At 52.0% G+C, this 56,777-nt stretch carries 51 protein-coding genes, 1 pseudogene and 1 riboswitch (1 of these 53 cut by a window edge); of the genes and pseudogenes, 22 read left to right on the top strand and 30 right to left on the bottom strand.

From position 1 onward, the window contains the following. On the top strand, positions 1-321 hold a 321-nt coding region (locus HMPREF1028_RS10700), incomplete at its 5' end, for an IS5/IS1182 family transposase (RefSeq protein WP_009312768.1). A 595-nt stretch (positions 322-916) separates the two neighbouring features. Here the strand turns inward: HMPREF1028_RS10700 and HMPREF1028_RS10705 are convergent. Beyond that, positions 917-2,197, bottom strand: coding sequence for an AmpG family muropeptide MFS transporter (locus tag HMPREF1028_RS10705; protein ID WP_036529638.1), 1,281 nt, complete (start codon positions 2,195-2,197; stop codon positions 917-919). 367 nt (positions 2,198-2,564) lie between these two features. Between HMPREF1028_RS10705 and HMPREF1028_RS10710 the strand changes: the two genes are divergently transcribed. Further along, positions 2,565-3,515, top strand: a complete 951-nt coding sequence (locus HMPREF1028_RS10710) for a bile acid:sodium symporter family protein (RefSeq protein WP_009312770.1) — start codon at positions 2,565-2,567, stop codon at positions 3,513-3,515. A gap of 97 nt (positions 3,516-3,612) precedes the next feature. Here the strand turns inward: HMPREF1028_RS10710 and dapB are convergent, their stop codons facing one another. Together dapB and HMPREF1028_RS10720 are read right to left on the bottom strand one after the other, a co-directional pair. Beyond that, positions 3,613-4,422, bottom strand: a complete 810-nt coding sequence (gene dapB, locus HMPREF1028_RS10715) for a 4-hydroxy-tetrahydrodipicolinate reductase (RefSeq protein ID WP_009312771.1) — start codon at positions 4,420-4,422, stop codon at positions 3,613-3,615. 16 nt (positions 4,423-4,438) lie between these two features. Continuing rightward, positions 4,439-4,822, bottom strand: a complete 384-nt coding sequence (locus tag HMPREF1028_RS10720; protein ID WP_003757199.1) for an outer membrane protein assembly factor BamE — start codon at positions 4,820-4,822, stop codon at positions 4,439-4,441. Positions 4,823-4,980: 158 nt separating this feature from the next. Here HMPREF1028_RS10720 and fur point away from each other — a divergent pair, with 158 nt between their 5' ends. Both fur and aat read left to right on the top strand, forming a co-directional pair. Further along, a complete protein-coding gene (gene fur, locus HMPREF1028_RS10725; RefSeq protein WP_083294153.1) occupies positions 4,981-5,478 on the top strand; it encodes a ferric iron uptake transcriptional regulator in 498 nt (165 codons plus the stop codon). Between the two features lie 277 nt (positions 5,479-5,755). Then, positions 5,756-6,481, top strand: coding sequence for a leucyl/phenylalanyl-tRNA--protein transferase (gene aat, locus HMPREF1028_RS10730; protein WP_009312772.1), 726 nt, complete (start codon positions 5,756-5,758; stop codon positions 6,479-6,481). A gap of 207 nt (positions 6,482-6,688) precedes the next feature. Here aat and xth read toward each other — a convergent pair whose 3' ends face one another. Then, positions 6,689-7,459 carry an exodeoxyribonuclease III gene (xth, locus tag HMPREF1028_RS10735; RefSeq protein WP_009312773.1) on the bottom strand — a complete coding sequence of 257 codons (771 nt, stop codon included), beginning with the start codon at positions 7,457-7,459 and terminating at the stop codon, positions 6,689-6,691. Between the two features lie 188 nt (positions 7,460-7,647). Further along, positions 7,648-7,929: a metalloregulator ArsR/SmtB family transcription factor gene (locus HMPREF1028_RS10740; RefSeq protein ID WP_003766347.1), complete on the bottom strand. Its 282-nt coding sequence runs from the start codon at positions 7,927-7,929 to the stop codon at positions 7,648-7,650. A 796-nt stretch (positions 7,930-8,725) separates the two neighbouring features. Here HMPREF1028_RS10740 and HMPREF1028_RS10750 point away from each other — a divergent pair. Further along, the gene (locus tag HMPREF1028_RS10750) at positions 8,726-9,346 is read left to right on the top strand and encodes a nuclease-related domain-containing protein (RefSeq protein ID WP_003780289.1); all 621 of its coding nucleotides are present in this window, start codon (positions 8,726-8,728) and stop codon (positions 9,344-9,346) included. Positions 9,347-9,467: 121 nt separating this feature from the next. On the opposite strand, the gene queA is transcribed toward HMPREF1028_RS10750, so the two are convergent. Further along, positions 9,468-10,499, bottom strand: a complete 1,032-nt coding sequence (gene queA, locus HMPREF1028_RS10755; protein WP_009312775.1) for a tRNA preQ1(34) S-adenosylmethionine ribosyltransferase-isomerase QueA — start codon at positions 10,497-10,499, stop codon at positions 9,468-9,470. A 375-nt stretch (positions 10,500-10,874) separates the two neighbouring features. Here queA and accB point away from each other — a divergent pair, with 375 nt between their 5' ends. From accB to prmA, 4 genes are all read left to right on the top strand, one after another. After that, the gene (accB, locus tag HMPREF1028_RS10760; RefSeq protein WP_003757188.1) at positions 10,875-11,336 is read left to right on the top strand and encodes an acetyl-CoA carboxylase biotin carboxyl carrier protein; all 462 of its coding nucleotides are present in this window, start codon (positions 10,875-10,877) and stop codon (positions 11,334-11,336) included. A 70-nt stretch (positions 11,337-11,406) separates the two neighbouring features. Further along, positions 11,407-11,598, top strand: a complete 192-nt coding sequence (locus tag HMPREF1028_RS10765) for a YqaE/Pmp3 family membrane protein (RefSeq protein WP_003741645.1) — start codon at positions 11,407-11,409, stop codon at positions 11,596-11,598. Between the two features lie 35 nt (positions 11,599-11,633). Further along, positions 11,634-12,995: an acetyl-CoA carboxylase biotin carboxylase subunit gene (accC, locus tag HMPREF1028_RS10770; protein WP_009312776.1), complete on the top strand. Its 1,362-nt coding sequence runs from the start codon at positions 11,634-11,636 to the stop codon at positions 12,993-12,995. Between the two features lie 526 nt (positions 12,996-13,521). After that, positions 13,522-14,409, top strand: coding sequence for a 50S ribosomal protein L11 methyltransferase (prmA, locus tag HMPREF1028_RS10775; protein WP_009312777.1), 888 nt, complete (start codon positions 13,522-13,524; stop codon positions 14,407-14,409). Positions 14,410-14,485: 76 nt separating this feature from the next. Here the strand turns inward: prmA and HMPREF1028_RS10780 are convergent, their stop codons facing one another. The 4 genes from HMPREF1028_RS10780 to HMPREF1028_RS10795 form a co-directional block, all read right to left on the bottom strand. Beyond that, positions 14,486-14,827, bottom strand: a complete 342-nt coding sequence (locus HMPREF1028_RS10780) for a hypothetical protein (protein ID WP_009312778.1) — start codon at positions 14,825-14,827, stop codon at positions 14,486-14,488. A 130-nt stretch (positions 14,828-14,957) separates the two neighbouring features. Then, positions 14,958-16,025, bottom strand: a complete 1,068-nt coding sequence (locus HMPREF1028_RS10785; RefSeq protein ID WP_009312779.1) for a Fic family protein — start codon at positions 16,023-16,025, stop codon at positions 14,958-14,960. Positions 16,026-16,170: 145 nt separating this feature from the next. Continuing rightward, a complete protein-coding gene (locus HMPREF1028_RS10790) occupies positions 16,171-18,444 on the bottom strand; it encodes a Tex family protein (RefSeq protein ID WP_009312780.1) in 2,274 nt (757 codons plus the stop codon). A 120-nt stretch (positions 18,445-18,564) separates the two neighbouring features. Further along, positions 18,565-19,593, bottom strand: a complete 1,029-nt coding sequence (locus HMPREF1028_RS10795) for an FRG domain-containing protein (protein WP_009312781.1) — start codon at positions 19,591-19,593, stop codon at positions 18,565-18,567. A gap of 288 nt (positions 19,594-19,881) precedes the next feature. Here HMPREF1028_RS10795 and recG point away from each other — a divergent pair, with 288 nt between their 5' ends. After that, the gene (gene recG, locus HMPREF1028_RS10800) at positions 19,882-21,924 is read left to right on the top strand and encodes an ATP-dependent DNA helicase RecG (RefSeq protein ID WP_009312782.1); all 2,043 of its coding nucleotides are present in this window, start codon (positions 19,882-19,884) and stop codon (positions 21,922-21,924) included. A gap of 239 nt (positions 21,925-22,163) precedes the next feature. Here the strand turns inward: recG and HMPREF1028_RS10805 are convergent, their stop codons facing one another. Then, positions 22,164-23,570, bottom strand: a complete 1,407-nt coding sequence (locus HMPREF1028_RS10805; RefSeq protein ID WP_009312783.1) for a DEAD/DEAH box helicase — start codon at positions 23,568-23,570, stop codon at positions 22,164-22,166. 459 nt (positions 23,571-24,029) lie between these two features. Here HMPREF1028_RS10805 and HMPREF1028_RS10810 point away from each other — a divergent pair, with 459 nt between their 5' ends. After that, positions 24,030-24,278 (top strand): hypothetical protein, encoded by a 249-nt coding sequence (locus tag HMPREF1028_RS10810; protein ID WP_003757173.1) that lies wholly within the window; start codon positions 24,030-24,032, stop codon positions 24,276-24,278. 185 nt (positions 24,279-24,463) lie between these two features. On the opposite strand, the gene HMPREF1028_RS10815 is transcribed toward HMPREF1028_RS10810, so the two are convergent. Next, entirely contained in the window at positions 24,464-25,105 is a 642-nt protein-coding gene (locus HMPREF1028_RS10815) for a GrxB family glutaredoxin (protein ID WP_009312784.1), read from the bottom strand. Positions 25,106-25,419: 314 nt separating this feature from the next. On the opposite strand from HMPREF1028_RS10815, the gene HMPREF1028_RS10820 reads away from it, so the two are divergent. Further along, a complete protein-coding gene (locus tag HMPREF1028_RS10820; protein WP_009312785.1) occupies positions 25,420-27,633 on the top strand; it encodes a bifunctional (p)ppGpp synthetase/guanosine-3',5'-bis(diphosphate) 3'-pyrophosphohydrolase in 2,214 nt (737 codons plus the stop codon). Between the two features lie 429 nt (positions 27,634-28,062). Here HMPREF1028_RS10820 and nqrM read toward each other — a convergent pair whose 3' ends face one another. Together nqrM and HMPREF1028_RS10830 are read right to left on the bottom strand one after the other, a co-directional pair. Continuing rightward, entirely contained in the window at positions 28,063-28,284 is a 222-nt protein-coding gene (gene nqrM, locus HMPREF1028_RS10825) for a (Na+)-NQR maturation NqrM (protein ID WP_003757168.1), read from the bottom strand. A gap of 38 nt (positions 28,285-28,322) precedes the next feature. Beyond that, positions 28,323-29,372, bottom strand: a complete 1,050-nt coding sequence (locus HMPREF1028_RS10830; RefSeq protein WP_036529673.1) for an FAD:protein FMN transferase — start codon at positions 29,370-29,372, stop codon at positions 28,323-28,325. 92 nt (positions 29,373-29,464) lie between these two features. Further along, positions 29,465-29,574: riboswitch (SAM-I-IV-variant riboswitch) on the top strand. 196 nt (positions 29,575-29,770) lie between these two features. On the opposite strand from HMPREF1028_RS10830, the gene metK reads away from it, so the two are divergent. Then, positions 29,771-30,940, top strand: a complete 1,170-nt coding sequence (gene metK / locus HMPREF1028_RS10835; RefSeq protein ID WP_009312787.1) for a methionine adenosyltransferase — start codon at positions 29,771-29,773, stop codon at positions 30,938-30,940. Positions 30,941-31,092: 152 nt separating this feature from the next. Here the strand turns inward: metK and HMPREF1028_RS14870 are convergent. Continuing rightward, positions 31,093-31,200 (bottom strand): annotated as a pseudogene (locus HMPREF1028_RS14870) (IS5/IS1182 family transposase); the annotation flags it as partial. Between the two features lie 23 nt (positions 31,201-31,223). Here HMPREF1028_RS14870 and HMPREF1028_RS10840 point away from each other — a divergent pair. The 6 genes from HMPREF1028_RS10840 to HMPREF1028_RS10865 all read left to right on the top strand — a co-directional run bounded on the left by HMPREF1028_RS10840 (position 31,224) and on the right by HMPREF1028_RS10865 (position 37,566). Next, entirely contained in the window at positions 31,224-32,288 is a 1,065-nt protein-coding gene (locus HMPREF1028_RS10840) for a DUF1176 domain-containing protein (RefSeq protein WP_009312788.1), read from the top strand. A 199-nt stretch (positions 32,289-32,487) separates the two neighbouring features. Beyond that, complete coding sequence (locus HMPREF1028_RS10845; RefSeq protein WP_009312789.1) at positions 32,488-32,808, top strand: accessory factor UbiK family protein; 321 nt, start codon at positions 32,488-32,490, stop codon at positions 32,806-32,808. Positions 32,809-32,821: 13 nt separating this feature from the next. After that, a complete protein-coding gene (locus HMPREF1028_RS10850; RefSeq protein WP_003780235.1) occupies positions 32,822-34,318 on the top strand; it encodes a YifB family Mg chelatase-like AAA ATPase in 1,497 nt (498 codons plus the stop codon). Positions 34,319-34,778: 460 nt separating this feature from the next. Then, positions 34,779-35,873, top strand: coding sequence for an SPOR domain-containing protein (locus HMPREF1028_RS10855; protein ID WP_009312790.1), 1,095 nt, complete (start codon positions 34,779-34,781; stop codon positions 35,871-35,873). A 10-nt stretch (positions 35,874-35,883) separates the two neighbouring features. After that, a complete protein-coding gene (locus HMPREF1028_RS10860; protein ID WP_009312791.1) occupies positions 35,884-36,528 on the top strand; it encodes a thiol:disulfide interchange protein DsbA/DsbL in 645 nt (214 codons plus the stop codon). Positions 36,529-36,741: 213 nt separating this feature from the next. Continuing rightward, a complete protein-coding gene (locus HMPREF1028_RS10865; protein ID WP_036529645.1) occupies positions 36,742-37,566 on the top strand; it encodes an undecaprenyl-diphosphate phosphatase in 825 nt (274 codons plus the stop codon). 250 nt (positions 37,567-37,816) lie between these two features. Here HMPREF1028_RS10865 and HMPREF1028_RS10870 read toward each other — a convergent pair whose 3' ends face one another. Next, positions 37,817-38,164 carry a hypothetical protein gene (locus HMPREF1028_RS10870; RefSeq protein WP_003763387.1) on the bottom strand — a complete coding sequence of 116 codons (348 nt, stop codon included), beginning with the start codon at positions 38,162-38,164 and terminating at the stop codon, positions 37,817-37,819. Between the two features lie 6 nt (positions 38,165-38,170). Further along, positions 38,171-38,362: a zinc-finger domain-containing protein gene (locus tag HMPREF1028_RS10875; RefSeq protein WP_003763364.1), complete on the bottom strand. Its 192-nt coding sequence runs from the start codon at positions 38,360-38,362 to the stop codon at positions 38,171-38,173. 163 nt (positions 38,363-38,525) lie between these two features. Here HMPREF1028_RS10875 and HMPREF1028_RS10880 point away from each other — a divergent pair, with 163 nt between their 5' ends. After that, the gene (locus HMPREF1028_RS10880) at positions 38,526-39,020 is read left to right on the top strand and encodes a DMP19 family protein (protein ID WP_009312793.1); all 495 of its coding nucleotides are present in this window, start codon (positions 38,526-38,528) and stop codon (positions 39,018-39,020) included. Between the two features lie 106 nt (positions 39,021-39,126). Here the strand turns inward: HMPREF1028_RS10880 and ileS are convergent, their stop codons facing one another. The 3 genes from ileS to HMPREF1028_RS10895 all read right to left on the bottom strand — a co-directional run bounded on the left by ileS (position 39,127) and on the right by HMPREF1028_RS10895 (position 44,131). Beyond that, a complete protein-coding gene (gene ileS / locus HMPREF1028_RS10885; protein ID WP_009312794.1) occupies positions 39,127-41,919 on the bottom strand; it encodes an isoleucine--tRNA ligase in 2,793 nt (930 codons plus the stop codon). A 227-nt stretch (positions 41,920-42,146) separates the two neighbouring features. Beyond that, positions 42,147-42,665, bottom strand: coding sequence for a gluconokinase, GntK/IdnK-type (locus HMPREF1028_RS10890; RefSeq protein ID WP_009312795.1), 519 nt, complete (start codon positions 42,663-42,665; stop codon positions 42,147-42,149). A gap of 80 nt (positions 42,666-42,745) precedes the next feature. Further along, entirely contained in the window at positions 42,746-44,131 is a 1,386-nt protein-coding gene (locus tag HMPREF1028_RS10895) for a GntP family permease (protein WP_009312796.1), read from the bottom strand. A gap of 560 nt (positions 44,132-44,691) precedes the next feature. Between HMPREF1028_RS10895 and HMPREF1028_RS14875 the strand changes: the two genes are divergently transcribed. Next, positions 44,692-44,877 carry a hypothetical protein gene (locus tag HMPREF1028_RS14875; protein WP_156798157.1) on the top strand — a complete coding sequence of 62 codons (186 nt, stop codon included), beginning with the start codon at positions 44,692-44,694 and terminating at the stop codon, positions 44,875-44,877. Positions 44,878-45,057: 180 nt separating this feature from the next. Here the strand turns inward: HMPREF1028_RS14875 and HMPREF1028_RS10910 are convergent, their stop codons facing one another. The 3 genes from HMPREF1028_RS10910 to HMPREF1028_RS10920 all read right to left on the bottom strand — a co-directional run bounded on the left by HMPREF1028_RS10910 (position 45,058) and on the right by HMPREF1028_RS10920 (position 49,090). Further along, positions 45,058-47,094 carry a M3 family metallopeptidase gene (locus HMPREF1028_RS10910; RefSeq protein ID WP_009312798.1) on the bottom strand — a complete coding sequence of 679 codons (2,037 nt, stop codon included), beginning with the start codon at positions 47,092-47,094 and terminating at the stop codon, positions 45,058-45,060. Between the two features lie 245 nt (positions 47,095-47,339). Next, a complete protein-coding gene (locus HMPREF1028_RS10915) occupies positions 47,340-48,206 on the bottom strand; it encodes a hypothetical protein (RefSeq protein WP_003757139.1) in 867 nt (288 codons plus the stop codon). 32 nt (positions 48,207-48,238) lie between these two features. Beyond that, positions 48,239-49,090, bottom strand: coding sequence for a mechanosensitive ion channel family protein (locus tag HMPREF1028_RS10920; RefSeq protein WP_003757138.1), 852 nt, complete (start codon positions 49,088-49,090; stop codon positions 48,239-48,241). 303 nt (positions 49,091-49,393) lie between these two features. Between HMPREF1028_RS10920 and HMPREF1028_RS10925 the strand changes: the two genes are divergently transcribed. Next, entirely contained in the window at positions 49,394-49,729 is a 336-nt protein-coding gene (locus tag HMPREF1028_RS10925; RefSeq protein ID WP_009312799.1) for a hypothetical protein, read from the top strand. Between the two features lie 199 nt (positions 49,730-49,928). On the opposite strand, the gene yacG is transcribed toward HMPREF1028_RS10925, so the two are convergent. The 7 genes from yacG to HMPREF1028_RS10955 all read right to left on the bottom strand — a co-directional run. Then, the gene (yacG, locus tag HMPREF1028_RS13995; RefSeq protein WP_003763805.1) at positions 49,929-50,114 is read right to left on the bottom strand and encodes a DNA gyrase inhibitor YacG; all 186 of its coding nucleotides are present in this window, start codon (positions 50,112-50,114) and stop codon (positions 49,929-49,931) included. Positions 50,115-50,168: 54 nt separating this feature from the next. Further along, positions 50,169-50,798 carry a dephospho-CoA kinase gene (gene coaE / locus HMPREF1028_RS10930; RefSeq protein ID WP_009312800.1) on the bottom strand — a complete coding sequence of 210 codons (630 nt, stop codon included), beginning with the start codon at positions 50,796-50,798 and terminating at the stop codon, positions 50,169-50,171. Between the two features lies 1 nt (position 50,799). Further along, positions 50,800-51,663: an A24 family peptidase gene (locus HMPREF1028_RS10935; RefSeq protein ID WP_009312801.1), complete on the bottom strand. Its 864-nt coding sequence runs from the start codon at positions 51,661-51,663 to the stop codon at positions 50,800-50,802. Between the two features lies 1 nt (position 51,664). Beyond that, positions 51,665-52,906: a type II secretion system F family protein gene (locus HMPREF1028_RS10940; RefSeq protein ID WP_009312802.1), complete on the bottom strand. Its 1,242-nt coding sequence runs from the start codon at positions 52,904-52,906 to the stop codon at positions 51,665-51,667. A gap of 71 nt (positions 52,907-52,977) precedes the next feature. Then, positions 52,978-54,657, bottom strand: a complete 1,680-nt coding sequence (pilB, locus tag HMPREF1028_RS10945; RefSeq protein WP_009312803.1) for a type IV-A pilus assembly ATPase PilB — start codon at positions 54,655-54,657, stop codon at positions 52,978-52,980. A gap of 523 nt (positions 54,658-55,180) precedes the next feature. After that, positions 55,181-55,654, bottom strand: coding sequence for an outer membrane protein assembly factor BamE (gene bamE, locus HMPREF1028_RS10950; RefSeq protein WP_003757128.1), 474 nt, complete (start codon positions 55,652-55,654; stop codon positions 55,181-55,183). Between the two features lie 64 nt (positions 55,655-55,718). Further along, positions 55,719-56,777: the 3' portion of a YadA-like family protein gene (locus HMPREF1028_RS10955; protein ID WP_009312804.1), read on the bottom strand. It continues 201 nt past the right edge of the window; 1,059 of the gene's 1,260 nt are visible here — the last part of the coding sequence; its start codon lies off the right edge, out of view — the gene reads right to left on this strand; the stop codon is at positions 55,719-55,721.

Here is a 56,777-nt window from a genome sequence, read left to right on the forward strand (position 1 = left end):
GGTACGACCGTCTATGCCGACAAAGGCTACGACAGCAAGGAAAACCGGCAACATCTGAAAGAGCATCAGTTGTTAGACGGCATTATGCGCAAAGCCCAACGCAACCGTCCGCTGACGGAAGCGCAAACCAAACGCAACCGATATTTATCGAAGACCCGTTATGTGGTCGAACAAAGCTTCGGTACGCTGCACCGTAAATTCCGCTACGCCCGGGCAGCCTATTTTGGTCTGTGTAAAGTGAGTGCGCAAAGTCATCTGAAGGCGATGTGTTTGAACCTGTTGAAAGCGGCTAACAGGCTAAGTGTGCCTGTTGCCGCCTAAAAGGCGGCCCGGATGCCTGATTATGGGGTATCCGGGGAGGATTAAGGGGGTATTGGGGTAGAATTAAGGAGTGATTGGGGCGGAAATAGACGAAAAACTGTGTTGAGGTTTCGGTTGTCGGGAGGAGGGCTTTTTTGCAAAGGTCTCATATTGTCGATATAAGACGGCGGGTATCAAGCAAAACTAAAAACTATTTGCAGAAGGGCGGTAGCGTTATGGAGAAAGTTGGGCAAGGGTAAACTGAAGTGGAAATATCTGTGTAGAAATGGCAGCTCGTAGCTTGTTTGTATTTGAATCTACGACAGTCCAGCATATCTGCGGTTTGCCGTCTTGTATAGTGGATTAAATTTAAATCAGGACAAGGCGACGAAGCCGCAGACAGTACAGATAGTACGGAACCGATTCACTTGGTGCTTCAGCACCTTAGAGAATCGTTCTCTTTGAGCTAAGGCGAGGCAACGCCGTACCGGTTTAAAGTTAATCCACTATATTTGCTTGACTGTTTTCTCTATTCTTGATTTGCAACGTTGTAAAAAAGGTCGTCTGAAACCGGATACATTGGTTTTCAGACGACCTCGTGGTTTTGGTGGCATATTTAAGCAGATTGTCCTTTTTTATCTCCGTTCCAAGGCGCAACTTTAAATAGCAGCAACATCCCAGGAATCCCCAATATAAAACACAGCCAGAAGAAATTGACGTAGCCCATCTTTTCAATCAGAAAACCTGCTGATGCGTTCATAAACGTGCGCGGTACGGCGGATAAACTGGTAAACAGAGCAAGTTGGGTGGCGGTAAAGGCTGGATTGGTTTCGCGCGCCATGTAGGCTACAAAGGCGGCAGTACCCAATCCGACACCGAATGCCTCCGCGCTGATAATGCCTGCGAGCATTGTTTTTTCGGTCAGGGTAATGATACCGAATTTGCCGAAGCCGGCCAGCCAGGCAAAGCCCAGGATAGTAACGAGCTGTACGACGCCGAAGAGCCACAGGGCTTTGTTGACGCCGAGTTTCAGCATCCAGATACCGCCGAGTATGCCGGCGATGACGGCGGGCCAGAGACCGGCGTTTTTGGCAATCAGACCGATGTCGGTTTTGCTGAAACCCATGTCGAGATAAAACGGAGTAGCCAGTGCAGTGGCCATGCTGTCGCCGAGTTTGTACAGGAAGATGAATAACAGCACCAAGATGGCTTGTTTTGTGCCTTTGCGAGAGAAAAATTCTTGAAACGGTTCAACTACGGTTTGAGTCAGCGTTCGCGGTGCAGTGGGCGGCATGTTTGGTTCTTGGGCAAGAAGCAGCGTCATCAATAGACCGGGCAGCATGAATAGGGAGGTAATGAGGAAGACGCTGTTCCACGGCATAATGTCGGCCAAAATCAGGCTCAACGAGCCGGGAACGAGGGCGGCGACGCGGTAGGCATTGACATGGATGGAGTTGCCTAGACCCAGTTCTTTGTCCGATAGGATTTCTCGGCGGAAGGCGTCCAGTACGATATCCTGACTGGCGGAAAAAAAAGCAACGGCAACGGAGAGGCCGACGATGATGGGCAGGTGTTGGTGCGGATTGAGGAATGCGTAAGCAGCAAGGGTCAGCAGCAGACCGATTTGCGTAACCAGCATCCAACCGCGTCGGCGGCCGAGAAAGGGTGGGCGCACGGCATCCATTACGGGCGACCAGATAAATTTCCAAGTAAACGGCAGACCGATTAAAGACATCAGACCGATGGTTTTCAGGTCGATGTTTTCGGTGCGCAGCCAAGCAGGAATCAGGTTAATCAGGAAATAAAGCGGCAACCCCGATGTGAAGCCCGTAAAAATACAAATCAACATATTGCGCGAAAAAATCCGCTGCATAGTGCTTGGTTGGGAATCAGTCATAATGGATGAGCAGTACAAAAAGAAAGGCACATTGTAACAAATCCTGCGTAGCAGGGCGGGATTGCCTACTGTAATGGTTTAAAAACAAATGAGAGGGCGGGATTGCCTACTGTAATGGTTTAAAAACAAATGAGAGGGCGTGAATTGCCGCAATATGTGTCAAAGAGCTGCTTGGTATCTGGATGGGGTCGTCTGAAAATTTAGATTCTGTCAGTAAGAGACAAGCAGCAATATAGTGCTGACTATTCATTTATTTATTCAATTGCCGATTGTTTCCGCTATCGTTGCCAGAGTTGCATAGAAAAGTTAATATCCGTTAAATTATGGCAATCGCTGTCATACATAACAACCTACAAAGGAGCAAACTATGAACTTTCTGACCGCCGTCAGCCGGCAAATGACCCGATTTACCGCCCTGATTATCGTCCTTGCTTCTATCGTCGCCTTTATCGAGCCCGCGACTTTTTCATGGGTAAAAGGCGATACGCAAGTCGTCGTACTCGGCATCATTATGCTCGGCATGGGCATGACTCTAGGCAAAGAAGACTATCAAATTTTGGCTAAACGCCCGCTCGATATTTTCATCGGCGCAGTTGCCCAATACACCATTATGCCGCTGCTCGCCATCGGTATCGCCAAAGCCTTCAACCTTTCGCCCGGATTGACGCTGGGTCTGGTTTTGGTCGGTACTTGCCCGGGCGGGGTTTCGTCCAACATCATGAGTTTCCTTGCCAAAGGCGATGTTGCCTTCTCAGTCGGCATGACCACCGTCTCTACCGTCCTCGCCCCCGTTATGACGCCGCTGTGGATGACTTACCTCGTGGGACAAACCGTCGAAATGGACGGCTGGGGCATGTTCAAGTTTATGTTGCTCGTTACCCTGTTGCCTGTCGTTATCGGCTCTGCCGCCAATATGTTGCTGCACAAAAAACACTGGTTTGAAGATGTTCGCGCCATCATGCCCGCCGTTGCCGTTGCCGCCTTTGCCTGTATTGTCGGCGGTGTTGCCGCCGTCCACGGCCACCGTTTTGCCGAATCTGCCTTAGTTATGGTGCTCGCCATTGCCGCACACAATATCGGCGGCTACATCCTCGGCTATTACAGCGGCGCGCTAACCGGTATGAACACCGCCAAAAAACGTACCATCGCTATCGAAGTCGGCGTACAAAACGCCGGTCTAGCCACGGGTCTGAGCGCCAAATTCTTCCCGGGTAACGCCGAATCCGCCGTCGCCACCGCCGTCGCCTGCGTCTGGCACTCCGTATCAGGAACCGTCTTGGGCAACTTATTCGCTTGGTGGGATAGGCGTAAGCAATAAGCTGCGGTGGTCGGTTCAGTCTTCAATCAATAATCAAAAGGTCGTCTGAAAAACATTTTTCAGACGACCTTTTTGTGTCATGCGGATGAAAACGGCTTTAGCGGTTTTTCAATCCCAAAACGTCCTGCATATCGTATAAACCTGTTTTGCCGTTGACCCAAACTGCGGCGCGGACGGCGCCGGCGGCGAAGGTCATGCGGCTGCTGGCTTTGTGGGTGATTTCGACGCGTTCGCCGTCGGTGGCGAAGAGGGCGGTGTGGTCGCCGACGATGTCGCCTGCGCGGACGGTGGCAAAGCCGATGGTGGACGGATCGCGCGGGCCGGTGTGGCCTTCGCGGCCGTAAACGGCGCATTGTTTGAGGTCGCGGCCGAGCGCGTCGGCGATGACTTCGCCCATGCGCAGGGCGGTGCCGCTGGGTGCGTCGACTTTGTGGCGGTGGTGGCCTTCGATGATTTCGATGTCGTAGCCTTCGTTGAGGACGCGGGCGACGGTGTCGAGGATGTGGAAGGTGAGGTTGACGCCGACGCTGAAGTTGGCGGCGAAGACGACGCCTGTTTTTTCGCCTGCGGCTCGGATGGCGGCTTTGCCTGCGTCGTCGAAGCCGGTGGTGCCGATGATGATGTTGACGCCTTTTTCAACGCATTTTTGCAGGTGTTTGAGGGTCGGCTCGGGGCGGGTGAAGTCGATGAGTACGTCGCTTTGGGCGAGGACGGCGTCAACGTCGTCTGAAATGGCGATGCCGGTTTTGATGCCGGAGGCGAAACCTGCATCCAAGCCTAAGACTTCGGAGCCTGAATGTTCGAGTGCGCCGGAGAGGACGGTGTCGGGATGGTTGTTGACGGCTTCAACCAGTACGCGCCCCATGCGGCCGTTGACGCCGGCGATGGCGATTTTCAATGCGCTCATGCGGTTTCCTTAATGATTATTGTGCAGTTTGGGCTGCTTTTTGTTCGGCTTGGAGGGTTTCGATGGATTTTTGGATGGCATCGCCTTCTGCGCGGACAAGGACGTCGTTTTCAAAATAAACGGTGAGGTTGCTGCGGTCTTTGATGATGCCGTTGCGGCTGGTATTGAAGGTGTAGTCCCAACGGTCGGCATGGAATGCGTCGCGCAGCAGCGGGGTGCCGAGCAGGAGTTGGACTTGGTCGCGGCTCATGCCTGCTTGGAGGGAGACGACGGCTCGGGGATCAAGTTCGTTGCCTTGGATGACTTTGAGTTTGTAAGAGGGGAACAGGGAAACGCGTTCGGCGCTGCATGCGGAAAGTCCGATGAGGGCGGCGAGGGCAAGACAGAGGGGTTTGTTCACGGATATGCCTTTCTGTTCGAATTCGGGTGGAAGGGTATCATTGCTTGAATTTTTTGAAAAAGCAAACGATAATCATCTCTTTGATTATAATTTCAGCCAACTATCGTTTGTATGCAAATAGGACTTGTGGTTTTATTGCAAACCGCTATAGCGTAATAGTGGGCAAGTGGGCTGAAATTGCGTATTATAACGTCTATTACTTTACAGGGATATTGAATATTATGGAAAAATTCAGCAATATTGCGCAATTGAAAGACAGCGGTTTGAAGGTTACCGGTCCGCGTTTGAAAATCTTGGATTTGTTCGAGTCGCATGCTGAAGAGCATTTGAGTGCCGAAGATGTGTACCGTATTTTGCTGGAAGAGGGTGTGGAAATCGGCGTAGCGACGATTTACCGCGTGTTGACCCAGTTCGAGCAGGCAGGCATTTTGCAGCGCCACCATTTTGAAACCGGCAAGGCGGTTTACGAATTGGACAAAGGCGACCACCACGACCATATCGTCTGCGTGAAATGCGGCGAGGTAACGGAATTCCACAATCCCGAAATCGAAGCCTTACAAGACAAAATCGCGGAAGAAAACGGCTACCGCATCGTTGACCATGCGCTTTATATGTACGGCGTGTGCGGCGAATGCCAAGCGAAGAGCAAACGCTGATTCCCGTTTTAAAATGCTTCATGTTCAGACGACCTCGGATGAGAATTTGGGGTCGTCTGAAATTTTTTGCGGAACATGAACATCATGCCGCTGCAAATCAGAATAATATAGTGGATTAAATTTAAATCAGGACAAGGCGACGAAGCCGCAGACAGTACAGATAGTACGGAGCCGATTCACTTGGTGCTTCAGCACCTTAGAGAATCGTTCTCTTTGAGCTAAGGCGAGGCAACGCCGTACCGGTTTAAAGTTAATCCACTATACCTTAGGATTTTTAATGAGTATCCCCTTGCTTTACCCTAATGATTATACTTTTCCCGATCCGTTTTATGTGCTGGAAGAATGCGACGGCTTGGTCGGTATCAGCCGCGATTTGGATACGGGACGGCTGCTGTCGGCGTATCGGCAGGGGATTTTTCCGTGGTTCAGCGAAGACGGCTGGTTTTTTTGGCATACCATAGATCCGCGCGCCGTCATCGTGCCTGAAAATCTGCATATCGGGCGTTCGTTGGCGAAAACCTTGCGCAACAAACCCTATCGGGTAACGGTTAACCAATGCTTCGAAGCCGTCATTGCGCATTGCGCCGCCTTTCCGCGCCCCGGTCAGGACGGCACATGGATTGTTCCCGAATTCCAAGCCGCTTATACCGAGCTGCACCGCTTGGGTCATGCGCATTCGTTTGAATGTTTTTATCCTGATGAAACAGGTCGTCTGAAACTGGCGGGTGGCTTTTACGGCGTACAAATCGGAAGGGTGTTTTACGGAGAATCCATGTTTGCCCTTGAGCCGGATGCCTCCAAAATCGCCTTCGCGCGAGCCGTCCCGTTTCTTGCAGGACTGGGTATTGAGTTGATTGACTGTCAGCAAGATACCCTGCATATGCATCGTTTCGGTTCGGAACCGATACCGTTCGCCGAATTTCAGACGACCTTGCAACGCTTGAACGCTTTGCCTTTGAAGGAAGAACTGGGTGCATGGATAGTAGGTGGAACGTTGGACTAGCGGCAGGATATATAGTGGATTAAATTTAAATCAGGACAAGGCGACGAAGCCGCAGACAGTACAAATAGTACGGCAAGGCGAGGCAACGCCGTACTGGTTTAAATTTAATCCACTATAGAGTCGGCTTCGAGTTAGAAGCAAATAGCAAAAGGTCGTCTGAAAAACCAAAAATAAGGTTTTCAGACGACCTTTTTTAAAGATTACACCTTACAAATCAAATTCAGCCACAACCGGCGCATGGTCGCTGGGGCGTTCTTGCGCGCGCGCGTCCAAATCGACATAAACGTCTTTCAACACGGCAGACAGGGCGGGGCTGATAAGCTGGTGGTCGATGCGCAGTCCGAGTTTGCGTTGGAACATCGCGCCGCGATAGTCAAACCAAGTGTAAAACGCGCCTTCGGGGTGGATTTGGCGCAGGCTGTCGGTTAAGCCTAAATCCAACAGGTTTTTGAACCACTGTCTCTCGATGGATGAGCAGTGGATTTTTTCATGCCATTTTTCGGGGTCGTAGCAGTCGGCATCGGCGGGCGCGATATTGAAGTCGCCGAGCAAGACCAGTTTTTCGTGGCGGGTCATTTCGTCGCGGACAAATTCAGTCAAAGCGGCAAACCATTGTTCTTTATATTGGAATTTCGGACTGTCGAGGGCTTCGCCGTTGACGCAATAGACATTGATGATGCGCACGCCGTTGACGGTTGCGGCGATGACGCGGCGTTGCGGGTCGTCGGGCAGGGCGGGCAGACCGATGTGTACGTCTTGCGGTTCGCTGCGACTGATGATGGCGACGCCATTGTAGGTTTTTTGTCCGCTCCAAGCGCTGTGCCAACCCATCATTTGCAGGGCGGCGGCGGGAAATTTGTCTTGGTCTAGCTTGAGTTCTTGCAAAACAAGGACATCGGGCTGATGGTCGGCAAGCCAGTTTTGCACCTGCGGCAGGCGCACGTTGAGGGAATTGACGTTCCAAGTGGTGATTTTCATGCGGATTCCGTGTGTGAGGGTCGTCTGAAAAGCGTTTCGGGCTTTTCGGGAAAAATAAGGACAAAACAAAAGCGGTTCATGAAAACCGCTTTGTTGGGTAAACGGGACGCTATTGTATCATCAGGGGATTGGGGCGGCTGCCGGTTTTGAAACAAAAATCCGTTTGAGAAAACAAGGCTCAACAGCCTTTAGGCGGCTTTACGGTTTTCCAAATTGCGCAACGTATCGAGGATGACGGCGGCTTCTTCGGATACCAGACGGTATTCGATGATGCGGTGGTAGCGGGTGAAATCGATCAGACCTTCGGAGCGCAGGCGCGCGAGATGGTTGGAAACGGCGGTCGCAGGCTGTCCGAGCGCTTCGGATAATTCGGCGATGCTGCGTTCGCTGTCCATCAGCATGAACAAAATGGTCATGCGGTCGGGGTTGGCGATGAGTTTGAGAAGGGAAGAGAGACGTTTGGTTTCCATAGTGAGGCTTTCTTTATCAGTAAGATTGGTTTTTAGGGGCTGAAACGGTAGGGCAAAATGAGTTTGATTCTTTTTGCGTTTATCCGTAAATTCAACCGTTTATATCGGGTAAGTATAAAGCAAGCAACGTGAAAAAGGAGTATGTCCGTTAAAATTTATCGTAAATAATTGTTGTTTCGCCGGCTTTTGAGAAAGTAACCGAATCGGGTGAATATGTTTTTGGAATGTGGATAAAGGTTCTCATTTTATTTTTTTGTTTATAAAAACCAAAGAAACTATTTCTATACAAAGTGTTATCGGCGGTGTCGTATTTGGGAACTGTGTCGGGAGGTTGGAAATATTATTGGGGTCGTCTGAAAACAGAGGCAGGGAAGGGCTGTCGGAGAGTGTGATATTTTGCCGACACTTAAAGGGGGGTGGCGGATTGATGTCACAGATTATTTTTGTAGCGGGATTGGGTTTTGAAGGTTTGCGCGTCGGTTTTAGATTAATTTATGATGAATGCTTGAGATTGAATAATCAGGAGATTTTTTGGATTTGGAAAGTGAAGGGATGGAAACGGTCAGGCAATGTCAGTCTGAAGAATGACTGATTCAAAAAATGATAAGCGGTGTAAATTTTATACAAATGGTATTTTTTATTGTAAATAATATAAATTGCGTTATAATCATAAAAAATTACATTAGCATTATAAATAAGCTAATACATTATAAAAAATAACATTTTTGCCGTCTGTATGGGGTATGGGGAGTGCTGTTCATGCAGGAGCGGCAGTATTTGCGGGAAAATATCATTTATGGATACCGACTTTCTGTCTTCGGGCGGTCTTGTGCTGACGGGCTGTGCAGCGGCATTTGTGCTGGCAACCTGCCTGTCTAAAAATACGCCTGTCAAACAATTTATCAGCCGTTTCGCCGTCAATGTTCGTGCGGATTGCAGCTTGGACGAATCTGTCTATCATGAGTTTCGCGGCTTGGATATTTATCGGGACGGGCAGCATGAACAGATTGATTATGTTTATGTATCCTGTTTCGGGATTTTCGTGGTTGCCACGCCGAATTATCAGGGCAGGATTTGGGGCGACGACGGCAATGGGATGTGGACGCAGAAGTTTCATAAAAGCAAAACGCTGTTCCCCAACCCTTTGTTGAAAAACCAGCAATACATTCGGATTTTGTCCGAGAAGCTCCACCTGCCGACGCGGGCGTTTTCTTCGGTGGTGGTTTTTCCGGGTAATTGCCAATTTCAAACCATGATGCCGGACAATGTTACGGAAGACTCTGATTTTGCCGAATATATTTCACAATATACAGAAGTCGTGCTGATGCCTGAAGAAGTCAAGCAAATCAGGGAAGTGCTGGAAGGCTATGAATTTGATTTGGTTTTCAACCGGCAGAGGTTTGAATCGCATGTATGAACAGGGTGGGGCGGATTGGGCATAATCGGTTTTTATGTATTGCAGATTGCCCACTTTATAAACCTTCCCAAAAAAAACGTCGTCTGAATCGTTTTCAGACGACGTTTTTCTTCAGAGATTTTTAAGGTTCCGAGCGTCCCAAAACCATCGCATCCCCGTAGCTGAAAAAACGGTATTCATGTTCGACCGCATGGCGGTACACCGCGCGGATGTGTTCCATGCCCGAAAACGCGCTGACGAGCATCAGAAGCGTGGATTTGGGCAGGTGGAAATTGGTAATCAGGCGGTCGATGACGCGGAAGCGGTAGCCTGGCGTGATGAAGATATCCGTGTCGCCCTGTCCCGCTTTCAGACGACCTGTCTCGCGCGCGGCGGATTCGAGGGCGCGCATGGAAGTGGTGCCGACTGCCCAAACTTTGTTTCCGCGCGCATGGGCGGCTTCGATGGCGGCGACGGTTTCGGGCGGTACGTCAAACCATTCGCTGTGCATTTTGTGTTCTTCGATTTTGTCCACGCGCACGGGCTGGAACGTTCCCGCGCCGACGTGCAGGGTGACTTCCGCTGTTTCCACGCCTTTGGCTTTCAGACGACCTAAAAGCTCGTCTGTAAAATGCAAACCTGCCGTCGGCGCCGCGACCGCGCCCTGATGTTTGGCATAGACGGTTTGATAGCGCGTGTCGTCATCCGCGCCGGCAGCGCGTTCGATATAAGGCGGCAGCGGCAAATGGCCGTTTTGCTCCAGCAGCTCGTAAACGGTTTGCCCGCCTTCAAAGCACAGGCAAAACAGTTCGTCCGCACGCTCAACCATGACGGCACAAATACCGCCTTCAAAAATCAGCTTCGTGCCGGGTTTAGGCGATTTGGACGAACGGATGTGCGCCAGTGCGGTATGGTTGTTCAAAACGCGCTCTATCAAGGCCTCGATTTTTCCGCCGCTCTCTTTTTGCCCGAACAGCCGCGCTTTCATGACTTTGGTGTTGTTGAACACCAAAACGTCGCCCGCCTCAATATAATCAGGCAAATCGCCGAATACGCGGTCTTGCAGCGGCATATCGGGCAGCGCGACCAAAAGACGGCTGCTACCGCGCACTTCGGGCGGGTGCTGGGCAATTAATCGGTCGGGCAGAGTGAAATCGAAATCGGAAATGTCCATAATCTTATTTTGATGCTTACAAATTTTGTCAGGCGGTCATTATACGCACTTTGGCTTTTTTCAGACGACCTTTTCCCTTCATAAACCAACAAATTAGAATAAACACTCGTTGAAAAAATACGCATTCGGACGAAATCTCCGAATTTGCCCGTTTTGTTCAAAAACCGCCTTTTTTCGAGATTTTGCTAGACATTTGTCGGCAAGTTCGGGAAAATAGTCAAATTCATTTACGGGGTTTCTGCTCCTGCGAATGCCCTTTATGCAACCCAATACCGTCCGGCTTGCGCCGTTGCCGCAGGCCGGTCGTTTTCTGAAATATCACGCAACAAACACGGCCGCTTCACGACATTTGGGCCGTATCGTAAAGGAACGAAAATGGATTTGCGCAAATTAAAAAAACTGATTGATTTAGTAGAAGAATCAGGTATCGCCGAAATCGAAGTGACCGAAGGCGAGGAAAAAGTCCGCATCACCCGCGCCACCGCCGCTCCGGCTCCCGTTTATGCAGCGCCCGCCCAAGTAGCGGTGCCTGCCCCTGCACCCGCCGCCGCGCCTGCCGCCGCAGCAGCCCCCGCTCCCGCAGCCCCAGCCGCCCGCGACCTGTCCAACGCGCAAAAATCGCCTATGGTCGGTACGTTCTACCGCGCGCCCGGCCCGAATGCCGCCGCTTTCGTCGAAGTTGGTCAGCAAGTCAAAGCCGGCGATACATTGTGTATCATCGAAGCGATGAAGTTGATGAACGAAATCGAAGCCGAGAAATCCGGCACGGTTAAAGAAATTCTGGTGGAAAACGGTACGCCTGTGGAATTTGGCGAGCCGCTCTTCATCATCGAATAATTCGTTTTCAGACGACCTTCCGGATTGCGGGCAGGTCGTCTGAAATGCTTTCCAACTCAGGATTTCCACCATGCGCCTGCTGTTAGCCATCTTCCTGCCCTTCGCCGTATTCTTCACCATCGGCCGTCCGATTGCGGGCATCATCTGCCTGATTCTCCAATTCACCTTAATCGGCTGGATTCCTGCCGCCATGTGGGCGGTGTACGCGTTAAGCCAATACAAGACCGATGAAAAAATCCGCAATGCGTTGGGCAAAAGGTAACAAGCAGGTCGTCTGAAACCACAGGAAAGGTCATCATGCTGAAAAAAGTATTAATCGCCAACCGAGGCGAAATCGCGCTGCGCGTCCTGCGTGCCTGCCGCGAAATGGGCATCGCCACCGTCGCCGTGCATTCCGAAGCCGACAAAGACAGTCTGCACGTCAAACTTGCCGACGAATCCGTGTGCATCGGCCCTGCCGCTTCCGCACAAAGCTATCTCAATATTCCCGCCATCATTGCCGCCGCAGAAGTTACCGGCGCGGATGCCATCCACCCGGGCTACGGCTTCCTTGCCGAAAATGCCAATTTTGCCGAACAAGTCGAACAATCCGGCTTCATCTTCATCGGCCCACGCGCCGAAACCATCCGCCTGATGGGCGACAAAGTTTCCGCGAAACACGCGATGATTGAAGCGGGCGTACCTTGCGTTCCCGGTTCGGACGGCGCCCTGTCCGACGATCCCGCCGAAATCCTCAAAACCGCCGATAAAGTCGGTTATCCCGTGATTATCAAAGCATCGGGCGGCGGCGGCGGACGCGGTATGCGCGTGGTCGAGAAAAAAGAAGACCTCATCAAATCCGTCGAAATGACCAAAGCCGAAGCAGGCGCGGCGTTCGGCAACCCGATGGTCTATATGGAACGCTACCTGCAACGCCCGCGCCACGTCGAAATCCAAGTGCTCGCCGACGAACACGGCAACGCCATCTACCTTGCCGAGCGCGATTGCTCCATGCAGCGCCGCCACCAAAAAGTCATCGAAGAAGCCCCCGCGCCCTTCATCGACGAAAAAGCCCGCGAAAAAATCGGCAAAGCCTGTACCGACGCCTGCAAACGCATCGGCTACCGTGGCGCAGGTACGTTTGAATTCCTGTATGAAAACGGCGAATTCTTCTTTATCGAAATGAACACCCGCGTCCAAGTCGAACACCCCGTTACCGAGCTGATTACCGGCGTAGACATCGTACAGGAACAAATCCGCATTGCCGGCGGCCTGCCTTTGCAATACAGGCAAAAAGACATCCACATCGAAGGCCATGCTTTCGAGTGCCGAATCAATGCCGAAGACCCGTACAACTTCATCCCCAGCCCCGGCCTGATTGAAAGCTGCCATCTGCCCGGCGGCTTCGGCATCCGCGTGGACAGCCATATTTACCAAGGCTACCGCATCCCGCCGTACTACGACAGCCTGATCGGTAAAGTCTGCGTCATCGGCAAAACCCGCGAGCAGGCAATGGCAAAAATGCGCGTCGCCCTCGCCGAGCTTGCCGTGACCGGCATCAAAACCAATACCCCGCTGCACCGCGATTTGTTCAGCGACCCCGGTTTTGAAAAAGGCGGCGTCAGCATCCACTATCTGGAACACTGGCTGGAAGAACGCAAAGCCAAACAGGACAAATAAACTCGTCCCGCTTGGATAGTCGAAGGTCGTCTGAAAAACCATATGGCTTTCAGACGACCTTTTTTCAGACAAATTGAAACCTGATTTCGAGCATACATCCGCGATTGCCGACAAGCCTAGAATATAGCTAAATGACTTTATTTTCGATACGCAACTTACCGATTGCCGTCATTCCCACCCCCGCCTACGCGAGGACAGGCTACGGCAGGAATCCATTTTTGAAATTCAGAAACTGTTTTTCAAATCAAGGTTTCTCAAGTTTTACGATGGATTCCCGCCTGCGCGGGAATGACGGAATTTGATGACATGCTGTGTTTAAAGTTAAGTATGTTTGCTATATGATTGAATCAACCTATCTGCCGCCATTTCGGTGCAATAAAGAATCCGTGTTCAGGCAGAAAAACGATTCAATCCGAAGTAAGTGGTCCGCTGTTACACCCATAGTCCAAACATACCGCAAACGACCAACATCGCGTATTTGACCGCCATTTCCTAATTTCAGACGACCCCACCGAGAAAGCCCACCATGTCCTATCAACAAATCACCATCAACGTCAACGACGCCGTCGCCGAACGCCTCGCCGACGCCCTGATGGAAAACGGCGCACTCTCCGCCGCCATCGAAGACGCCTACGCAGGCACCGAAAACGAACAAGCCATCTTCGGCGAACCCGGTATGCCGACCGAACAAATCTGGCAGCAAAGCAAAGTCATCGCCTTGTTCGGCGAAAACGACGATGCCGCAGCCATGATTCAAGCCGCCAGCCAAGCATGCGGGTTGAAAGACTTGGCATACACCAGCGAAATCCTTGCCGACCAAGACTGGGTGCGCCTGACACAAGCGCAGTTCGATCCCATCCAAATTTCCGAGCGCCTGTGGATTACCCCCTCTTGGCACGAAGCGCCCAACAGCAACGCCGTCAACCTCCAGCTCGACCCCGGCCTTGCCTTCGGTACCGGCAGCCATCCGACCACCCGCCTCTGCCTCAAGTGGCTGGACACACAACTCAAAGGCGGCGAAAGCGTCCTCGACTACGGCTGCGGCTCCGGCATCCTGACCATCGCCGCCCTCAAGCTTGGCGCAGGTTCTGCCGTCGGCGTCGATATTGACGAACAAGCCATCCGCGCCAGCAAGGACAACGCCGCACAAAACAACGTCGATGCACAGTTCTACCTGCCCGACGGTTTGCCGCAAGGACAATTCGACATCGTCGTCGCCAACATCCTCGCCAATCCCCTGCGCATGCTCGGCGAAATGCTCGCCGCCCGCACCAAACAGGGCGGCCGCATCGTGTTGTCCGGTTTACTGGACGAACAAGTTGAAGAACTCAGCGGCATTTACCGCCAATGGTTCGACATCGAACCCGCCGAAATCGACGAAGGCTGGGCAAGGCTCAGCGGCGTCAAACGCTGATAGCGATACGCTCAAACAAAAGGTCGTCTGAAAACCGATTCAGGTTTCAGACGACCTTTTTCATGCCAATCCTGCATTAATAATTGGTCGAGCAGAACTGTTCACGCTTGTCCGCATCGGCGGCATAACACGTCAAGCCCATGCCCGCCGCGTTGCTGTTGCTCGCCTTCGCTCCCGGTTTTTTGTTCACCAAAACCTTGCCATTTTTCCCGATTTCCACGGTTACGCCCTTGCCGTTTTTCAGCTTCCATTTCAACACCTGCGCATCGGCATTCTGACACTTGTTGACCGAACAGCCGCCTTCAGCCGCGACATTACCGTTTTTATAAATCACACATTGCTGCTGGCTGTCGGTACAAGCCGCATACGCAGCAACGGAAAAACAGGAAATCAACGCGGCAAACAAAACAGGTTTCATGGTTTGGACTCCTTGGGTTGTGATGATGGATTTGTAATATTTGGAACTATACGCCTGTTTGTATGGGTAAACCAGCGGGTATGAGATAAGTAATATATTGATTTAATATTTAAATAAATTTCTAATTTTATCAATTGGTTGGTAATAAAATATCCATCAGCGCGATATTAATATAGTAGTTGCTTCTGCCTATGTTTTCTTTATGCAGGAATCCGCCTTCCGTCAGTTCGTTCAGATATTTGGCGGCACTGGGGCGGGAAACGTTCAGCGTTTTCATCAGGAAATCGATTTTTGTGTAGGGATGGTTGAACAGGTGGTTAATCAGGTCTTGGCTGTAGAAGCTGAAGTTTTGCCTGATGCGGTGTTTGTAGTCCAGCATAGCTTGATGGATGTGCTGCACGGTATCGATGCCGTCCTTGGCGGTTTGTTCCACGGCTTCCAGCATATACAGCAACCAGCCTTCCCATTCACCCGTATCGCGTACATGTTGCAGCAGGCGGTAATATTCGCTTTTGTTCCGCACCAGATAGCGGCTGAGGTATAAGACGGGAATATCCGGCAATCCGGTTAAAACCAGATACAGCACATTGATAATCCTGCCTGTTCTGCCGTTGCCGTCGTAAAACGGGTGAATGCTTTCAAACTGGTGGTGGAGCAGCGCCATGCGGATCAGCGGATCGATAGGTTTTTCCGTGTTGTCGTCGTTGATAAATACTTCCAATCTGCTCATCAGGCGAATGATGTCATTCGTATGTTGCGGCGGCGTATAGACGGTTTCGCCGGTACGGTCGTTTCTCAGCATCGTCCCCGACTGTTTACGGAATCCGGCACGGTTCTTTTCCAACTCGGCTTGTATTGTCAAAATATGATTGTTGGTCAGCATTCCGTGTTTTTGGATAAGGTCGAAGCCGCAATGCAGTGCTGAAGCATAATTCTGCACTTCTTTGATGGCAGGACTAGACTGGCTTGCTGATATTCCTGCACGGAACAGTTCGTCATGGGTGGTAATGATATTTTCGATTTCGGAACTGTCTTTGGCTTCCTGCAAAGACAGCATGTTAATCAGAATGCCTTGGTTGGGAATGCTGCGGCAGATACCTTTTAATTCAGCCAGATAACGATGGGCGGAATTCAGTTTTTTCAAGACAGGGACCGTTTCGAGGTCTGCTTCGGGAGGGAATTGTTCGATCGAGTACATTTTAGGTTTTCAGTTAATTGATAAAAAAATCCCATTTTTTTGCTATATCGCTTCAATATGATAAAAAAACGGGATTTTTTTTACAATTTAATTTTATTTATTTGTTTCAAAACGGTTTTACTTTAAATAGCACTTCAGACTACTGTTACCGTTTCAACTTCGCAAACGCATCTGCCATCGCCGAATTGGTCGGGGCGCGGTCGTTGCGTTGGGGTTTGCGGTCGCGGCGTTCGAAGTGTTTGCTTTCAGACGACCTGTTGCCTTTGGTTGCGCCGCCGGCCTCGTCATCCAAGCGCATGGTCAGCGCGATGCGTTTTCTGGCGGCATCGACTTCCAGCACTTTCACTTTCACCACGTCGCCGGCTTTCACGACTTCGCGCGGGTCTTGGACGAACTTATTGGACAGGGCGGAGATGTGCACTAGGCCGTCCTGATGGACGCCGATGTCCACGAATGCGCCGAAGTTGGCGACGTTGGAGACCACGCCTTCGAGTATCATGCCGACTTGCAAGTCGCTGATTTCGTGGATGCCTTCGGCGAATGATGCCGTCTGAAATTCGCCGCGCGGGTCACGGCCGGGTTTTTCCAGCTCGGACAGGATGTCCAGAATGGTCGGCAGGCCGAAGCGTTCATCGGTGAAGTCGGACGCTTTGATTTGCTTCACGCGCTCGCGGTTGCCGATGAGTTCGGCGGCGGTAATACCTTGTTGCGCCAGCATTTTGGCGACGACGGGATAGGCTTCGGGGTGGACGGCGCTCGCGTCCAGCGGCTCTTTGCCGCCGTTAATCCGCAAAAAGCCTGCCGCCTGCTCGAAGGTTTTTTCGCCCAAACGCGGTACTTTCAGCAATTTTTTGCGGCTGTCGAACGCGCCGTTTTCATCGCGGTAGGCGACAATGTTTTGGGCAAGGGTTTGATTCAAACCGGAAATCCGCGCCAAGAGCGGGGCGGAGGCAGTGTTCACGTCCACGCCGACGGCGTTCACGCAGTCTTCGACCACCGCGTCCAGTGATTTGGCGAGCTGGCTTTGGTTCACGTCGTGCTGATACTGGCCCACGCCGATGGATTTGGGGTCGATTTTCACCAACTCGGCGAGCGGGTCTTGCAGCCTGCGGGCGATGGACACCGCGCCGCGCAGGGAAACATCCAAGTCGGGGAACTCGCGCGCCGCCAGTTCGGACGCGGAATAAATCGACGCGCCGGCTTCGGAAACGACGATTTTGTGCAGCCCCATTTCCGGCATTCCGCGCACCAGTTCGCCCGCAATTTTGTCGGTTTCGCGGCTGGCGGTGCCGTTGCCGATGGCGATGAGCTTCACGCCGTGTTGTTTAATCAGGCGCGACAGCGTTGCCAACATATTGTTTTCTTGATGCAAATAGACGATGACGGTATCCAGCAGCTTGCCCGTGTCGTCCACTACGGCGCATTTGACGCCGTTGCGGTAGCCGGGGTCGAGACCCAAAGTAGTCAGCCGTCCGGCGGGCGCGGCGAGCAGCAAGTCTTTGAGATTGCGGGCGAACACGGTAATCGCGTCGGTGTCGGCGGCTTCTTTCAGACGACCTAAGGCTTCGAGTTCCAGCGATAAAAAGATTTTCGCGCGCCAAGTCAGGCGCACGGTGTCGCGCAGCCATTTGTGGCCGTCTGAAACCTTGAAGCGGCGGGCGATGATTTGCTCGTATTCGCTTTGCTGCGTCATCGGCGTGTCGTCGGGCTGGTATTTGAGCGCGATGTTCAACACGCCTTCGTTGCGGCCGCGCAAAACCGCCAGCGCGCGGTGGCTGGGCATGGCGCGGACGGGTTCGCGGTGGTCGAAATAATCGCTGAATTTTTCGCCTTCGGTTTCTTTACCTTCAACGACTTGCGCGTGGATTTCGGCTTCGTTCCACAGCTTGTCGCGCAGCATGCCGATGAGTTCCGCGTCTTCGGCAAACTGCTCCATCAGAATCGCGCGTGCGCCGTCCAATGCGGCTTTGGTGTCGGGGACGTTTTCGTTCAGGTAGCCCTGCGCGGCGGCTTCCACGTCCTGCGGCTGCTCGGCAAGCAACACGTCCGCCAGCGGCTGCAAACCATGTTCGCGCGCGATTTGCGCTTTGGTGCGGCGTTTGGGCTTGTAGGGCAGATACAGGTCTTCCAGCACGGTTTTGTTGTCGGCGGCTTCGATTTGCGCCCTGAGGTCGTCTGAAAGCTTGCCTTGCTCTTCAATGCTTTTTAAAACAACGGCTTTGCGCTCTTCCAACTCGCGCAGGTATTGCAGCCGCTCGGCAAGCTGTCGCAACTGCGTATCGTCCAGCCCGCCCGTGGCTTCCTTGCGGTAGCGGGCGATAAAGGGTACGGTCGCGCCGTCGTCCAAAAGCTCGATGGCGGCGGTGATTTGGGCGGCGGTGGCGGAGAGTTCTTGAGAGAGGATTTGGGTGATGTTCATGGAGGTCCTTTGGATGGGTGCAGGCTGCCTGAAAGCGTTAGCTTTAACGAAGTTGAAAAGTGCAGGCTGCTTTTGGAGTTCGGGTTAGAGCGAAATTAAATTTTCAGGTAGCCCGAAAAGTTATTTTTTTGGCTTGTATTGCATCATGATTTCTTGAGCCTGGCTTTCAAGTTCGGGGAAGAGGGTTTGCCTGCTAATGCCGAATGCTTTGAGCTCCTGCATGATTTGAGGTTTGTTTTTGATAATGAATTTCTGGTTGTTTTCAGTTTTTCGCTGCCAATTATCGGGAAATTTGGCTGGATTGAGTTTTGTTTCGTCAATACCGAAAAGTAGGAAGCAGCCTTGCTGTCGGGAAATTCGGGTATTGCTAAGTTTGGCGCGTACGCATAGGACGCGGGCTAAATCACGGTGGTTGATGACAGGGTGAAAGCTGGGTTTGTCAGTATGGATAGTGTGTAACAAGGAAAGGATGGCTGGATCATTATTAAATGAAGATATGAAAGCAGATTCTCCAAGTTCTGATGCTGCCTTTAGAACAGTTTCTTTGTATTCGTTAATATTTTTAAATGACATGACACCTTTATTTATACCGATTTCTATTGATCTTAATATATTTATGTCCAGATTTTCTAATTGATATTTAGCATTTGCTAAATCTGATGCTATTTGAGCAGAATGAAGACCGTTAGATAAAGAAAAATTGCTATTTTGGGTACTAATTGCTGCCAAAATTGCCACAGTATCACTGTCCCAATATTTCACTTCTGTGTCAGGAATATCCAAAATAATTAGTTCACCATCTTCATCATGATGCTTTGTATCTGAACAAGCGAAATATAAAGCAACCAATGCATTGCTGGTTAAATCCAATAATCGCGTGGCATAGCTGTAATGCTGTAATTTAACAAGTTTCTCAAACAGAGTGTTATTCGGTAAAAACTCATCAGGACAATTGGTCAGGGCCTCTTTGATAATTTTATCTTCATTTTCAATTAGGTATTGTTCGCGATAAATACTGGGAAGAATTTGCCATGATTGTACTGCGTGTCCACGAAAGAATCGTGTTGTGCCATGTTTGGGTTCACTTAAATTTTTTAAGATTTGAGTTAGATCACTGATATTGTGGATTTCGTTAGGTTGTTTTTTCATGCTTGATTCTCTAAGGGAATTCGGTTAAATAGATGTTCTAGGCTACATGAAGTTACTGCTTTAATACTTTTAACATAGTAAATTTATTTCTTTCTGCTTCTTGTATTAATCATTTTTACATAAATGGTATATGTCTGATTATTAGCAACAGTCATTTAGGTGATATTTATGAGAAGGGGTCGTCTGAAAAACACGCTATTATAAAGGATTAACTTGGTACCGAACGTCCTTTCAGACGACCCCTTCCTACATTTTCAGCTAAAATACGCGCCATTAAAGGACAAAGCCATGATGACGCCCGAAACCCAGAAACAGCTCAAAATCACCGACGTTTCCGCCAAGAAGCTCGACAAACTCAACCTCCATACCGCATGGGATTTGGTTTTGCATCTGCCGCTGCGTTACGAGGACGAGACGCACATCATGCCGATTAAGGACGCGCCGATCGGCGTGCCGTGTCAGGTCGAGGGCGAAGTCATCCATCAGGAAGTCACGTTCAAACCGCGCAAGCAGCTGATTGTCCAAATCGCCGACGATTCCGGCAGTGTCCTTTTCCTGCGCTTCATCCACTTTTACGCCAGCAACCAGAAACAGATGGCGGTCGGCAAACGCATCCGCGCCGTGGGCGAAATCAAACACGGGTTTCACGGTGACGAGATGATTCATCCCAAAATCCGCGATGCCGAGAGCGGCGGTTTGGCGGAAAGCCTCACGCCTGTCTATCCGACCGTAAACGGTTTGAACCAGCCCACTTTGCGCCGCATCATTCAGACGGCGTTGGACGTTACGCCGCTGCACGACACGCTCCCCGATGCCTTATTGGGTCGTCTGAAACTGCCGCACCTCGCCGAAAGTCTGCGTCTTCTGCATTCTCCGCCGCCTAGTTTCACTATTCATCAACTTTCCGACGGCGCGCTCCCTGCATGGCAGCGGCTCAAATTCGACGAACTTTTGGCGCAACAGCTTTCCATGCGTTTGGCGCGGCAGAAGCGCGTCAGCGGTACGGCGGCGGCATTGGGCGGCGACGGTACGCTGACCCAAGCCCTGCGCCACGCCTTACCGTTTGCCCTGACCGATGCACAAGAAAGGGTCGTGTCCGAAATCCGCCGCGACATGGCGCAAACCCACCCCATGCACCGCCTGCTGCAAGGCGATGTCGGCAGCGGCAAAACCATCGTCGCCGCCTTGTCCGCGCTGACCGCCATCGAATCCGGCGCGCAGGTAGCCGTGATGGCGCCGACCGAAATCCTTGCCGAACAGCATTTCATCAAGTTCAAACAATGGCTCGAACCTTTAGGACTCGAAGTCGTCTGGCTCTCCGGCAGCCAGCGCAAAAAAGCCAAAGACGAAGCCAAAGCCAAACTCGCCGACGGCACCGTCAAAATCGCCGTCGGCACGCACGCCCTGTTTTCAGACGACGTCGAGTTTCAAAATCTGGGCTTGGTGATTGTGGACGAACAACACCGCTTCGGCGTCGCCCAACGCCTCGCCCTCAAAAACAAAGGGCGCGATGTCCACCAGTTGATGATGTCCGCCACGCCCATCCCGCGCACGCTCGCCATGAGTTTTTTCGCCGACTTGGACGTGTCCGTCATCGACGAATTGCCGCCCGGGCGCACCCCGATTAAAACCCGCCTCGTCAACAACGTCCGCCGCGCCGAAGTCGAAGGCTTCGTCCTCAACATCTGCCGCAAAGGGCAGCAGGCATACTGGGTCTGCCCGCTGATTGAAGAAAGCGAAACCTTGCAACTGCAAACCGCTACCGAAACCCTCGAGCAGCTTCAGGCGGCATTGCCCGAACTCAACATCGGCTTGGTACACGGGCGCATGAAAGCTGCCGAAAAAGCCGAAGTCATGGCTCAGTTTGCCGCAGGCTGTCTGAACGTCTTGGTTGCCACCACCGTTATCGAAGTCGGCGTAGATGTGCCCAACGCCGCCCTGATGGTGATCGAACACGCCGAGCGCATGGGCTTGGCGCAGCTGCACCAATTACGCGGGAGGGTAGGGCGCGGCGCGGCAGAAAGCGTGTGCGTCCTCCTGTTTGCCGAACCCTTGAGCGAACTCGCCAAAGCGCGGCTGAAAGTCATCTACGAACACACCGACGGCTTCGAAATCGCCCGCCAAGACCTCAACATCCGCGGCCCCGGAGAATTTCTCGGCGCGCGCCAAAGCGGCGTCCCCATGCTGCGCTTTGCCAACCTTGAAGAAGACCTGCACCTCTTGGAACAGGCGCGCGAAATCGCCCCGATGCTGATTGAACAAAACCCCGAAATCGTCGAAGCGCATCTGGCAAGGTGGCTTGCCAGCAGGGAAGGATATTTGGGCGTGTGAGGTCGTCTGAAAAGGCTTCGCCTGCGGATAGAGTGGATTAACTTTAAACCGGTACGGCGTTGCCTCGCCTTAGCTCAAAGAGAACGATTCTCTAAGGTGCTGAAGCACCAAGTGAATCGGTTCCGTACTATCTGTACTGTCTGCGGCTTCGTCGCCTTGTCCTGATTTTTGTTAATCCACTATAAAAAGGTCGTCTGAAAATTTTTTCAGACGACCTTTTAGACTTTATAGAGAACAGATTATTTCGTGCCGTAATTGGGTTGCAGCAGGGCGCAGGGTTGGCGTTCCCTGCGGCTGCGGCGGCTGCGTCCGGCGATGGTGCCGCAGGCGGCGCCGGGATCGGTTTTGTCGGCTTTTGGGGATTTGTCGCCGCGCTCGTTACGGTCATTGCGTTCGCTGCGGTTGTTCCGTTCGGAACGGTTTCTGTCGTTGCCGCGGCTGCGGGTTGGGGCGGCTTGGGTGTCTGCGGAGGCATCGCCGTCGGCGTCACTTCCCCACCAGTTTGGTTCGAAACCTTCGATGCGTTCGACTGCCAAGTCGTTGCCGGTCAATTCTTTGATGGCTTCAAACATTTTTTGCTCGGTTTTGTCCATCAGAGAAATGGCAACGCCGTCCGCGCCTGCCCTGCCGGTGCGTCCGATGCGGTGGACGTAGTCTTCGGGCTGGGTCGGCAGTTCGTAGTTGATGACGAAGGGCAGCTCGGCAATGTCCAGGCCGCGTGCGGCGACGTCGGTGGCGACGAGGACGCGCAGGCTGCCTTCTTTGAAGGCGTTGAGGGTTTCGAGGCGGCTTTGCTGGGATTTGTCGCCGTGGATGGATTGGGCGGCAAGGTTGCGGCGTACGAGGTCGCGGGTGACTTGGTCGACGCTTTGTTTGGTTTTGCAGAATACGATGACTTGGTTCATCTGCAAATCGACAATCAGCCGTTCTAAAAGGTTGCGTTTTTTGAGCGCGTCAACGGCGATGATGTGCTGCTCGACATTGGCGCTGGTGGTGTTTTGCGCGGCGACTTCGACGATTTCGGGCGCATTCATGAAGTCTTTGGCGAGTTTGCGGATGGGCGGGGCAAAGGTTGCGGAAAAGAGCAGGGTTTGGCGTGGTTTGGGCAGCATCTGCATGATTTTGCGGATGTCGTCGATGAAACCCATATCCAGCATACGGTCGGCTTCGTCGAGGACGACGATTTCGACTTTGTTTAAATTGATGTTTTTCTGTTTGACGTGGTCAAGCAGCCTGCCGACGGTGGCGACGACGATTTCGCAGCCGGCGCGCAGGTCGGCGGTTTGTTTGTCCATGTTGACGCCGCCGAAAAGGACGGTATGCCGCAGCGGCAGGTTTTTGATGTAGCCCTGCACGTTTTGGTCGATTTGGTCGGCAAGTTCGCGCGTCGGGGTCAACACGAGCATACGCACAGGGTGCATCGCGGGCGATGTACTGGAAGTGGCGTAGCGTTTGAGGCGTTCCAGGCTGGGCAGCATAAAGGCGGCGGTTTTGCCTGTACCGGTTTGGGCGGCGGCGAGCAAGTCGTGGCCGGCAAGTGCTTTGGGGATGGCGGCGGCTTGGATGGGCGTCGGGTTTTCGTAACCTTGTTCGGTCAGCGCGGAAACGATTTCGCTGCCAAGCCCGAGTGAGGCGAATGGATTCATGGCGGTATCTTTCTGTCCGGACGGGATGCGGAATGCCGCATGGGGTCGTCTGAAACGGGAGGATGTTTTGATTGTGTGTTCGGTAGGATGCCGCCGGCAAAGTATGCGGCCGGTTTACGGCAAACCGCAGAAGGGGGGATGTGGTCTCTGCGGTATGGAAAGGTAAGCGGGATTATGCCATAAAACCCTTGCGCCGCCCAACGGCAGGCGGTCGGGGCGTTGGGGTTGGGCGGTGTTGCCGGAGTGGAAAGGGGATTTTTTACATTGCCATGCCAGCGGCGTTTATGTCTCTTAAATTTTTGAAACCGCTTATCATTTCCTGACGGCATTTACTGTCATAGTTCAAACTTATCAAAACCTTTCATATGTAAATGAAACTAAATCGTACTAATGGGACTCTGTTTTGAGACAGACGCAAATTTGCGCTGTAAACCATCAATCACAATAGGAATATACGACATGAAAACTTTATTGATCGCCGTTGCCGCTGCAAGCCTGATGCTGGGTGCCTGCTCTAGCAGCAAAACTACTGAAGAAGCTAAAACTCCTAGCGTAAGCGTTGAAGAGGCAATCGCTCAATGTCAACAAGCTTCCGGTGCAAACCAAGACCGCGCCGTGTTCGATGCATGTATGAAAGACAAAGGCTACCAACGCAGCGCCGCTGAAGGCGCAGCCGCAGCTGCTGCTTCTGCACCTGCCGCACAATAAGCACAGCTAGGAATTATTGATGTATCACCCGATCTGTTCGGGGTCATACATCAACAATTTCTCGCCATGCTTGTTCCGCCTGATTCCATTCACTCCCGGAAGGTAGGGCGGGCGCAAACGGAAAGGTCGTCTGAAAACAGTTTTCAGACGACCTTTCCGTTTGTTTTATCCGGCGGATTCGGTTATTACAAGGCGCGGTCGAAATACAGCGGCACGCCCGATGCTTCGCTCATGCGCAGCAGGTAGTCCATAACCTTCTGCGGCCACTCGACACCGCGTACGACGGTCAGGTTGCGCAATATCGGGAACACCAATATGTCTTCCATGCCGATTTCGCCGTTCAAACCTGCGCCGCTTTCGGCCATCAGCGTTTCCAGTTCCGCCAAATCTTCGTTCAGCCGTTGCACATACTGACCGTTTTTTTCCAAATTGGCGGCGAAGCTGCCGATGCTTTTCTCTTTTTTATCCGTGAAATATTTCACTGCTTCCGGCGTTTCAAATTCGGGCAGCTCGAGTTTGATCACGCGCGGCTGGACGAGTTTCAGGTTGTATTCGCCCACTTTGTCCAACCATGCCTGGATTTCGGGGCGGATTTCATCTTTCAGACGACCCTCGCGGTCAAGATAGCGGACAACGTCCAAACTCTCGCCCATAAACGAACCGTCTTCTTTTTGCAGGATGGGCACTTGTTTCGCGCCGATCATGCCGATCGGCGTTGCCTCGTCGTCGTTTGCCAGCACGACCTCTTCAACGTCCGCGCCAAACAGCCCGGCCGCCATCCGCGCACGCACGCAAAACGGGCAATGGTCGTAAATATACAGCTTCATCGGATACTCCTTTTCAAGTTCATCAAACGGACGAACCATATCATTTAAGGTCGTCTGAAACAACCCGCTTACAGACAATATAGTGGATTAACTTTAAATCAGGACAAGGCGACGAAGCCGCAGACAGTACAGATAGTACGGAACCGATTCTCTAAGGTGCTTCAGCACCTTAGAGAATCGTTCTCTTTGAGCTAAGGCGAGGCAACGCTGTACTGGTTTAAAGTTAATCCACTATATCCCGCAAAACAGCCCGCAAATCCCTTTGGCAACCTGTTACAATAAACCTGTTTTTATCGAAACGAAAAGACACCATCATGACCGCCACCAGCCCGATTCAAGACACGCAAAGCGCGACTCCGCAAGAATTGCGCGAATGGTTCGACAGTTACTGTGCCGCGCTGCCGGACAACGATAAAAACCTCATCGGCGCCGCATGGTCGTTGGCAAAAGAACACTATCCCGCCGATGCCGCCACGCCGTATGGCGAACCGCTGCTCGACCATTTGCTCGGCGCGGCGCAGATGGTCAACGAACTCGACCTGCTCTCCGATGCCGTCGCCGCCACCCTGCTTGCCGACATCGGACGCTACGTTCCCGATTGGAACCTCTTGGTTTCCGAACGCTGCAACAGCACCGTCGCCGAGCTGGTCAAAGGTGTGGACGAAGTGCAGAAACTCACCCACTTCGCCCGGGTGGACAGCCTCGCCACTTCCGAAGAACGCGCCCAGCAAGCCGAAACCATGCGTAAAATGCTGCTGGCGATGGTAACTGACATCCGCGTCGTGTTGATCAAACTCGCCATGCGCACCCGCACCATGCAGTTTCTCAGCAATATCCCCGACAGCCCTGAAAAACGCGCCGTCGCCAAAGAAACCCTCGACATCTTCGCCCCGCTCGCCAACCGTCTAGGCGTGTGGCAGCTCAAATGGCAGCTCGAAGACCTCGGCTTCCGCCATCAAGAACCCGAAAAATACCGCGAAATCGCGCTGCTTTTGGACGAAAAACGCACCGAACGCCTCGAATACATCGAAAACTTCCTCAACATCCTGCGCGCGGAGCTTAAAAAATACAACGTTCACTTTGAAGTCGCCGGCCGCCCGAAACACATCTACTCCATTTACAAAAAAATGGTGAAGAAAAAACTCAGCTTCGACGGCCTCTTTGACATCCGCGCCGTGCGGATTCTGGTCGATACCGTTCCCGAGTGTTACACCACGCTGGGTATCGTCCACAGCCTCTGGCAGCCCATCCCCGGCGAGTTCGACGACTACATCGCCAACCCCAAAGGCAACGGCTATAAAAGTTTGCACACCGTCATCGTCGGCCCCGAAGACAAAGGCGTGGAAGTGCAAATCCGCACCTTCGATATGCACCAATTCAACGAATTCGGTGTCGCCGCCCACTGGCGTTACAAAGAGGGCGGCAAGGGCGATTCCGCCTACGAACAAAAAATCGCCTGGTTGCGCCAACTTTTGGACTGGCGCGAAAACATGGCGGAAAGCGGCAAGGAAGACCTCGCCGCCGCCTTCAAAACCGAGCTTTTCAACGACACGATTTACGTCCTGACCCCGCACGGCAAAGTCCTCTCCCTGCCTACGGGCGCGACCCCCATCGACTTCGCCTACGCCCTGCACAGCAGCATCGGCGACCGTTGCCGCGGCGCGAAAGTCGAAGGGCAAATCGTGCCGCTGTCCACCCCGCTCGAAAACGGACAGCGCGTCGAAATCATCACCGCCAAAGAAGGACATCCCTCCGTTAACTGGCTCTACGAAGGCTGGGTTAAATCCAGCAAGGCAATCGGCAAAATCCGCGCCTACATCCGTCAGCAGAATGCCGACACCGTGCGCGAAGAAGGCCGCGTCCAACTCGACAAGCAGCTTGCCAAACTCACGCCCAAGCCCAACCTGCAAGAGCTTGCCGAAAATCTCGGCTACAAAAAACTCGACGACCTTTACACCGCCGTCGGACAAGGAGAAATTTCCAACCGCGCCATCCAGAAAGCCTGCGGCACGCTGAACGAACCGCCGCCCGTACCTGTCAGCGAAACCACCATCGTCAAACAGTCCAAAATCAAAAAAGGCGGCAAAACAGGCGTCCTTATCGACGGCGAAGACGGGCTGATGACTACGCTTGCCAAATGCTGCAAACCCGCGCCGCCTGACGATATTGTCGGCTTCGTTACCCGCGAGCGCGGCATTTCGGTACACCGCAAAACCTGCCCGTCTTTCCAACACCTCGCCGAACAAGCACCCGAAAAAGTGTTGGACGCAAGCTGGGCGGCGTTGCAGGAAGGACAAGTGTTCGCCGTCGATGTCGAAATCCGCGCCCAAGACCGCTCAGGGCTTTTGCGCGACGTATCCGACGCGCTCGCCCGCCACAAACTCAACGTTACCGCCGTGCAAACCCAGTCCCGCGACTTGGAAGCCAGCATGAGGTTCACGCTTGAAGTCAAACAGGTCAACGACCTCCCTCGCGTCCTCGCCAGCCTCGGCGATGTCAAAGGCGTGTTGAGCGTAACGAGGTTGTAAGGAGGAGCAAAAGGTCGTCTGAAAAACGGATTTCAGGTTTTTCAGACGACCTTTTTGTCTGTATCGTAAATCGACATTGTAAGTATAGTGGCTTAACTTTAAACCAGTACGGCGTTGCCTCGCCTTAGCTCAAAGAGAACGATTCTCTAAGGTGCTGAAGCACCAAGTGAATCGGTTCCGTACTATCTGTACTGTCTGCGGCTTCGTCGCCTTGTCCTGATTTAGTTAATCCACTATATCTGTCCTGTCCTTCCTGCTTGTATGGAAATGACGGCAATTTGAGCAGCTTCGATAAATCGTTATCTGCTTCCTCAAAACAGCCAAACTTGCAAATCAAAGGTCGTCTGAAAACTGCAATATGCGGTTTCAGACGACCTTTTGTGTTGCCAAGTTCAAAGCTTTGAAACGCTGAATCTGATTCGGGCAAGGTCAGTGATCGACGGTAATGCCTTTGCTTTCCTGCTGTTTCTGTTCGTCCAGTTTCTTTTGCAGCGTGTCGCACGGGGTGTCGCAGTCGCAGACTTTTTTCATGCCCAGCGAGGAGATGCCGCCGCAACTGCCTTTGATGGTGCGTTTGGAAAAAATATAGCCGACCGCCATGCCGAGGATGACCAGGAGGAAGAGGCCGAAGGTGAGGAGTAGGGTTTTCATGATGGTGTTCCTGTGGGATGGATATGAGTGTGTAGATATTAATGGAGTAGTTTTTTAAACGCGCCGGACATTTCGGTATGGTAGCCGTTTGGGTCGCGGATAATCAGGAAAACGGCGAGGTTTTGCTGTTCGGCGAGTTTGAGGGCTTCGGTTTCGCCGAGTACGAAAAGTCCGGTGGACAGGCCGTCGGCAGTGGTGGCGTTGTCGGCGATGACGCTGATGGAGGCGAGGCGGTGCGACAGCGGGCGGCGGGTTTTGGGGTCGATGATGTGGGACAGCCGCCTGCCTTGCGGGTCAACGTGGAAAATGCGGTAGTCGCCGGAGGTGGCGAGGGAGCGGTTGTCGAGAGGGACGACGATTTGGGTGTTGCCGCCTTGGACGATGTTGGGCTGTTCGATGCCGATACGCCAAGGTTCGCCTTGGGCGTTGCGGCCTTTGCCGTGCAATTCGCCGCCGATTTCGACAAGGTAGTTTTGGATGCCGAGTTTTTCAAGTTCGCCTGCTACTTTGTCCACGCCGAAGCCTTTAGCGATGGAGGAGAGGTCGAGATAGGCTTCGGGTTGGGTTTTGGCGAGGGTGGCTTGTTTGCCGTTTTGCGTGAGGATGATTTTGTCCGTACCGGTTTGGGCGGCGGCTTTGTCGATTTCGGCCTGGGTGGGTTCGCGGGTGATTTCTTTGTTCGGTCCGAAGCCCCAAAGGTTGACGAGCGGGCCGACGGTTACGTCGAGCGCGCCTTGTGTGAGGCGGTTGAGGCGTAAGGCTTCGGCGGTAACGGCAGCGAAATCGGCGGAAACGGGCATGGGTTTGCGGGTTTCGCGCATTTGGTTGAAGCGGCTGATTTCGGAGTCTTCGCGGTAGGTGGACATTTGGCGGTTGACTTCTTCGAGTACACCGTCAATCTGTTTTTTTACGGCTTCGGGTGCGGGCGGGTTGGGAAGGTCGTCTGAAAGGTATTTGACGGTATAGGTCGTGCCCATCGTTTCGCCCTGAAGCACGGTTTGTTCGGATGTTTTTTTGCCGCACGCGCCCAAGGGCAGGGTAAGGGCGAGGGCGGCGGCAAGGGCGGGAATGGCGGAGGGCAGGTGCATGATAGGGTGTTCGGGTGTTTTCAGACGACGTATTGTAACGTAAAACGCAAGGGCGCGCGGCTTGCGGGGGCGGGGCTTTTCTGCTAACATCCGCGCTGCATTAAGAGTTGGGAATTCCATGCCAACCTGCTTTTCAGACGGAAAGGTAAGGTGGACGGCTGCAAAGCCGATGTGGTCCGAGAGGGCAATTCAAATCCCCCCCCCCCGCTTGATGCGGGAATTTTTTTGCCCGTATGTTCTGTACTGGCAGGATTCCGAACCGTTTTATCCAAGTAGGAATATTTATCATTTGGATGGAGCGCAGGTGGAAATTTTGTTATGATTTCCGTTGTGGGATATATGATGAAACAACAGGTCGTCTGAAAGCAGACAGCTTGTTTTTGAAGGAAAATATTGAAATGAGCGAATATCTGTTTACTTCCGAATCGGTTTCCGAAGGCCATCCGGACAAAGTAGCCGACCAAGTGTCCGATGCGATTTTGGATGCGGTTTTGGCGCAAGACCCCAAAGCGCGCGTCGCGGCGGAAACTCTGGTAAACACCGGTTTGTGCGTGTTGGCGGGCGAAATCACCACCACCGCCCATGTGGACTACATCAAAGTCGCACGCGAAACCATCAAACGCATCGGCTACAACTCGTCCGAGCTGGGCTTTGATGCCAACGGTTGCGCGGTCGGCGTGTACTACGACCAGCAATCCCCCGACATCGCCCAAGGCGTGAACGAAGGCGAAGGCATTGACCTGAACCAAGGCGCGGGCGACCAAGGTCTGATGTTCGGCTACGCCTGCGACGAAACCCCGACCCTGATGCCGTTTGCCATCTATTACAGTCACCGCCTGATGCAGCGTCAAAGCGAATTGCGCAAAGACGGCCGCCTGCCCTGGCTGCGTCCCGACGCAAAAGCGCAGCTGACCGTGGTTTATGACAGCGAAACCGGCAAAGTAAAACGCATCGACACCGTCGTCCTGTCCACCCAGCACGATCCTGCCATCAGCCATGAAGAACTGAGCAAAGCCGTGATCGAGCAGATTATCAAGCCCGTTCTGCCGCCCGAAATGCTGACTGCCGAAACCAAATACCTGATCAACCCGACCGGCCGCTTTGTCATCGGCGGCCCGCAAGGCGACTGCGGTCTGACCGGCCGTAAAATCATCGTCGATACCTATGGCGGCGCAGCTCCGCACGGCGGCGGCGCATTCTCCGGCAAAGACCCGTCCAAAGTCGACCGTTCCGCCGCTTACGCCTGCCGATATGTTGCGAAAAACATCGTTGCCGCAGGTTTGGCAACCCAATGTCAGATTCAGGTTTCCTACGCCATCGGCGTTGCCGAACCGACTTCGATTTCCATCGACACTTTCGGCACAGGCAAAATCAGCGAAGACAAACTGATTGCCCTGGTTCGCGAACATTTCGACCTGCGCCCCAAAGGCATCGTCCAAATGCTCGACCTCTTGCGCCCGATTTACAGTAAATCCGCCGCCTACGGCCATTTCGGCCGCGAAGAGCCTGAGTTTACTTGGGAGCGCACCGACAAAGCTGCCGCATTGAAAGCAGCCGCAGGCGTATAAAAAAGCATATAAGGTCGTCTGAAAGGGAGTTTCAGACGACCTTTGCCGTCCCGAGTCAAAAACTTTTTGGCAAACGAAGTATCATAATGTTTTACAAAAAAAGCAGCGCGGCACTGTGTTTCCTTGCTGCGCCGTCTTTTACCCGTCCACCAATATAGTGGATTAACTTTAAACCAGTACGGCGTTACCTCGCCTTGCCGTACTATCTGTACTGTCTGCGGCTTCGTCGCCTTGTCCTGATTTAAATTTAATCCACTATAAAATAAAACTGAAGGAATACATCATGAAAAAATGGCTGCTGGCTGTTTTGCCCGCCACCGCACTGGCCGCTCCGCCCCAAGGCTTTTATCAAAATTACCAAGACTGGGACATCGCTTGCGACAATACCGGCACATGCCGTCTTGCTGGATATCAGGCGGACGAAACAGAAACGCCGGTTTCCATCTTGTTTACCCGAAAAGCGGGGGCGAACGCCGCCGTTGCCGGCGAAGTTTCCCTGCTGCCGTTTAATGACGATGATAGGCAACTCGCCCGTGTGGCAGCCCGCAGCGAATTGATGCTGAACGGCAAATCGCTGGGCAAATTGGCGTTGAACAAAAAAGGCACAGGCAAATTGAGCAGCGCGCAAACCAACGCCTTGCTTGAAGCATTGAAAAAAGAAAGCAAAATCAGCATCCGCGCGGGAAAATATGAATGGCACTTGTCCGACAAAGGCGCGGCGGCGGCAATGTTGAAAGCGGACGAATTCCAAGGTCGTCTGAACACGCCTTCCGCGCTGATTCGCAAAGGCGGCAGCAGTCAGGCAGTCCTCAGCCCGCAGCCCAAACCCGTCATCCGCGCCGTTGCTGTGCCGAAAACAGCAGGCGATATACTGGAACAAGACACACCGCGCCACAGCGCCGTCATGAAGCTGCTGCGCAACAGCAACCGCGTTTCCGAAGGCGACGATAATTACTGTTACGCCCTGCATAATAAAGAGCAAATGAATTGGAACCGCAGCCTGTATGTCCATCCGCTCAACGAACGTCAGGTTTTGATTTCGGCCATCTGTATCGGCGGTGCTTATCAAACCAGCGGCTACTATGCCATTGCCGATAAAGAGCTGACCAAAATCGAACAAGTGCTGCCGCCGATGGTATACGGAGGGCACGGCGGATTCGACGAGAAAACAGCCACCCTCAGCGGTAGCTTCAAAGGCCGCGGCATAGGCGACTGCTGGACAAGCAGTGCGGCGGTGTGGGACGGCAAGAGCTTCGTCCGCAGCGAGGAACACACCACCGGCTCGTGCAAAGGCTTTACCGGCGGTGCGTGGTGGCTGCCGATTTTTGATGCCCGCATCGAGCGTTAAAATACGCCGAATATCGAAACATACGGCAAAAGCCGTTTCAAAAATGCCCGCAAGATTGAGTGATTTTGCGGGCATTTGCTACACGCGGGCGATGTTTGGAAGGGAAAAGGCGCGACAGCAGAATGCCCGTTTTCAGACGACCTTTTTCCTTATACAATACGCTTGGATTTTATATATTCTGATATAAAGGATACGGATTATGTTCGGCAAACAACTCTTTGAAGAAGTCAGCGCAAAAATCAGCGAAACCATCGCCAACAGCCCCGCCAAAGACATGGAGAAAAACGTCAAAGCCATGCTCGGCAGCGCGTTCAACCGTATGGATCTGGTTACGCGCGAAGAATTCGACATCCAGCAGCAGGTTTTGATTAAAACCCGCACCAAACTGGTCGAGCTGGAAGAGCGTCTGGCAAAACTCGAAGCCGCGCAAGAGCCTGAGCAGACCGCATTGGAAGCTGCCGAAGCCGCAGCCGAAGAAGCCGTCGCCGAAATCAAACAGCAAACTGAAGCCGGCGAATAAGGTCGTCTGAAACATGTCGCTTGCCTTGGTTTACAGCCGCGCCTTGAGCGGCATGAATGCGCCGTTGGTCGAAGTGGAAGCCCACCTTGCCAACGGCCTGCCTCATTTCAATATCGTCGGATTGCCCGACACCGAAGTCAAAGAAAGCCGCGACCGTGTGCGCGCCGCCATCATCCAAAGCGGTTTCGACTTCCCCGCCAAAAAAATCACCGTCAACCTCGCCCCCGCCGACCTGCCCAAAGAATCGGGGCGTTTCGACCTGCCGATTGCGCTGGGCATCCTCGCCGCATCCGGACAAATCGCACCTGAAAAGCTCGCGCAATACGAGTTTGCCGGCGAATTGGCGCTTTCCGGCATGTTGCGCCCCGTGCGCGGCGCGTTGGCGATGGCGTGGCAGGGCATGCAGGCTGGGCGTTCTTTCGTCCTGCCGCAGGAAAATGCAGAACAAGCCGCCGTGATGCGCGGCATTACCGTTTACGGCGCGCGTTCGTTAGGTGAAGTCGCCGCCCATTTGAACGGCATCGAACCTTTGGCGCAAACCGCCTGCCAAGTCCCGCAGAGGTCGTCTGAAAACGCCAAACTGCCCGACCTCATTGATGTCAAGGGTCAACATACTGCCCGCCTTGCTTTGGAAATCGCTGCCGCGGGCGGACACAGCCTCTTGATGATGGGCCCGCCGGGAACGGGCAAGTCCATGCTTTCCCAACGGCTGCCCGGCATTCTGCCGCCTTTGACCGAAGACGAATTGGTCGAAGTATGGGCGTTGCGTTCGCTTCTGCCCAATCATCAGCAACAACTCGACAGCCACCGTCCTTTCCGCAGCCCGCACCATAGTGCCAGTTCGGCAGCCATGGTCGGCGGCGGTTCCGATCCGCGTCCGGGCGAGATTTCATTGGCGCATCACGGCGTTTTATTTTTGGACGAGCTGCCCGAGTTTGACCGCAAAGTTTTGGAAGTTTTGCGCGAACCTTTGGAAAACGGCGAAATCCACATTTCCCGTGCGGCGCGCCAAGCCGTCTATCCCGCCAAATTCCAGCTTGTCGCCGCCATGAACCCTTGTCCGTGCGGTTATCTCGGGCATCCCGTCAAACCCTGCCGCTGCACGCCCGAAAGCGTCGCGCGTTACCGCAGTAAAATTTCCGGCCCGCTGCTCGACCGCATCGATTTGACCATCGAAGTCCCCAGCCTGTCCGCCGCCGAACTGATGCAGCAGGAAGCGGGGGAAAGCAGCGCCGTTGTGTTGGCGCGCGTGATCGCCGCCCGCGACAAACAATACGCGCGGCAAGGCAAAGTCAACGCCGCCTTGAGCGTCAGTGAACTCGACACGTCCGCCCGCATCCAAAAAGAAGCGCAGGAAGCTTTGGGCAGCCTGTTGGAAAAACTCTCCCTCTCCGCCCGCAGCTTCCACCGCATCATGCGCGTGGCGCGTACGTTGGCGGATTTGGCGGGCGATGAAGAAGTCGGCAGAAGCCATGTTTTGAAAGCCGTCAGCTTCCGCCGCGCGTTGTAAGGTTTTTCAGACGACCTTGGGTACTGAAAACGGAAGATTCAAAATATAGTGGCTTAACTTTAAACCAGTACGGCGTTGCCTCGCCTTAGCTCAAAGAGAACGATTCTCTAAGGTGCTGAAGCACCAAGTGAATCGGTTCCTCCGTACTATCTGTACTGTCTGCGGCTTCGTCGCCCTGTCCTGATTTAAAGTTAATCCACTATAAAAGTTTAGACGGGTCGGGTATCTTGCTGGTGTGTCCAATGCGGAGTATTCTGTTCGGGCAAAAGAAGCCCATCGTCGGTCAATTGTCAGCGCGTCCTAACATCACGGCGGTTTTCGTAAAAACCATGTAAACAAACGGCGCATTTTTGCCCAATATAAAGGATATTGATAAAATGACTCGTCCCTGCCGATGGCAGCAGCAGATTCCTCTGCCGCCAAAAGGTCGTCTGAACGGCATCATCAATATAGGTATCTCATGAATAAGAACACTCAATACGGCAAAGGCCTTTTCGGCTTTTTCTTCGGCCTCATCCTCGCCACCGGCGTGATCGGGGGCATCCTGTATTTTCTGAATCAAGACACGCCGAACGCCTTCAAAGGTGCGACTGAGCCTCAAAAACAGCAAACCGAGCCTGAAATCCTCAAGCCGCAGGAAAAATCCAAACCTGAATCCAAGCCTGAGGCTGAAGAGCAGCCTGTCGTCGTTCCCGTAGAGAAAGAGCGTCCGGCAGAAGAAGCCAAGCCCGAACAGAAACGCAGCGAAGCCGACGACGATGCGGCAGCCAAAGAAAAAGAACGCGCAGAAAAAGAAGCGAAAGAAAAGGCAGATAAAGCCAAAGCCGAGAAAGAACGCGCGGACAAAGAAAAAGCGGAAAAAGAGCGTGCCGTCCATGAAGCGGAAGACGAAGCCCGCGAAGCAGAAAAAGCCCTGCGTGAAGCTGAAAAAGAAGACAAAGAATCTGCCGAACGCGAGTTGAGACAAAAACTCGCCGAGAAAAAGGCAGAGCTTGCGAAAAAACGTGCAGAAAAAGAAAAAGCCGACAAAGAAGCCGCCGATAAAGCCAAAAAGGCAGCCGAGTTGACGGACAAACAAAAAGCGCGCGCCGAACGCAAACTTGCCGAGAAAAAAGCGGCAGAGAAGAAAGCCGCCGAAGCCAAGAAAACCGAAACGGCCAAAACCAACAAACCGACCCCCGAGCAAATCCTGAACAGCGGCAGCATCGAAAAAGCCCGTCAGGAAGCAAATAAAGGCGCGGCGAAAGAAGTGAAGAAAGCCGAAGCAGAAAAACAAACCGCTAAAGCCGACAACGCCAAAGCCGAAGCCAAAACTGCGGAAGGCGGTAAGAAAGTCATCCTGCAAATGGGTTCGTACGCCGACCGCAACAGCGCCGACGCGCAACGTGCCAAACTCGCCATGCTGGGCATTTCGTCCAAAGTGGTCGAACGCACCAACGGCGACAAAACCGTTTACCGCGTACAAAGCAACAGCATGTCGTCTGAAGCCGCAAAAAACGTTCAGAAAGACTTGCAAAAACACAATATCAACAGCCTGATGCGTTCGGCTCAATAAGGAGGCAGCAATGAAACGGACAACCAAACCGGCAGTCGTCCTCCTCAGCCTTGCGCTTGCCTTTTCCGCAAGCGCGCAGGCTGCGGTCGAAGGTGTGGATTACACGGTTTTGAACAAACCGATTCCACAACGAGACGCATCCAAAATCGAAGTTTTGGAATTTTTCGGCTATTTCTGTATACATTGCCAAAACTTTGATCCCGTCTTACTGTCATACAGCAAAACTTTTCCGAAAGACGTTTACCTGCGTACCGAACACGTCGTCTGGATGCCTGAAATGTTGGGCTTGGCGCGGGTTGCCGCGGCGGTTAACGCTTCGGGTTTGAAGTATCAGGCAAACCCCGCTATTTTCAAAGCCGTACACGAACAGAAAATCAATTTGGCGGATACCGCCACTTTCAAAAGCTGGGCGGCGGCACAAAAAAGCTTTGACAGCAAAAAACTGATTGCCGCATACGACGCACCCGCCAGCCTTGCAGCCGCTAAAAAAATGCAAAGCCTGACCGAGACTTACCGTATCGAAGGCACGCCGGACGTCATCGTCGGAGGCAAGTATCGGGTCATATTCAGCAGCGATTGGGCGAATGGGCAGAAAATCATAGGCGAGCTGATTAACAAAGTCCGCCAAGAGCGTTCCGGCAAAGCCGCGCGCTGACGGAATTTAGCCAGACAGTTTCGGAATGACCGCAAAAGATAAGGCGGTTTCCGAACTGTCTGTTTGTTTTGGGCGGCGTAAAATCCATAAAAATGATACTGCTGAGGGATGGGGTAAACACCGCCATACCGCAGCAGTTTTCCGATTCTGATACCGCTTCATCCTGAAATCCAGACGGGCAAACGTCGTCTGAAAACCAAAAAAGAAAGCAATATGGACATTTTTACTCTATTAAAGGCCCTGCTTATGGGCATTGTGGAAGGCTTGACGGAATTTCTGCCGATTTCAAGTACCGGCCACTTGATTGTATTGGGCGACTTGCTCAATTTCCACAGCAACGGCAAAGTATTTGAAATCGCCATCCAACTGGGCGCGGTGCTTGCCGTGATTTTTGAATACCGTCAACGTTTTACCTCCGTTTTGTCCGGATTGGGCAAAGACCGTGCCGCCAACCGCTTTGTGCTGAACCTTGCCATCGCGTTCGTGCCTGCCGCTTTGATGGGATTTCTGTTTAGAAAACAAATTAAATTATATCTATTTAACCCAAAAACCGTGGCTATCATGCTGGTGTTGGGCGGGCTCTTTATTCTGTGGGTCGAAAGACGCCAAAGCAAAGTCAAACCTAAAGTCAAAAGCGTGGATGAAATGCGTCCGATTGACGCGCTTGTGGTCGGCTGCGCCCAAGTGTGCGCGCTGGTGCCAGGGACTTCGCGTTCGGGCAGTACGATTATGGGCGGTATGCTGTGGGGCATTGAGCGAAAAGCCGCGACCGAATTTTCTTTCTTCCTTGCCGTGCCGATGATGATTGCCGCCACCGGCTATGACGTATTTAAACACTATGAACTCTTCACGTTGCAGGATATCGGGCTGATTGCCGTCGGTTTCATCGCCGCCTTCTTGGCAGGTTTCCTGGCGATTAAATCGCTGTTGAAATTCGTGTCCAGCAAAAACTACGTTCCGTTTGCCTATTACCGCATCGTCTTCGGCGGATTGATTCTGCTGACTTCGCATATGGGCTGGGTCAAATGGACTGCATGATGTTGAAGTAGGAATAACCTGCCCATGATAAAAGGTCGTCTGAAACCTCGAAAACAAGGTTTCAGACGACCTTTGTTTTATCCGAACACACCATATCGCAATAGGTTCAAGCAGCGCCGTAGGGGGTTTGTCTTGTCAAATCCAGATGCAGGAATGAAAGTTCCGGATTGTCGGTTTAACGCAGGGGTCGTCTGAAAAACCATCGTTTAAGGTTTTTCAGACGACCTTTTGATAAGAACTTCAGACAGGATTATTCGATGATTTCGGTGAAAACAACGGTTTTGCCGCCGCGGGTAAGCGTGGCGAAGCCGTCCTGAAGCTGCCATATTGTGCTTGCGTTGCGGTATTCCGTGGTTTTGGTCATCGAATGGGTTTGCGTTAGTTTTTCGACCGTACTCCCCTGACGCAGTTCGACCGTCATCGGGCTGTTGCTGTTGACGTAGATGGCGGAGATGCGGCTGCCGTCGGCGGCTTGGTAGCGGATGGCGTTGTTTTGCGCTTCGGCGACGACGGCGAGAGGGGCATCGGGGCGGACGGCTTTATACGAACCGCAGGCGGTACACAGTCCGAGCAACAGCAGGAGGGCGTATCTCTTCATAGCGTCTCAATAATGGTGGTGGGGAATGTGGCCTTCGAGATGGTAACGCGTTCCGCAGTAGGGGCATTCGATGTCGCTGTCGGACTGAATCGGGAGGAAGACGCGCGGATGACCGTTCCAAGTTTCGTGGTTGGGACCGGAGCAGTGCAGCGGCAGGTCTTTGGGGTAGATAATGACGGTTTCAGTGTTTGCGTTCATGATTTTTCCTTGGTAAGTCCAGTCTTATTGTACGATATATCGCCTGCTTGTGCAGCGTAAAAGGTCGTCTGAAAATAGGTTTTGGTTTGATAATGCTTTGGTTATAATGCGGTTTTTATGATGAATCGGCTTTAAATCACTTTATTTTCAGGCAGGCTTTAACATGACGACACTTTTTCGGCAGGATGATTTGAACCCTCAAGACGCCGCAGAATTTCTCTACACATTGAGCGCGGCGTATTTGGATTATACGGATGCCGCAGGCGATGAGGAAATGCGGTGTTTGAACGACGAGCAGCACACGCTGACGGCTTACTGCTATTTGGACAGCCAAGTTCAGGAGGGCGGTTTTGTGCAACTGATTGCGGCGGGTTACGGCGAATATGTGTTCCATAACCCCGTTGCCGACAGCCTGCGCCGCTGGCGGATTAAACCGACGCCTAAGATTTTGGATAAGGCGAAGGCTTTATACGAGCGGGACGGCGCGAAAATCGAGGAGATGGCGGACAGCGGGGCATCTTTGGACGCGATTCGTGCCGAGTTTCCCGATTTTGAGGAATTGGACGGCGAATATTACGAAATCGCGGATGACGATATGGCGGCGGCTGTGGCGTATGTGTTGGCAAATTGGGAGAAGTTTGCAGAGATTGCGGATTGAGTGAATGTTAAGCAATATTGAACGGATTTCCCTGTTTGGGCGGTCGATAGCAAAAGGTCGTCTGAAAACCTGATTCGGTTTTCAGACGACCTTTTTTCAGACGGGCTTAAGCGTAATGCCGTTCTTCGCCTTTGCCGTCGACATTCTCGGCGCAGCGTTTGCAGATGGTTTCATGGCCTGCGACTGTGCCGATGTCGTGGGTGTAGTGCCAGCAGCGTTCGCATTTTTCACCGTCGCTGGCTTTGGCGGTAACGGCAAGTTCGCTGCCGGTTTTGACCTCGACTTTGGACACTAAGAGGGCAAAGCGCAATTCTTCGCCCAGGGCGTTTAGGTAGTCGGCGGTGGCTTCCGGTGCGGTGATTTCGGCTTCTGCCTGCAAGGACGAGCCGACGGTTTTGTTGGCGCGCAAAGGCTCGATGGCGGCGGTTACGGCTTCGCGGGCTTCGCGGACTGCCGTCCATTTTTTCACCAGTTCGGCTTCGGCTTTTTCGTTGATGGGCGGGAACTCGTGCCAGGTGTGGAAGAGGACGCTGTCTTCTTCGCCGCCGCCGATGATGTCCCACGCTTCTTCGCCGGTGAAACACAAAATCGGTGCAATCAAGAGAACCAGGCTGCGCGTGATGTGATACAGGGCGGTTTGCGCGCTGCGGCGGGCGTGGCTGTCGGCTTTGGTGGTGTAGAGGCGGTCTTTCAGGATGTCGAGGTAGAACGCGCCCAAGTCTTCCGAGCAGAAGGCGACGATGTCTTTCACGGCGAAGTGGAAGGCATAGCGCGGGTAGAAGTCGCCCGCCAAACGCTCTTGCAGCTGGCGCGCCAACACTAAGGCGTAGCGGTCGATTTCGACCATGTCCGCCTGCGGTACGGTGTGTTCGAACGGGTCGAAATCACTGAGGTTGGCAAACAGGAAGCTCAAGGTGTTGCGGATGCGGCGGTAGCTTTCGGTTACGCGTTTGAGGATTTCTTTGGAAATCGCCAATTCGCCGCTGTAATCGGTGGATGCCGCCCACAAGCGCAGGATGTCGGCGCCGAACTCGTTATAGACTTCTTGCGGCGCGACGACGTTGCCGATGGATTTCGACATTTTGCGGCCGTTTTGGTCAACCACGAAACCGTGGGTCAGAAGCTGTTTGTACGGGGCGCGTCCCATCGATGAGGCGCAGCCGGTCAGCATGGAGGATTGGAACCAGCCGCGGTGTTGGTCGCTGCCTTCGAGGTAGAGGTCGGCAGGCCAGTCCAATTCTTCGCGCTGTTTCAAGACGGAATAATGGGTCGAGCCGGAGTCGAACCATACGTCCATCGTGTCGGAAAGTTTGTCGTAGTTTTCGCAATCTTCCGCGCTCAACAATTCGCTTTTATCGAGTGAGAACCATGCTTCGATGCCTTTTTCTTCGATTTTCTGGGCGATTTTTTCCAAAAGCTCGGCGGAGTTCGGATGCAGTTCGCCCGTTTCTTTGTGGACGAAGAAGGTCATTGGCGTGCCCCAATAGCGTTGGCGCGAAACAACCCAGTCGGGGCGGCCTTCGATCATGGCTTCCAGGCGCGCGCGACCCCAAGACGGGAAGAATTCGGTGTCGTCCACGGCTTTGATGGCTTTGTCGCGCAGGGTCTTACCGTCGCTGCCGGCTTTGTCCATGCCGACAAACCACTGACCTGTCGCGCGGTAAATCAGCGGGGTTTTGTGGCGCCAGCAGTGGGCGTAGCTGTGTTCGATTTTGCTGCTTGCCAAGAGGTTGCCGGTTTCTTCCAGCCATTGCAGGATGACGGGATTCGCCTCCCAAACGCTCATGCCTGCCACGCGCGGCGTTTCGCTGATGTATTTGCCTTCGGCGTTGACGGGGTTGTAAAGCTCGATGCCGTATTTGTTGCAGACGGCGTAGTCTTCCAAACCGTGCGCGGGGGCGGTATGTACCAAACCCGTACCGGCGTCGGTGGTAACGTGTTCGCCGTTGAGCATGGGAATATCGCGTTCGAGGAACGGATGGTTCATGTGCAGGTTTTCCAGCTTGTCGCCGGTGGTTTCCGCGAGGACGCTGAGGTCGTCTGAAACGAAGCCGTAGCGTTTGAGCGCGTCTTCCGCCAAATCTTTCGCCAATACCAATTTGCCTTTGGGCGTATCAATCAGTTGGTAAGCCACGTCCGCACCCGCAGACACGGCTTGGCTCGCAGGCAGCGTCCAAGGCGTGGTCGTCCAGATGACGGCAAACGCATTGCCTTCGATACCTGCCAAACCGAATGCGGCGGCAAGCGCGGCAGTGTCTTTAAACGGATAGGCAACGTCAATCGCAGGCGATACTTTGTCTTTGTATTCCACTTCCGCCTCCGCCAGCGAAGAACCGCAGTCCAAGCAGAACTGAACCGGTTTCGCGCCGCGGTAGAGATAGCCCGATTTGTAGATTTCGCCGAGCATGCGCACGGTATCCGCCTCGGTTTTGAAATCCATGGTCAGGTAGGGGTTGTCCCAGTCGCCCAACACGCCCAGACGAATGAAGTCTTTTTTCTGGCGGGCAACCTGTTCGGCGGCGTATTCGCGGCACAATTCGCGGAAACGCGCTTTGGGCATGTCTTTGCCGTGCAGTTTTTCCACCATCACTTCGATGGGCAGGCCGTGGCAGTCCCAGCCCGGCACATAAGGCGCATCGAAACCGGCTTGGGTTTTGCTGCGGATAATGATGTCTTTGAGGATTTTGTTGACGGCATGACCGATGTGGATGTCGCCGTTGGCATACGGCGGGCCGTCGTGCAGGATGAATTTCGGACGGCCTTTGGCGATTTCGCGCAGTTTTTGATAGCGTTTGTGCTCGTACCAGCTTTTCAGCCACGCAGGCTCGCGCTTGGCGAGGTTGCCGCGCATCGGAAACGGGCTTTCGAGCAGGTTTACGGTTTTGCTGTAATCGGTCATGTTGTGATTCTCTATAGTTTCGGTATTTCGGTTTCAGACGACGTTTCACTAAGGTCGTCTGAAAAAATGCAAAGGGCTATTGTAGCCGAATTGTATTGTTTTTATAAGGGGTTTGGGTATGCGGGATGGTGGCGGACAAAGAGAAAGGTCGTCTGAAAACTTGTTTTGTCGAAATGTGACCTATCTGTTTTCAGACGACCTTCCTGACAACTATTTACACACTTTCTTCACAACAAACCTTCCGCCTTAACCCACGCCAAAATATCGGCTTCTACGGCTTCGGGCGAACCGGGGTTGTCGATTTTGACGCCGTATTCGTCCGCGCCGAGTTCTTCCAGGATTTCCAGTTGCGAATCCAGCATCCCCGCCTTCATGTAATGCCCTTGGCGCGCCATCATGCGCTCGAGGTTGATGGCTTGCGGCGGTGTCAGGTGGATGAAGGCGGTTTTGCCTTGTGCGCCGCGCAGGATGTCGCGGTATTGGCGTTTCAACGCGGAGCAGGTAACGATGGTGTACGCCGCGCCGTTTTGCGCCTGTTCCGTCATCCAGTCGCGTAGGTTGCAGAGCCACGGATAGCGGTCTTCGTCGGTCAGCGGAATGCCCGCGCCCATTTTGTCGCGATTGGCTTGGGTGTGGAAATCGTCGCCTTCGGCGTAGGGGCATTGGTTGAGGTGTTTTTGCAGGGACAGGGCGGCGGTGGTCTTGCCGCAGCCGCAAACGCCCATTATCACAAAATGCGTCGTCATGTTCTCTTCCTTTGTTGGATTTGAAAAATATAAGGTCGGGCAGACGGTTTAGAGCGTCTCAAAACCGTTTTCAGACGACCTCAAACCACGGCAAACAGCAGCGCCGACACTGAAAAACCGATGGCGGCAATCAGCGTTTGGTTGACCGTCCATGTTTTCAGCGTGGTCGGTACGTCCATATCCAAAAGGCGGCCGACCAGCCAGAAGCCCGAGTCGTTGAAGTGGCTGCAACCGACCGAGCCTGCCGCGGTTGCCAAAACGACGCAGGCGAGTTGCCAGTCGTTGAAGCCTGCGGCGGCAACGGCGGGCGCCATCAATGCGGCGGCGGTGGTCAGCGCGACGGTTGCCGAACCTTGCGCGATACGCAGCGCCAATGCCACTAAGAAACAGCCCAACAATACGGGTATACCCAAATCCGCCATGCTGTCCGCCAACGCCTGACCGATGCCCGATGCGCGCAACACGCCGCCGAACATCCCGCCCGCGCCGGTAATCAAGATAACCGAACAAACGGGAGCGAGTGCGCCGTCCACCGTTTTCTCCAGCGCGCTTGCTTTTTCGCCGCGTTTTCTGCCCAAAACATAAAGCGCCACCAAAACCGAAATCAGCAGCGCGACAGGGGTCGAACCGATCATGCGCGCCACCTGTACCCAATGTTCGTCCGCGCTGACGACTTTTTTACTTATTAAGGTGGACAGCCCTGTGTTCATAAAAATCAACAGCATAGGAATCAGCATAATGCCGACCACGGTCGAAGCCTTGGCAGGCGTTTGCGGCCGGTCGTTGTCCACCGCGCCGCCGCTGAGCAAATCGGGAACAGGAACGCGGATGGTGCGTCCTAGAACCTTCCCAAGCAGATAACCGCTGACATACCAAGTGAACATGGCGACGGGCAATCCCAAAATCAGCACCTGCCCGATGTTCGCCGAATAAAATTCCGAAGCCGCAATCGGACCGGGGTGGGGCGGCAGGAAAACGTGCATCACCGAAAACGCGCCGATAGACGCCAGAGCATAAGGCAATACGTCCTGCTTCATGCGCCGCGCCGTCGCGAAGACAATCGGCAGCATCACCACCAATCCCGCATCAAAGAAAATCGGGAAACCGAAAATCAGCGACGCCACGCCCAAGGCAAACGGCGCGCGTTTTTCACCGAACATCCGAATCAGCGCATCCGCCAGCGACTGCGCCCCGCCCGAAGTTTCCACCAGCCGCCCGAGCATCGCGCCCAATCCGACCAGCAAAGCCACGCTGCCGAGCGTACCGCCGAAGTTTTTCAACAGAACGTCGTTCACAATCTTATCCATCGGCAGCCCCGTCGCCACCGCCGTCAGCAGGCTCACCGACACCAGCGTCAACAGCGCATGGACACGCAGTTTCACAATCAACAGCAAAATCAGCACAATCGCCATCGCCGCAATACCCAGCAGCCAGCCCGCGCTCAAAGTCTGAGTCCAACCATCCATTTTGAAGCCTTTCTTTGTAATCAGAATACAAGGTAGTTAATGTTTTTCAAACGTATTAAATGAACATAGCACGATTTGCAACGGGGCGGTATGGCGGGTTTTTGAGTCTATAAGCGTCTAATTTTTAGATGAATTTTAATGATAAATGAGAGGCAAAATAGAGGGTGAAAAAGACAAGGTCGGATGAGGTATCCGATAAGGCGGAGAGATCGTCTGAAAGTTTCTTTATCGGGTGTCGAACATGAAATATTATGCAAAAAAGGTCGTCTGAAACTTTCAGACGACCTTAAGTTGGGAAAAATCCGATATGTGGGTTGGGACGTATTCAAGGATGTGGGTTTGTATAGTGGCTTAACTTTAAACCAGTACGGCGTTGCCTCGCCTTAGCTCAAAGAGAACGATTCTCTAAGGTGCTGAAGCACCAAGTGAATCGGTTCCGTACTATCTGTACTGTCTGCGGCTTCGTCGCATTGTCCTGATTTAAAGTTAATCCACTATATTTAATCTTTGGAGGTGTTTTTCTTTTTGTTTTTATAGATTATGTATTTCGAGAACATGAAATGCATCAAAATGACCACAAGGATGGCTTTGATACTGTCGGGAAGGAAATGGTCATCACCAAGGAAATATTTAGGATCAATGATATAGAAGCTCAAGACAAAATTTACGGCGGTAACGATGAAGCTGGATGCAAAGCAGCTGATACAGAATACTTTCCAGTGCCGCCTGCCAAACTTAGCCAATAATCGTAAATTCCTTTTGTAATTTTCCCAAAACTTTTTCATATCGGCATCCTTGTGTTTGTTTTTTATATTGACAGCGACGGTATGTATTAGTTTTTGGAATGATTTTATAAGGTATAAATTTGCGGCAAAAGGTCGTCTGAAAACTTTTCAGACGACCTTTTCATTACCTCAACCTTACTATCAAGCCGCGTTGTCGAAGCCGCTGTGGCGCAACAGTGCGTCTATGCTCGGTTCGCGTCCGCGGAAGGCTTTGAAGGATTCCGCCGCGCTGCGGGAGCCGCCGACGGCGAGGATTTCCTGCCAGAAGCGTTTGCCTGTGGCGGCGACGTCGTCGCTTTCTTCAAAGGCGGCGTAGGCGTCGGCGCTGAGGACTTCGGCCCATGCGTAGCTGTAATAGCCTGCGGAGTAGCCGCCGGCGAAGATGTGGCTGAAGCTGTTGGCGAAGCGGTTGTATTCTGGCGGTTGGATGACGGCGACTTCTTTGCGCACGCTGTCTAAAACCTGCGGCCAGTTTTTCAGACGGCCTTCGTCGTCTTCGCTGTAAATGGTCATGTCGAAGAGGGCGAACTCCATCTGGCGGACGAGGAACATGCCGCGCTGGAAGTTTTTGGCGGCGAGCATTTTGTCGAAGAGTTCTTTCGGCAGGGGCTCGCCGGTTTCTTCGTGGGCGGACATTTGTGCCAAGACGTCGTATTCCCAGACGAAGTTTTCCATAAACTGGCTGGGCAGCTCGACTGCGTCCCATTCGACGCCGTTGATGCCGGATACGCCCAGTTCGTCCACTTGGGTGAGCAGGTGGTGCAGGCCGTGGCCGGTTTCGTGGAAGAGGGTGAGGATTTCGTCATGGCTCAAGCGGGCTTCTTTGCCGCCGACGGGCGGGGTAAAGTTGCAGACGAGGTAGGCGGTGGGCAGTTGCAGCGTGCCGTCGGCGAAGCGGCGGCGGCCTTTGTAGTCGTTCATCCACGCGCCGCCGCGTTTGCCTTCGCGGGCGTAGAGGTCCATATAGACGCCGCCTATGGTTTTGCCGTTTTGCTCCAGCTCGAAGTAGCGCACGTCTTTGTGCCAGACGGGAACGGTTTTTTCGGCAAATCCGATACCGTAGAGTTTTTTGATTTGGGCGAACAGGCCTGCCAAAACTTTGCCGACGGGGAAGTATTTTTTGACTTCGGTTTCGCTGAATGCGTATTTGGCTTCGCGCAGTTTTTCGCTGGCGTAGCTTAAATCCCACGGCTGCGGGTCGGCGAGGTTCAGGCGTTCGCGGGCGAAGGCTTTGACTTCGGCGAGGTCTTTTTCGGCGTAGGGTTTGGCGCGGCGGGCGAGGTCGTGCAGGAAGGTGAGGACTTGTTCGGGCGTATCCGCCATTTTGGTTGCCAATGATAGCTCGGCGTAGTTTTTGAAGCCGAGCAATTTGGCGGTTTGCAGGGCGTTTTCGAGTGTGCGGTCGATGTTGGCGGTATTGTCGAATTTGCCGTCGTCTGAAAGTTCGCTGGCGCGGGTAACGTAGGCGCGGTAGATTTGTTCGCGCAGTTCGCGGTTGTCGGCGTATTGGATGACGGCGAGGTAGTGCGGAATCTGCAAACCGATTTTGTAGCCTGTTTTGCCTTCGCTTTGCGCGGAGGCGGCAAACATGGCGAGCGAGTCTTCGGGGATGCCGGCAAGCGGTGCGGCGTCGTCAAAGTAGAGGGCGAAGGCGTCGGTTGCGTCTAAGACGTTTTGAGAGAATTTGGCGGAGAGTTGCGCGCCTTCGGTTTGCAGTTTTGCCAGTTCTGCCTGCTGTTCGGGCGGCAATTCCGCGCCGCTGAGGACGAAATCGCGCAGGTCGTGGTTGAGCTTGGTTTTTTGTGCGGGGGAGAGGGTGGCGAATTCGGGGGAATTTTTGATGGTTTTGAAGCGGTTGTACAGCTCGATGTCTTGTCCGATTTCGGTGAAGAAGACGGTGATTTCGGGCATCAGTTCGTTATAGACGGCGCGCAGTTCGGGCGTATCGACGACGGAGTTGAGGTGCGACACGACGCCCCAAATCCTGCCGACGCGTTCGGTGATGTCGGTCAGTCGCTCGACGGTGTTTGCCCAGTCGGTGTGCGTTTGGGCTTTGACTTCGGCAATCTGCGCGCGCGCTTCGGCGATGGCGGTTTGCAGGGCGGGTTTGATGTCGGCGGTTTGGATGGCGTCAAAACGGGGTTCTTCGCCCAAATGGAGCAGTACGTTGTCGGTCATGGATGGGATTCCTTTGTGTGGGTGGCGGGTTCGGACGGAGGTCGTCTGAAAAATGGCTGCCGCCTGAGTCAATGGGAAAATGGGGATAATGTGTGTCTGGGGTTTTAGGTTTGCCGTTCGGGCGAACCGATTGTGTTTTCAGACGACCTGTTTGGATTCGGGGTCGTCTGAAAACGATGGGGCAAACGATAGGGGAGATATAGTGCCATCGCGTCAGGCTTAAAGCGTCTTTCCCTGTTTTTACGCTATTCTGCGCCGCGCGGGTTGGATTTGAGCGGGGCGGCGAGGTCGAGGCTCATCGGTGTGCCGGCGGGGGCGAATACGGCTTGTGCGATATTGGTTTGCAACGAATCGGCAAACGCGCCGCGGTAGATTTTCGCGCCTTGGTGGGTCAGGTTGGATTGTACGTCGACATAGACTTCGCCGCCGATTTGCTGCCACAGGCGGCAGAACGTGTAGTCTTCGGAAAGGTAGCGTTTGCTTTCGGGATCGACCATGCAGTCGAAAAATCGGTAGTGCAGCCCTTTGTCTTCGCGCTTGTAGTCGCTGTCGGAGATGTAGTTCAGCTCGGGGTAGGCGGCCATCATTTTTTCGAACACGCTGCGTTTGATGACCATGAATCCGGTCGGCGCGTCATCGACTTTCATAAAACCTTCTTCATCGACGCGCAGGACGATTTCGCCGTTTTCGTTTTTATCACCTGTGTTGACGGTGTAGGCGGTGTACATCCGCTCGAAATCCGCTTGGGTCGTGCCGGCAGGAACGCCTTCGTCAGGCCAGTTTTCGCGTTTCAACGGATAAATGCCGGCAACGACGTCTTTGTCTGCCAAAAGCAGGCGGTAGAACGCTTCGGCGGAAAAACCGATGTCGGAGTCTATCCAGAAGAGGTGCGTCCATTCTTTGTTTTCTAAAAAGGTCGCCACGCAATTATTGCGCGCGCGGGTAATCAGGCTCTCGCCGCGCTGCATCATCACTTGCAGCGGCCAGCCGTTTTGCGCGCTGGTGTGGACGATATTGAGCAGCGAAAGGACGTAATTGTGGAAATATTTCCCGTCGTGGCTGGGGGTCATGATGACGGGGTACATTTGCGTAAGGGCGGATTCGGGCAACATAGTATTTTCCTGATTATTAATAGATTATGGGGTTAAGCTTGAGGGTTTAGCAGGCGGTATTGTACGCGCAAAAACTCATCCAACACCGCCTGCTGGATTTCTAAACGCTTCGCCACGGGCGAGGCATAGCGCACGATGATAAGGTACACCTTGTCGTCATGCGGCACGCGGGTTACGCGCGGCTGGGCGGCAGGGGTAATGAACAGCTTCTCCGCCTGCACGTTTTCCAAATGCCGCTGGATGGCGGGTACATAAGGTTGGCACAAAGGCTCCAATACGGCTTTCAGACGACCTACAATCACATCCGAATCCAAATGAATCGGCACGGGAATCTCCACCGTATGGATCACATAATCGCCCAAGATATTGTCGCGGCGGACGGAATGGTTCAAAAGCAGGCTGTTGGGAAACGATAGCGTTTTACCCGAAAGCTGCCCGACCAGCGGGTTCGGACCGATCTGCATCATCAGCGTGTTCAAAAGATTAATATCGACCACACGCCCGCGCAGGCCGTTGACCTCGATATAGTCGCCGACTGAATATTGTTTCGTTACCGAGCGCAAGATGCTGCCCGACAAACACATAATCAGTTCCTTCGTCGCTACTACAATAGCCGCCGCTACGGCAAACATCGACAGCGCCAGCGTCTGGATTTGTGTCGCCCAAATTACCGCCAGCCCGAAAATCGTCAAAATCAGCGTCAGATTGCGGCTGAGTACCAAGGAGCGGCGTTTTTCCTCGATGCTGTAATGCGGGTGGCGGCGCAGATACAGTTTCAGCAAAACGCCCCGCAAAACCAGCAGCGCCATGACCATCAGCACCGATTCCACCACTTCCTCGCGTACCGGCAGCGTATGCAGCCATTGCCGTACTGTGTCCCACATAGTGTAAAAATCCTATATTTATCTTGATATTGTTTTCAGACGACCTATACGCATTATCGGCACGGACTGCCGAGCCGCCTAAGAAATGACATTATAAATGATAACGAATGGGGAGGTCGTCTGAAACATCCGCAAGAGTCATAACATCGAAATGGCGCGTTCAGACGACCTTTAAAGCCTATGATGATATACCGTAACACTATGTTAATAAAGAGGAAATTGTTTACTAGGTTGCCAAAAAAGGATAACATAGAGTCCGTAACCTAAAGGGTTTGAATTAATCACCGATAACGAGGAATCAAAATGACTTGCAAAATCCACGATCATCACGACCATACCCATGGCGCCGGTTGCGGCCATACCGCCATCAAACACGGCGACCACACCGACTATCTGCACGACGGTCATCTGCATCACGAACACAACGGTCATTACGACGAGCACAGCTTAAGCGTCAATGAAACCAATCCCGACGGCTGCCATCCTGTCGATACCTGTAAAGGCCACGTTCACGGCGCCGGTTGCGGCCATGAAGCCGTACCGCACGGCGATCACACCGACTACATCGTCAACGGCCGCCTGCACCACCAACACGGCGACCACTGCGACGATCACGGTCCGGTCGAGATTGTGAAGTAAGCGCAATAGAAGCGGTTTCTTCTGAAATAAGCGTTAAGAACAAAAGGTCGTCTGAAAATGCTGCTTCCGTAAAAAACGGAATGGTGTTTTCAGACGACCTTTTTGTGTTTTCCATCTCATTGAGAAGGAGGGGGAGGGGTAAATGGCTTTATTTTTTGTTTGTTAAACCAGGTTCTATTAGATAGTTATGTTCTATCGTTTATAATTTTAATAAGTCCGATAAACTATCATCTTCTTCTGTTGCAACCGTATATTTCTCTTGCGCCCATTCACCTAAGTCAATCAATCGGCAGCGTTGACTGCAAAAAGGCCGGTATTTGCTCTCTTCATTCCATATCACCGGCTTTTGACAGGTCGGACATTTTACAGTCGTTACTTCAGTCATTATTTGTTCCTTACAAATCATTTATGCTTTGTCTGTTGATTGAAATATTTCACGTTAGGGCAATGATGTACCAAATTTCGAGTTGCCGGAATATCCCAGATAAAACCTATGCAGTCCCTGAATTTTTTGGGTCAATTCAGATAAAGTCCCTTCATTTTCTAAGACATCATCTGCATAGAGCAGCCGCGTTTTGCGGCTGGCCTGAGTGTTCATAATGCGCTTGATCTCTTCTGTATTCAAACCGCTTCTTTGCTGAACGCGAAGAATTTGGGTTGCTTCAGAAACGTCGATAACCAATACTCTATCGACAGCCGCTAAAAATTCCGGATTTTCAATCAGCAAAGGTACATCGATGATGCCGTATGCTGCGTTAGGATAGCGGGTTTTTGCAGATTTGATTTCATTTAAAATCAAAGGCAGCAACACCTCTTCCAATTCTTTTTTGGCTTGAGGTCGTCTGAAAACAAGATCCCTCAAAGCAGCACGGTTCAGACTGTTTTGGGTATGAAAAACCTTGTCGCCAAAAAGACAGCGGATAGCCGGTAATGCTATACCGTTATCCGCCGTCAGGTTTCGACTCAGGGCGTCGGCATCAATGTGCGGGACACCCAAATCAGAAAATATTTTTGCTGCTTGAGATTTCCCGCTGCCGATACCACCCGTCAAACCTATCCATAAAGTCATATTAAAACCCTGATTTGGTCAGCCACCAAGTGACTGCACGATGTACCGGCTCATTAGCTACCAAAATAATCCAGCCGGCAATAGCCAAACTCGGACCGAAAGCAAAATATTGTCCTTTGGCAACCCGTCCGATAATCGCACCAATCAGACCAATTAACGCTGCCATAAAGACCAATACAGGTAAAATGCCGACACCAAGCCATGCACCTAGTGCAGCCAGCAATTTAAAATCGCCGTTACCCATACCGATTTTTCCAGTCAAAAGCTTATAGATAAAACACAACAGCCATAAGTTCATATAGCCGAAAACTGCACCTAAAACGGCGGATTCCAACGGCACGAATGTGCCATTCAAATTAAACAGCAAACCTAACCATATCAACGGCAGGGTCAGGCTGTCGGGTAAATATTGAGTATCCGCATCGATAAAGGTTAATGCAATCAATAGCGCAGTCAATATCAAACCGCCAAATGCAGCCATCGTCCAGCCATATTGCCACGCCACTACGCCAAACAATATACCGGTCAATAATTCGATTAAGGGATAACGGATGCTGATGGGCGTTTTACACGCACCACATTTACCGCCAAGCATCAGATAACTGACAATCGGAATATTTTGCCAAGCCTTTACCGGAGCATGACACTTAGGGCAGCGTGAATCCGGTTTCATCAAATTGAATGGTTGCTGCTCTTCTTCCGTTAATTCAAGTTGCAAATGCTCTTTCGCAAACTGAGTCCAGCCGCGTTCCATCATAACAGGAACGCGGTAAATGACGACATTAAGGAAACTTCCGATTAACAAACCAACAATGACAGATAAAGGAATAGCAAATGGCGCTAATGTATCCAAAGATTCCAGCATATTAACCTACTACGTTACCGAGGTTAAACAGCGGCAGATACATTGCTACCAACAATGTTCCGATGATGGCGCCTAAAACTACCATAATGATGGGCTCCATCAGTGAGGATAATTGTGCTACAGAGTTATCAACTTCATCTTCGTAAAATTCAGCAGCCTTATTCAACATATCATCAAGGGAACCGGATTCTTCACCAATAGCGGCCATTTGAATAACCATATTGGGGAACATATCCGTACTTTGCATACTCGAAGTCAAAGAAAGACCTTGAGTAACTTTCGCACGAATGTCTTGTGTTGCCTCCTCATAAAGGATATTACCGGCTGCTCCTGCTACTGAATCTAAAACTTCTACCAAAGGTACGCCTGCGGCAAACAAGGTGGAAGTGGTACGAGCCCACCGAGCAATAGTCGCTTTACGGACAATCGGACCAAAAATTGGTAAACGTAAGATCATTGCATCTATACGTTTTTGGAAACTTGTTGATTTTTCATGTAGTTTATAAACACCAAAACAAACGGCAATAAAGATAACGATCATCAGCCATCCATATTCCACAAAAATTTTGGAAATATCCATAACAATTTGGGTTAAGTCAGGCAGTTTCGCTCCCATGCTTTCGTAAACCTTACCAAATTCAGGCAATACCCAGCGCATCATCACAAAAATCAATGCTATTGCAACAACAACAATAGAAATTGGGTACGTCAGCGCGGTTTTCACTTTTTTCTTAATGGCTTGCGTTTTCTCTTTATATACAGCAAGTTTATCCAACAGGCTTTCCAAAACACCGCCAGCTTCGCCGGCCGCAATCAGATTGCAATAAAAACGGTCGAAATATTTTGGATATTTGGCAAATGATTTACCTAATGCACTACCTTGTTCCACATCTGCACGGACTTGCATCAACATTTCAGTCATGGATGGGTTGGAGTGTCCGCGTGCGACAATTTCAAAAGCCTGCATTAAAGGCAGACCTGCTTTCATCATGGTAGCAAGTTGACGGGTAAAGACAGTGATGTCTTCCTGAGTAATACGACGCTTTTTAGTTGCCTTTACTTTACTGATACGTAAAGGGCGTATCCCGCGACGTTGGAGCTTTTTACGCGCTTCTTCTTCGTCTTTGGCGACTACTTCGCCTCGGACTAATTGATCCGTATTGGTATTTTTACCTTCAAACGTAAAACGTTTGCCTTTATTTTTTTGAGCGAATAAGCCTCTTTTTTGCTCTGCTTGAGCCATTTTGTTACCCCTTGGTTTAATGTTTAAGAATGAAGAAAACAAAAGTCCCCGTATTTCTTCGATTCAATGGTTTAATCGTTAGTGTGAGCAATCACTTCTTCTAATGAAGTCAACCCTTGCATAACTTTTAATAAGCCTGCACGGCGTAAATCGACCATGCCTTCTTTATAGGCCATGTTCATAATATCAACTTCCGTACCATTATTCATAATGACACGTTGCATTTCCTCGGTAATCGGCATTACTTCGTAGACACCGACACGGCCTTTAAAGCCTTTACCACGACAACTATCGCAACCGACAGGACGGTAGAGTTTCCAATCCTTTGCTAAATTCTCATCTGTAAATCCTGCTTTTTTTAATGCGGGAACTGGAGGACGTTCAACCTCACGCTTACAGCTCGAACACAGACGACGCAATAGTCGTTGCGCCATAATTAAGCTGACGGAACTGGCAATGTTGAATGGGGCAACCCCCATGTTCAACATACGGGATAGGGTCGCAGGCGCGTTATTGGTATGCAACGTTGAAAACACCATATGTCCGGTTTGTGCCGCTTTGATGGCAATATCCGCGGTTTCCAAGTCCCGAATCTCACCTACCATGATAATGTCAGGGTCTTGTCGCAAGAAAGATTTCAACGCCGCAGCAAAAGTCAAACCTTGTTTATCATTGACGTTGACTTGGTTGATGCCAGGCAAATTAATCTCGGCCGGGTCTTCTGCGGTGGAAATATTGACGTCTTCTGTATTTAAAATATTCAAGCAAGTATAAAGTGATACGGTTTTACCGGAGCCTGTCGGACCTGTTACCAATACCATGCCATAAGGCCGATGAATAGCCTCAAGCAGCATTTCTTTTTGGAAAGGCTCAAATCCCAGTTGGTCAATATTTAAAGTTGCTGCATCAGAATTCAGAATACGCATTACCACTTTTTCGCCAAAAAGCGTAGGTAACGTACTTACACGAAAATCAATGGGGCGACCGTGTTTATGGAAAGCAATCTGAATACGACCATCTTGCGGTACGCGTTTTTCCGAAATGTCCAAACGCGCCATTACTTTGATGCGTGAAGCCAGCTGTCCGCGTACAGCAACAGGGGGTTGAACCACTTCCCTTAGCTGTCCATCTACACGAAAACGGACACGAGCCATTTGTTCATAAAATTCGAAATGTATATCGGATGCGCCTGCATTTAGTGCATCTGATAAAGTTTTGTGAATAAAGCGTGGAATAGGTCCATCTTCAGCCTCTTCGTTGTCAATATAAAGCGCCTGAGAGGGCTGGGCAGCTTCTTGTTCTTCACTAATTTCTTTTAAGATGGTGGTAGAACGTTGTCCTAACCATTCTAAAAGGGAGCTTAACTGATCGTCAGGTACGACAACTAAATCTATCGTAACACCTGAAGAAAAAGTGATTTTTTGGAAGTTTTGGATTTGTGTCGGGTCTGATACGGCCAGATAAACTTTACGGCCGCGACGAAATATGGGTATGCATCGATTTTGAACCATCTGTTCTTCGCTTAAAACATCAGTTATGACATTGCTGCGAGGATAATGATGCAAATCCAATAAGGGGTAGCTGAATACACGTGCAACTAATTCTCCTAAACTTCTAGGAGAGATGATGCCGTCCGCAAAAAGCATGGGTAAGATTTCTTTCCCTGATTTCAAGGCATTGCCGTAATGTTCAGCTTGTGCATTTGTAATGGTCTGGCTTTGAAGCAGTACGCGTAATAGTCCGATACTCATTATTCAATTATCCATTTCTTGTATAACCTTTTATACAGTAAATATTTTCAGGCATCATGCCGATGAAATATCTTACAAAAAGGAGATCCCCATTGGTTACTTGATATTTGTATTTAACTGTATTAAAAGGAAATTTTATTTTAAGTGTTTTTATTTATTGTTAAGGAATAATATGATATTCCGATGGTATGTGCAATCCCTTATTTATGCAGAATATTATAGGGAGGGTGGTTTGGAAATTTTTAAGGAGTCGCTATTATAAGGCAAACAATACAGTTGCAACACTTCTCGGCGGAACTTTGTATGAGACTCTCTTGGAGTGATTGCTTTGGATGCTGTTTCTAGCGGGATAATTTGGTGGTATTTAAGAGACAGTATGGTGGGGATAGACCACATGTAGGTCGTCTGAAAACTAAAAATGCGAAAAGCCGAATCATGTTTGAGTACATGATCCGGCTTTGATTTGATATGAGCGACTATTTCAGTAAATTAAAAATAGAGACTCAGTTCATTAGTCGATAATTTATTGGCGAATACGAGTTTGTGCGGGAGCAGGTGCAACTTCGCGAATAATGACTTCACGAACAACTTGAGGTTCTGCTTTTTTCGGACCGCAGCCTTCAGGCATCCAATAGAATGATTGGGCATTTTTGTCTTTATCAAACAGAATTTTGAATTGGCAAGTTTTGTGTTCGCCATTTTCACGGTAGTTGAACAAGTAGTCCCACTCGCGCACGCCATAAAGACCTTCTTGGAAGTGAGGACGTCCAATCAGTTCATAGATTTGGTCTTTATTCATGCCGGCTTCAATTTGACGGACATTATCCCAGTTTGGCCAAGAACCATGTTGAGTACCATCGTGACGCAGGGTGGTTTTTGCTGCATCAGGCCATACGGGATTGTCAGTAGTGCCTTCTTTGCTAACTTTGCTCAGATTACCACAGGCTGCCAAGGAGAGTGCTGCAATCGCAGGCAATACAAATTTCGATAATTTCATGTTTTTTCCTTTTATATCAAATCTTTGATAGATGGAGATGATTTTAAACCATCCCCTCTAGGTCTTACCATTGGTAGCCGACGCTTCCGCCCCAGTTGACATCTTTGCGGGTGTTCACGCTTACGCCGGTTTTGATAGACCATTTGTTGTTATCGGAATTATGTGCATAACCAACAGCAATTGCTTGTTGACCACGATAGCCACCTACAGCTGCAGAAACGATACTTTTACCTGCTTCGTTCGGACGTTGCAGGAAGCCGATTGCAGTAGCACCAGCGATACCTGCACGCAGGTCTTTGTTCATATCGTTGATACGGTCTTGGAGGTTATTGATAACGATGGTGTTGCCGTTTGTTTGTGCGGCTACTTGGTACAGTTGGCTGCCGTTGATGGCATCTGTGCTGGTAGGTGTGATACGGCCGGCTGCAACATTGGTGATTGTACGTTCGTTACCTGCTGAGCCTACACTTACTGTAGATGTAGGATTAGTACCGGCAAAACCACTGTAAGTTACACCGTTTACAGTAGCGCTGTTAGTGCCTACTGCAGCAGAAGTAGTAGAATTTGCGCCTAAAGCAACAGAGTATTCATCACTTGCAATCGCTCCGCGACCGATAGCGACAGAAGAGCCGCCTTTAGCTTGAGCCTGCAGACCAGAAGCGACGCTGGCGTTTCCAGTAGCTTGGGAAGCAGGGCCTGTTGCAACAGAGTAGTTGCCGCTGGCAACGGAAGAAGAACCTACCGCAGCTGCAGAAGTACCGCTGGCTTGAGCTTTTTGACCTACTGCAACGGTGTAAGCGCCTGTTGCTTGAGTACCTTGTCCGACAGCGGTGGAGGCAGGAGCTGTAGCATTAGAGCCGGAGCCAAATGCGGTAGAAGACAAGCCTTCAGCGACAGAGGAAGAACCTACTGCAGTGCTGCTGTTGCCTTTTGCGGCAGCTTGGCGACCGATGGCGGTAGCTGCATTAGCAGTTGCATTGGCGCCTTGACCGAAAGCTGCAGCGGCAGTGCCTTCAGCTTTGGAGAGTGTGCCAACTGCAGTGGCGGATTCATGTTCAGCAGTGGTTTCAGTACCAATTGCAACGGTGCTGTGGCTTTTTGCACTGGCTTGAACGCCGACAGC

Origin of the sequence: Neisseria sp. GT4A_CT1 (assembly GCF_000227275.1) — a bacterium.
Classification (GTDB): Bacteria; Pseudomonadota; Gammaproteobacteria; order Burkholderiales; family Neisseriaceae; genus Neisseria.

Excerpts from the sequence above, each read along its gene's own strand:
- HMPREF1028_RS10705 (WP_036529638.1), bottom strand. The coding sequence starts at position 2,197 with ATGACTGATTCCCAACCAAGCACTATGCAGCGGATTTTTTCGCGCAAT.
- HMPREF1028_RS10710 (WP_009312770.1), top strand. The coding sequence starts at position 2,565 with ATGAACTTTCTGACCGCCGTCAGCCGGCAAATGACCCGATTTACCGCC.
- dapB (WP_009312771.1), bottom strand. The coding sequence starts at position 4,422 with ATGAGCGCATTGAAAATCGCCATCGCCGGCGTCAACGGCCGCATGGGG.
- aat (WP_009312772.1), top strand. The coding sequence starts at position 5,756 with ATGAGTATCCCCTTGCTTTACCCTAATGATTATACTTTTCCCGATCCG.
- xth (WP_009312773.1), bottom strand. The coding sequence starts at position 7,459 with ATGAAAATCACCACTTGGAACGTCAATTCCCTCAACGTGCGCCTGCCG.
- HMPREF1028_RS10740 (WP_003766347.1), bottom strand. The coding sequence starts at position 7,929 with ATGGAAACCAAACGTCTCTCTTCCCTTCTCAAACTCATCGCCAACCCC.
- HMPREF1028_RS10750 (WP_003780289.1), top strand. The coding sequence starts at position 8,726 with ATGGATACCGACTTTCTGTCTTCGGGCGGTCTTGTGCTGACGGGCTGT.
- queA (WP_009312775.1), bottom strand. The coding sequence starts at position 10,499 with ATGGACATTTCCGATTTCGATTTCACTCTGCCCGACCGATTAATTGCC.
- accB (WP_003757188.1), top strand. The coding sequence starts at position 10,875 with ATGGATTTGCGCAAATTAAAAAAACTGATTGATTTAGTAGAAGAATCA.
- HMPREF1028_RS10765 (WP_003741645.1), top strand. The coding sequence starts at position 11,407 with ATGCGCCTGCTGTTAGCCATCTTCCTGCCCTTCGCCGTATTCTTCACC.
- accC (WP_009312776.1), top strand. The coding sequence starts at position 11,634 with ATGCTGAAAAAAGTATTAATCGCCAACCGAGGCGAAATCGCGCTGCGC.
- prmA (WP_009312777.1), top strand. The coding sequence starts at position 13,522 with ATGTCCTATCAACAAATCACCATCAACGTCAACGACGCCGTCGCCGAA.
- HMPREF1028_RS10780 (WP_009312778.1), bottom strand. The coding sequence starts at position 14,827 with ATGAAACCTGTTTTGTTTGCCGCGTTGATTTCCTGTTTTTCCGTTGCT.
- HMPREF1028_RS10785 (WP_009312779.1), bottom strand. The coding sequence starts at position 16,025 with ATGTACTCGATCGAACAATTCCCTCCCGAAGCAGACCTCGAAACGGTC.
- HMPREF1028_RS10790 (WP_009312780.1), bottom strand. The coding sequence starts at position 18,444 with ATGAACATCACCCAAATCCTCTCTCAAGAACTCTCCGCCACCGCCGCC.
- HMPREF1028_RS10795 (WP_009312781.1), bottom strand. The coding sequence starts at position 19,593 with ATGAAAAAACAACCTAACGAAATCCACAATATCAGTGATCTAACTCAA.
- recG (WP_009312782.1), top strand. The coding sequence starts at position 19,882 with ATGATGACGCCCGAAACCCAGAAACAGCTCAAAATCACCGACGTTTCC.
- HMPREF1028_RS10805 (WP_009312783.1), bottom strand. The coding sequence starts at position 23,570 with ATGAATCCATTCGCCTCACTCGGGCTTGGCAGCGAAATCGTTTCCGCG.
- HMPREF1028_RS10810 (WP_003757173.1), top strand. The coding sequence starts at position 24,030 with ATGAAAACTTTATTGATCGCCGTTGCCGCTGCAAGCCTGATGCTGGGT.
- HMPREF1028_RS10815 (WP_009312784.1), bottom strand. The coding sequence starts at position 25,105 with ATGAAGCTGTATATTTACGACCATTGCCCGTTTTGCGTGCGTGCGCGG.
- HMPREF1028_RS10820 (WP_009312785.1), top strand. The coding sequence starts at position 25,420 with ATGACCGCCACCAGCCCGATTCAAGACACGCAAAGCGCGACTCCGCAA.
- nqrM (WP_003757168.1), bottom strand. The coding sequence starts at position 28,284 with ATGAAAACCCTACTCCTCACCTTCGGCCTCTTCCTCCTGGTCATCCTC.
- HMPREF1028_RS10830 (WP_036529673.1), bottom strand. The coding sequence starts at position 29,372 with ATGCACCTGCCCTCCGCCATTCCCGCCCTTGCCGCCGCCCTCGCCCTT.
- metK (WP_009312787.1), top strand. The coding sequence starts at position 29,771 with ATGAGCGAATATCTGTTTACTTCCGAATCGGTTTCCGAAGGCCATCCG.
- HMPREF1028_RS10840 (WP_009312788.1), top strand. The coding sequence starts at position 31,224 with ATGAAAAAATGGCTGCTGGCTGTTTTGCCCGCCACCGCACTGGCCGCT.
- HMPREF1028_RS10845 (WP_009312789.1), top strand. The coding sequence starts at position 32,488 with ATGTTCGGCAAACAACTCTTTGAAGAAGTCAGCGCAAAAATCAGCGAA.
- HMPREF1028_RS10850 (WP_003780235.1), top strand. The coding sequence starts at position 32,822 with ATGTCGCTTGCCTTGGTTTACAGCCGCGCCTTGAGCGGCATGAATGCG.
- HMPREF1028_RS10855 (WP_009312790.1), top strand. The coding sequence starts at position 34,779 with ATGAATAAGAACACTCAATACGGCAAAGGCCTTTTCGGCTTTTTCTTC.
- HMPREF1028_RS10860 (WP_009312791.1), top strand. The coding sequence starts at position 35,884 with ATGAAACGGACAACCAAACCGGCAGTCGTCCTCCTCAGCCTTGCGCTT.
- HMPREF1028_RS10865 (WP_036529645.1), top strand. The coding sequence starts at position 36,742 with ATGGACATTTTTACTCTATTAAAGGCCCTGCTTATGGGCATTGTGGAA.
- HMPREF1028_RS10870 (WP_003763387.1), bottom strand. The coding sequence starts at position 38,164 with ATGAAGAGATACGCCCTCCTGCTGTTGCTCGGACTGTGTACCGCCTGC.
- HMPREF1028_RS10875 (WP_003763364.1), bottom strand. The coding sequence starts at position 38,362 with ATGAACGCAAACACTGAAACCGTCATTATCTACCCCAAAGACCTGCCG.
- HMPREF1028_RS10880 (WP_009312793.1), top strand. The coding sequence starts at position 38,526 with ATGACGACACTTTTTCGGCAGGATGATTTGAACCCTCAAGACGCCGCA.
- ileS (WP_009312794.1), bottom strand. The coding sequence starts at position 41,919 with ATGACCGATTACAGCAAAACCGTAAACCTGCTCGAAAGCCCGTTTCCG.
- HMPREF1028_RS10890 (WP_009312795.1), bottom strand. The coding sequence starts at position 42,665 with ATGACGACGCATTTTGTGATAATGGGCGTTTGCGGCTGCGGCAAGACC.
- HMPREF1028_RS10895 (WP_009312796.1), bottom strand. The coding sequence starts at position 44,131 with ATGGATGGTTGGACTCAGACTTTGAGCGCGGGCTGGCTGCTGGGTATT.
- HMPREF1028_RS14875 (WP_156798157.1), top strand. The coding sequence starts at position 44,692 with ATGCATCAAAATGACCACAAGGATGGCTTTGATACTGTCGGGAAGGAA.
- HMPREF1028_RS10910 (WP_009312798.1), bottom strand. The coding sequence starts at position 47,094 with ATGACCGACAACGTACTGCTCCATTTGGGCGAAGAACCCCGTTTTGAC.
- HMPREF1028_RS10915 (WP_003757139.1), bottom strand. The coding sequence starts at position 48,206 with ATGTTGCCCGAATCCGCCCTTACGCAAATGTACCCCGTCATCATGACC.
- HMPREF1028_RS10920 (WP_003757138.1), bottom strand. The coding sequence starts at position 49,090 with ATGTGGGACACAGTACGGCAATGGCTGCATACGCTGCCGGTACGCGAG.
- HMPREF1028_RS10925 (WP_009312799.1), top strand. The coding sequence starts at position 49,394 with ATGACTTGCAAAATCCACGATCATCACGACCATACCCATGGCGCCGGT.
- yacG (WP_003763805.1), bottom strand. The coding sequence starts at position 50,114 with ATGACTGAAGTAACGACTGTAAAATGTCCGACCTGTCAAAAGCCGGTG.
- coaE (WP_009312800.1), bottom strand. The coding sequence starts at position 50,798 with ATGACTTTATGGATAGGTTTGACGGGTGGTATCGGCAGCGGGAAATCT.
- HMPREF1028_RS10935 (WP_009312801.1), bottom strand. The coding sequence starts at position 51,663 with ATGCTGGAATCTTTGGATACATTAGCGCCATTTGCTATTCCTTTATCT.
- HMPREF1028_RS10940 (WP_009312802.1), bottom strand. The coding sequence starts at position 52,906 with ATGGCTCAAGCAGAGCAAAAAAGAGGCTTATTCGCTCAAAAAAATAAA.
- pilB (WP_009312803.1), bottom strand. The coding sequence starts at position 54,657 with ATGAGTATCGGACTATTACGCGTACTGCTTCAAAGCCAGACCATTACA.
- bamE (WP_003757128.1), bottom strand. The coding sequence starts at position 55,654 with ATGAAATTATCGAAATTTGTATTGCCTGCGATTGCAGCACTCTCCTTG.